Source organism: Rufibacter sediminis (assembly GCF_014269285.1).
In the GTDB taxonomy this organism is placed as follows: Bacteria; Bacteroidota; Bacteroidia; order Cytophagales; family Hymenobacteraceae; genus Nibribacter; species Nibribacter sediminis.
Map to the genome: position 1 here is coordinate 1 of NZ_JACOAF010000010.1, position 57,671 is coordinate 57,671.

44 protein-coding genes and 1 pseudogene (1 of these 45 running past the window's edge) are annotated in these 57,671 nt (G+C 52.6%); 20 read left to right on the forward strand and 25 right to left on the reverse strand.

Annotated elements, in window-relative coordinates:
* Positions 1-446: 446 nt before the first annotated feature.
* Together H7U12_RS04185 and H7U12_RS04190 are read left to right on the forward strand one after the other, a co-directional pair.
* Positions 447-1,190, forward strand: coding sequence for an SGNH/GDSL hydrolase family protein (locus tag H7U12_RS04185; RefSeq protein WP_186633400.1), 744 nt, complete (start codon positions 447-449; stop codon positions 1,188-1,190).
* A 93-nt stretch (positions 1,191-1,283) separates the two neighbouring features.
* Complete coding sequence (locus H7U12_RS04190) at positions 1,284-1,706, forward strand: immunoglobulin domain-containing family protein (RefSeq protein WP_186633403.1); 423 nt, start codon at positions 1,284-1,286, stop codon at positions 1,704-1,706.
* Positions 1,707-1,782: 76 nt separating this feature from the next.
* On the opposite strand, the gene H7U12_RS04195 is transcribed toward H7U12_RS04190, so the two are convergent.
* Together H7U12_RS04195 and uvsE are read right to left on the reverse strand one after the other, a co-directional pair.
* The gene (locus H7U12_RS04195) at positions 1,783-2,793 is read right to left on the reverse strand and encodes a DUF6929 family protein (RefSeq protein ID WP_186633406.1); all 1,011 of its coding nucleotides are present in this window, start codon (positions 2,791-2,793) and stop codon (positions 1,783-1,785) included.
* Between the two features lie 124 nt (positions 2,794-2,917).
* Positions 2,918-3,808, reverse strand: a complete 891-nt coding sequence (gene uvsE, locus H7U12_RS04200; RefSeq protein ID WP_186633409.1) for a UV DNA damage repair endonuclease UvsE — start codon at positions 3,806-3,808, stop codon at positions 2,918-2,920.
* Between the two features lie 305 nt (positions 3,809-4,113).
* On the opposite strand from uvsE, the gene H7U12_RS04205 reads away from it, so the two are divergent.
* The 3 genes from H7U12_RS04205 to sucD all read left to right on the forward strand — a co-directional run bounded on the left by H7U12_RS04205 (position 4,114) and on the right by sucD (position 8,351).
* Positions 4,114-5,850 (forward strand): erythromycin esterase family protein, encoded by a 1,737-nt coding sequence (locus tag H7U12_RS04205; protein WP_186633411.1) that lies wholly within the window; start codon positions 4,114-4,116, stop codon positions 5,848-5,850.
* Positions 5,851-6,057: 207 nt separating this feature from the next.
* Positions 6,058-7,290, forward strand: coding sequence for an erythromycin esterase family protein (locus tag H7U12_RS04210; RefSeq protein WP_186633414.1), 1,233 nt, complete (start codon positions 6,058-6,060; stop codon positions 7,288-7,290).
* Between the two features lie 170 nt (positions 7,291-7,460).
* Positions 7,461-8,351 carry a succinate--CoA ligase subunit alpha gene (gene sucD / locus H7U12_RS04215; protein ID WP_186633417.1) on the forward strand — a complete coding sequence of 297 codons (891 nt, stop codon included), beginning with the start codon at positions 7,461-7,463 and terminating at the stop codon, positions 8,349-8,351.
* A gap of 190 nt (positions 8,352-8,541) precedes the next feature.
* Here sucD and H7U12_RS04220 read toward each other — a convergent pair whose 3' ends face one another.
* The 14 genes from H7U12_RS04220 to H7U12_RS04285 all read right to left on the reverse strand — a co-directional run bounded on the left by H7U12_RS04220 (position 8,542) and on the right by H7U12_RS04285 (position 30,177).
* Entirely contained in the window at positions 8,542-9,234 is a 693-nt protein-coding gene (locus H7U12_RS04220) for a GDSL-type esterase/lipase family protein (RefSeq protein WP_186633420.1), read from the reverse strand.
* 95 nt (positions 9,235-9,329) lie between these two features.
* On the reverse strand, positions 9,330-10,235 hold the full coding sequence (locus tag H7U12_RS04225) for a glycerophosphodiester phosphodiesterase family protein (protein WP_186633423.1): 906 nt from the start codon (positions 10,233-10,235) through the stop codon (positions 9,330-9,332).
* A 74-nt stretch (positions 10,236-10,309) separates the two neighbouring features.
* Positions 10,310-12,475 (reverse strand): alpha-galactosidase, encoded by a 2,166-nt coding sequence (locus H7U12_RS04230; protein ID WP_186633426.1) that lies wholly within the window; start codon positions 12,473-12,475, stop codon positions 10,310-10,312.
* A 330-nt stretch (positions 12,476-12,805) separates the two neighbouring features.
* Entirely contained in the window at positions 12,806-14,224 is a 1,419-nt protein-coding gene (locus H7U12_RS04235; protein WP_186633429.1) for a calcineurin-like phosphoesterase C-terminal domain-containing protein, read from the reverse strand.
* Positions 14,225-14,442: 218 nt separating this feature from the next.
* Entirely contained in the window at positions 14,443-14,667 is a 225-nt protein-coding gene (locus tag H7U12_RS04240) for a hypothetical protein (RefSeq protein ID WP_206683869.1), read from the reverse strand.
* 161 nt (positions 14,668-14,828) lie between these two features.
* Entirely contained in the window at positions 14,829-16,943 is a 2,115-nt protein-coding gene (locus H7U12_RS04245; RefSeq protein WP_241749116.1) for an alpha-N-acetylglucosaminidase, read from the reverse strand.
* 222 nt (positions 16,944-17,165) lie between these two features.
* A complete protein-coding gene (locus H7U12_RS04250) occupies positions 17,166-18,353 on the reverse strand; it encodes a phospholipase D-like domain-containing protein (protein WP_186633437.1) in 1,188 nt (395 codons plus the stop codon).
* Between the two features lie 287 nt (positions 18,354-18,640).
* Positions 18,641-19,936, reverse strand: a complete 1,296-nt coding sequence (locus tag H7U12_RS04255) for a DUF5689 domain-containing protein (RefSeq protein ID WP_186633440.1) — start codon at positions 19,934-19,936, stop codon at positions 18,641-18,643.
* A gap of 56 nt (positions 19,937-19,992) precedes the next feature.
* Positions 19,993-21,489, reverse strand: a complete 1,497-nt coding sequence (locus tag H7U12_RS04260) for a SusD/RagB family nutrient-binding outer membrane lipoprotein (protein ID WP_186633443.1) — start codon at positions 21,487-21,489, stop codon at positions 19,993-19,995.
* Positions 21,490-21,502: 13 nt separating this feature from the next.
* Complete coding sequence (locus H7U12_RS04265) at positions 21,503-24,751, reverse strand: SusC/RagA family TonB-linked outer membrane protein (protein WP_186633447.1); 3,249 nt, start codon at positions 24,749-24,751, stop codon at positions 21,503-21,505.
* A gap of 48 nt (positions 24,752-24,799) precedes the next feature.
* Positions 24,800-26,182, reverse strand: coding sequence for a glycerol-3-phosphate transporter (gene glpT / locus H7U12_RS04270; RefSeq protein WP_255896668.1), 1,383 nt, complete (start codon positions 26,180-26,182; stop codon positions 24,800-24,802).
* A 161-nt stretch (positions 26,183-26,343) separates the two neighbouring features.
* Positions 26,344-27,072, reverse strand: coding sequence for an MIP/aquaporin family protein (locus H7U12_RS04275; RefSeq protein WP_186633454.1), 729 nt, complete (start codon positions 27,070-27,072; stop codon positions 26,344-26,346).
* 7 nt (positions 27,073-27,079) lie between these two features.
* On the reverse strand, positions 27,080-28,603 hold the full coding sequence (glpK, locus tag H7U12_RS04280) for a glycerol kinase GlpK (protein WP_186633457.1): 1,524 nt from the start codon (positions 28,601-28,603) through the stop codon (positions 27,080-27,082).
* A gap of 5 nt (positions 28,604-28,608) precedes the next feature.
* Positions 28,609-30,177 carry a glycerol-3-phosphate dehydrogenase/oxidase gene (locus tag H7U12_RS04285; RefSeq protein ID WP_186633577.1) on the reverse strand — a complete coding sequence of 523 codons (1,569 nt, stop codon included), beginning with the start codon at positions 30,175-30,177 and terminating at the stop codon, positions 28,609-28,611.
* Between the two features lie 531 nt (positions 30,178-30,708).
* Between H7U12_RS04285 and H7U12_RS04290 the strand changes: the two genes are divergently transcribed.
* Complete coding sequence (locus tag H7U12_RS04290; RefSeq protein WP_186633460.1) at positions 30,709-31,479, forward strand: DeoR/GlpR family DNA-binding transcription regulator; 771 nt, start codon at positions 30,709-30,711, stop codon at positions 31,477-31,479.
* Positions 31,480-31,535: 56 nt separating this feature from the next.
* On the opposite strand, the gene H7U12_RS04295 is transcribed toward H7U12_RS04290, so the two are convergent.
* Entirely contained in the window at positions 31,536-32,471 is a 936-nt protein-coding gene (locus H7U12_RS04295) for a hydrogen peroxide-inducible genes activator (RefSeq protein ID WP_186633463.1), read from the reverse strand.
* Between the two features lie 234 nt (positions 32,472-32,705).
* Here H7U12_RS04295 and H7U12_RS04300 point away from each other — a divergent pair, with 234 nt between their 5' ends.
* The 4 genes from H7U12_RS04300 (at position 32,706) to H7U12_RS04315 (ending at position 35,902) form a co-directional block, all read left to right on the forward strand.
* Positions 32,706-33,182, forward strand: coding sequence for a Dps family protein (locus tag H7U12_RS04300; protein ID WP_062542817.1), 477 nt, complete (start codon positions 32,706-32,708; stop codon positions 33,180-33,182).
* A 218-nt stretch (positions 33,183-33,400) separates the two neighbouring features.
* Complete coding sequence (locus H7U12_RS04305; RefSeq protein WP_186633466.1) at positions 33,401-33,958, forward strand: peroxiredoxin; 558 nt, start codon at positions 33,401-33,403, stop codon at positions 33,956-33,958.
* A 536-nt stretch (positions 33,959-34,494) separates the two neighbouring features.
* On the forward strand, positions 34,495-35,079 hold the full coding sequence (locus H7U12_RS04310; RefSeq protein WP_186633469.1) for a carboxymuconolactone decarboxylase family protein: 585 nt from the start codon (positions 34,495-34,497) through the stop codon (positions 35,077-35,079).
* 19 nt (positions 35,080-35,098) lie between these two features.
* Positions 35,099-35,902 (forward strand): VOC family protein, encoded by an 804-nt coding sequence (locus H7U12_RS04315; protein ID WP_241749118.1) that lies wholly within the window; start codon positions 35,099-35,101, stop codon positions 35,900-35,902.
* Positions 35,903-36,442: 540 nt separating this feature from the next.
* Here H7U12_RS04315 and rny read toward each other — a convergent pair.
* From rny to radC, 6 genes are all read right to left on the reverse strand, one after another.
* Positions 36,443-38,035: a ribonuclease Y gene (gene rny / locus H7U12_RS04320; protein ID WP_194362501.1), complete on the reverse strand. Its 1,593-nt coding sequence runs from the start codon at positions 38,033-38,035 to the stop codon at positions 36,443-36,445.
* Positions 38,036-38,103: 68 nt separating this feature from the next.
* Positions 38,104-38,394, reverse strand: a complete 291-nt coding sequence (locus H7U12_RS04325; RefSeq protein ID WP_062542813.1) for a cell division protein ZapA — start codon at positions 38,392-38,394, stop codon at positions 38,104-38,106.
* 177 nt (positions 38,395-38,571) lie between these two features.
* On the reverse strand, positions 38,572-38,868 hold the full coding sequence (locus H7U12_RS04330) for a hypothetical protein (RefSeq protein WP_186633472.1): 297 nt from the start codon (positions 38,866-38,868) through the stop codon (positions 38,572-38,574).
* Between the two features lies 1 nt (position 38,869).
* On the reverse strand, positions 38,870-41,284 hold the full coding sequence (pheT, locus tag H7U12_RS04335) for a phenylalanine--tRNA ligase subunit beta (RefSeq protein WP_186633475.1): 2,415 nt from the start codon (positions 41,282-41,284) through the stop codon (positions 38,870-38,872).
* A gap of 515 nt (positions 41,285-41,799) precedes the next feature.
* The gene (locus H7U12_RS04340; RefSeq protein WP_186633478.1) at positions 41,800-42,405 is read right to left on the reverse strand and encodes a DUF1684 domain-containing protein; all 606 of its coding nucleotides are present in this window, start codon (positions 42,403-42,405) and stop codon (positions 41,800-41,802) included.
* 194 nt (positions 42,406-42,599) lie between these two features.
* Positions 42,600-43,304 carry a RadC family protein gene (gene radC / locus H7U12_RS04345; RefSeq protein ID WP_186633481.1) on the reverse strand — a complete coding sequence of 235 codons (705 nt, stop codon included), beginning with the start codon at positions 43,302-43,304 and terminating at the stop codon, positions 42,600-42,602.
* A 150-nt stretch (positions 43,305-43,454) separates the two neighbouring features.
* Here radC and H7U12_RS04350 point away from each other — a divergent pair, with 150 nt between their 5' ends.
* The 6 genes and pseudogenes from H7U12_RS04350 (at position 43,455) to H7U12_RS04375 (ending at position 49,460) form a co-directional block, all read left to right on the forward strand.
* Positions 43,455-44,684, forward strand: a complete 1,230-nt coding sequence (locus tag H7U12_RS04350) for a metallophosphoesterase (RefSeq protein ID WP_186633484.1) — start codon at positions 43,455-43,457, stop codon at positions 44,682-44,684.
* A 240-nt stretch (positions 44,685-44,924) separates the two neighbouring features.
* Positions 44,925-45,740 carry a hypothetical protein gene (locus H7U12_RS04355; RefSeq protein ID WP_186633487.1) on the forward strand — a complete coding sequence of 272 codons (816 nt, stop codon included), beginning with the start codon at positions 44,925-44,927 and terminating at the stop codon, positions 45,738-45,740.
* A 78-nt stretch (positions 45,741-45,818) separates the two neighbouring features.
* The gene (locus H7U12_RS04360) at positions 45,819-46,508 is read left to right on the forward strand and encodes a carboxypeptidase-like regulatory domain-containing protein (RefSeq protein WP_186633490.1); all 690 of its coding nucleotides are present in this window, start codon (positions 45,819-45,821) and stop codon (positions 46,506-46,508) included.
* 86 nt (positions 46,509-46,594) lie between these two features.
* A pseudogene (locus tag H7U12_RS04365) lies at positions 46,595-47,572 on the forward strand (PLP-dependent cysteine synthase family protein); the annotation flags it as partial.
* Between the two features lie 152 nt (positions 47,573-47,724).
* Entirely contained in the window at positions 47,725-49,032 is a 1,308-nt protein-coding gene (locus H7U12_RS04370) for a sensor histidine kinase (RefSeq protein ID WP_186633497.1), read from the forward strand.
* A complete protein-coding gene (locus H7U12_RS04375) occupies positions 49,029-49,460 on the forward strand; it encodes a response regulator (RefSeq protein ID WP_186633500.1) in 432 nt (143 codons plus the stop codon). The genes H7U12_RS04370 and H7U12_RS04375 overlap by 4 nt, the downstream gene beginning before the upstream one ends.
* A gap of 137 nt (positions 49,461-49,597) precedes the next feature.
* Here the strand turns inward: H7U12_RS04375 and H7U12_RS04380 are convergent, their stop codons facing one another.
* On the reverse strand, positions 49,598-50,434 hold the full coding sequence (locus H7U12_RS04380) for a sulfite exporter TauE/SafE family protein (RefSeq protein ID WP_241749120.1): 837 nt from the start codon (positions 50,432-50,434) through the stop codon (positions 49,598-49,600).
* 305 nt (positions 50,435-50,739) lie between these two features.
* The gene (gene ade / locus H7U12_RS04385) at positions 50,740-52,398 is read right to left on the reverse strand and encodes an adenine deaminase (protein ID WP_186633503.1); all 1,659 of its coding nucleotides are present in this window, start codon (positions 52,396-52,398) and stop codon (positions 50,740-50,742) included.
* A gap of 298 nt (positions 52,399-52,696) precedes the next feature.
* On the opposite strand from ade, the gene cmk reads away from it, so the two are divergent.
* From cmk to H7U12_RS04405, 4 genes are all read left to right on the forward strand, one after another.
* Entirely contained in the window at positions 52,697-53,392 is a 696-nt protein-coding gene (cmk, locus tag H7U12_RS04390) for a (d)CMP kinase (protein WP_186633506.1), read from the forward strand.
* Positions 53,393-53,491: 99 nt separating this feature from the next.
* Positions 53,492-54,385: a 4-hydroxy-3-methylbut-2-enyl diphosphate reductase gene (locus H7U12_RS04395; protein WP_186633509.1), complete on the forward strand. Its 894-nt coding sequence runs from the start codon at positions 53,492-53,494 to the stop codon at positions 54,383-54,385.
* A gap of 76 nt (positions 54,386-54,461) precedes the next feature.
* Positions 54,462-55,004 (forward strand): DUF502 domain-containing protein, encoded by a 543-nt coding sequence (locus H7U12_RS04400; RefSeq protein ID WP_186633512.1) that lies wholly within the window; start codon positions 54,462-54,464, stop codon positions 55,002-55,004.
* Positions 55,005-55,320: 316 nt separating this feature from the next.
* Positions 55,321-57,671 carry the 5' portion of a family 20 glycosylhydrolase gene (locus H7U12_RS04405; protein ID WP_186633515.1) on the forward strand. 226 nt of this gene lie beyond the right edge of the window, so only the first 2,351 of its 2,577 coding nucleotides appear in the window; its start codon is at positions 55,321-55,323; its stop codon lies beyond the right edge, outside the window.

Genomic DNA, 57,671 nt, shown 5'->3' on the forward strand with positions numbered 1-57,671 from the left:
GTCACTTTTCTCCTGGATGAGAAAAGTAACCAAAAGAATCATGAAGAAAAGAAACTCGCTGACGCTCAGACAGTCTTTTCTTCAATAATCATGACACCTGGTGAAAGCCTTCTGTTGCATAGGAAGCGTGGGCCACTGCGGTTTTTAAGCGCTACTACTTGCGCTTCCCTTTGCTTCGGGCTACGCAGGCGGCCCTCCGCAGGGGAAGCGCAGGTTACGGATTACTACTTGCTCTACTGCAATGCCTGTAACGTCCTGCGGACGTGCTTAAGAGTTGACTGATGAGAAAATTCCCCTCCTGGGAGGGGTAGGGGTGGGTTTGCTTTTATATTCTCACTAACAATCCTTGCGGCTCCCTGCACACCTTGATCCAACGTGATTGAACAATCCAAAGAAGGGGGTTGTTGCGTAGGTGAGTGGTGGAGCAGGGAGTTCTGCTGCCGTTCATGATTTCTATCGATATGCGTCTTCTCTTCAAGTTGGTTTTGTTGTATGCGGGTATTCTGTTTCTGGGAGGGTGTTCTACCGCTGATACCGAGGAGGCGGAAAATGTGCCAACTCCTAAGATTCCGGCTTCACCGTCTGCCTCGGCCACCTATCTGGCACTGGGCGATTCCTATACCATCGGGCAGAGTGTGCCGGCAACGGAGCGCTGGCCCGTGTATTTGGCGAACATGCTGGCGCAGGAAGGGAATGCCGTGGGCGAGCCCCGCATCATTGCCCAAACCGGCTGGACGACCGCCGATCTCCTCCAGCGGGTAAAAGCCGAGAAACTGGACGGAGGTTTTGGGTTGGTGTCGTTGATGATTGGGGTGAACAACCAGTACCAGGGCCGCAGTCTGGAAGAATTCCGGGCACAGTTCAGGGAGTTGTTGTCGCTCAGCACCACGCTGGGCCAGAAAGACCCCAAAAACGTGGTGGTGCTCACCATTCCAGACTGGGGAGCCACTCCCTTCGGCGCGAGCCGGGATCAGGCCTCCATCAGTACTCAGATCAAGAAATTCAATGAGGTGATCAAAGCCGAGGCGGGTGCGGCGGGCATCACGGTGGTAGACATATATGAGCTGTCGTTGCAGGCAAGGGAATCACCGGCGTTGGTGGCTCCTGACGGATTGCACTATAGCGGCCTCATGCACCAGCAATGGGCGCAACGGGTGCTGCCGGAGGCGAAGAAGAAACTGCTGGATTAAATTTTTCTGCGGAGTCTCAACTTTGGAACGGTATATGTAATAGGCATTTTACCGCAGCAGCGGTACCCAAACCACCTTTCAAACTTATCCCGTATGGAAATGAAATTCAACGCAGTTGGTGCCTTGGTAATGGCAGGGATTTTAGTCATCACTGGTCTCCCGTTACAAGCACAGAATAAACCTAATCCAATACAGAAAACACCCGTGCTGGCCATGGCCACGCCCGCCAAAGGAACCCCGGTTCGGCGCGAGACCCTGTCAGGCATTGACCTTTTCCCCGAAGACAAGAAAAACGATGTGTTCCTGCTCTCCTTTCAGCAGGACATGACCGAAGACGGGGTGCTGGAACTGACCAACTATGCCGGAAAGGTCTTGTACACCAAACCCATTCCGGCCGGAGACCATACGCTGGCCGCCCCGGTGAACATCGGGAAACTCAGAACGGGCACGTACCTGGTAGAAGTGAAAACGGCCACTACCGTTTACTGGAAGAAAATGCGCGTTCGTCTGCGGTAATCCTCCAAAATAGCAAAAGGCAAAGGGCTGCGGAATAAGTTTCCGCAGCCCTTTGCCTTTTCTGGGAGCTCCGGGGTTACCAGGTAAACGTCAGAACCACCAGTTCTGAGAAACCATTGTCGTTGTCGGCCACGGCCACGGCCTCCAGGCTATGGCGGTGCTTGTCTAAGACGCAGATAGATTCAATCTTGCTTTTGTAGCTGCTGCCATCTTTTTGGGTGATGGGCACCACCACCTCGGGTGTTACGGGTTGCGGAGAGCTGTGCGGATGGGCCTGCAGCAAGCCTACCAGACTGCCATAGACCTCGCCGTCCAGCACGGCATTGGGGGTTTCCTCTGCCGAGGCCGTGAAGAGCATCTGGCCGCCCAGCGCCGAGGTCATCCCCGAGAATCCGGTTTTGATCTTCGCCAGGTCCGGAAGAGCCCATTGCTGCAGGCCAGACGGTTTAGGCGCCGCCCCCCGGCCCAGCAGGAAAGGCGTGATGGAGGAAAGCGTGTAGGTGATGAGCACGTTCTGGCCGCCCGGCGCGAACCGCTGCAGCAGGTACAGGTATTCTTCATCGGCCGCCAGGCCTTCAATGTTCAAAGCAGCCTCGCCGGTAATGTTTTTGTCTGCGCGCAACTGGGAATAGAGCGTCTGCAGCGGTACCATAATGGGTTTGCCCACGCCGTTGCGGGTAACCGGCACCAGGTAGCCCGTGTTGCGGGCCGGGGTGGAGCCGGAACCGATGATCAGCAGGCACGGCTGCCCTTCCAGGGTGACCAGCGTGATGGCCTCCAGATCGGGTTTTACCGGTTTGGGGATGCGGCCTTCGGCCAGCGGGCCGGGCGTGAAAAGCGGTACTTTCTGCACCACCTTGAACGTGGAATCCAATCGGAACAGATACGGAGAATCATCCCCGATCACGTAGAAGAAATCGCCCACGCGCTCTATGCCCGAGGCTGACGGAATTCCGTCCAGCACCACTTTTCTGGTGATGACTGCCGTTGGCGTGGCAGAGGAATCTGAGTCTGATTGGCAACCGGCGGAGAAAAGGACCATAAGCAGGAGCGTGCAGTAAGAGAAGGGCTGTACTAGAAATTTCATGGGGGATGGTAAATCTACGTCAGCGTTTCAGGTGAGAATAAAAGGGTCTGACAATGGTTTTTCTATTTAAGTGTGAGTCTGGTACGTTCTACGTCTGTTTTCTGAAAAGGGGGCCAAAAATATATCACACCAGGGCTAGTTCTTCCAGTACCTGCCGCGCCCGCAGGCAGCTGGCCTCTTTGTCTTTGATCTCCAGCATGATGTCTACCTCCAGGCCGTTCAGATGCGTGAGAAACTCCCGGAACAGATCCGTCTCAATGCTGGTGATGTGCTTGCCCTTCCGCTCACCGGGGCTCTGGGAGCTGTAGTCCATCATGAGCACGCCGTCTTTCTCTGGGTGCCAGGTGCCGGAAGCCAGTTGCAGGGCCTCTGCCATGGGCTCATTGTTGTTCAGGCACTCGTGGTGGAAATTGTCAAACAGGATGGGAATTCCGGTCTCGGCGTTCAGTTCCAGGCAGTCTCTCAGGCTGTAGAGGCGGTCATCGTTCTCCACCACCAGCCGCGCTTTCACAATGTCGGGCAAGGTCTGGTAGGTCTGGATGAAGCGCTTGAGCGCCGATGGCTTGTCGCCGTACACGCCGCCGGCATGGATCTGCAGTTTGGCGGTGGAGTCCAGTCCCATCAAATCCATGACCGTGGCCTGGTAGACCAGCTCCGCGATGCTGTTGCGCACAATGCGTTCATCTGGCGAGTTGAGCACCACAAACTGGTCTGGGTGCATGGAGATGCGCATGTTATGTTTCTTCACGAAATCGCCCAGGCGCCGGAACGTCATCTGGAAGTGCTGCTGCCAGTTGTAGGTGTTGATTTCATGGCTGGCGAACGGCACCAGCTCCGAGCTCATCCGGAAGAACAGGAACCCGTGCTCCAGGTTGTACTCCAGAATCCGCCGCAGGCAGGCCAGGTTCTTCTCCACGGTCTGCACCAGCCGCTCCTCACTGTAAGACGCCAACCGGAAGGTGGTAGACGAGCTGCAGTCCAGGGTTTCGTTTACGCAAGGATATCCAATCTTCATGTTTCGCGGGGTTTGGTACTATCAACCGTTGCCGGTGGCAGTTGTTTCTGGTGTAGTTAACGGAGGGGCGGCAGATGTGTTTACAGAGTATTTATTTAATAAGGGGAAGTATATATATATGGAGCGTGAACTGAATAAAACTGAAGAGGTGGTACAATTCGTTTTGAGGCTGTTTTTCAGAAAAAAGGCCTAAAATTAGTTTTTCAGGGATAGCGGATTTTGGCAGTATTTCGCTTATCATTATAACTGAAAATCACTGATTGTAAGAGGATTTGTGGAATAGCTTTCTACCATAAAAGGTGTAAATGAATTTAACGTCAACTCACAGATTGCTTATCAAGTGCTATCCTCTGCTTTTAGTGCTTTTGCTTTTTGCCCATACTGCCGTATGCCAATACCCCAAAAGAGTAGAGCAGGAAATCCAGCAATATTTTATTCCTTTCTCAGATTCTTCCGCAGCCCTTCCCAGTGCCTTCTTGGAGAAGCTAAAGGACAAAACGATTGTGGGCCTGGGGGAAGCCACTCACGGGACAGCAGAATTTGAGCGGATGTTCTCCCTGCTTTCCAAAGAACTGATTCTGAAACAGGGCTTCAATTGTATCGTTTTGGCTGAGGCGAACTTCTATGATACCCGCTCGCTGAACGATTATGTGGTTTATGGAAAGGGTGAGGCAGAAACCGTCATCCGGCTGATGCGCCATCAACCTAACCCGTTGGTGGAAGAGGAATTTAGGAGACTGGCCGAGTGGGTGCGTTCGCACAATGAGAAACTACCCGTAGAAGAAAGGGTGTGGATGCTGGGAGCCGATGCCATGTCGCCGCGTGGGGCTGCTTATGATGCCCTTCGGCTGTGCCGTGAGCTGAAAGTTAACTTGCCGGAGGAAACGGTTCAACTCCTATCGGAAATCTCGGTCTTACCAGAGTCTATGTTTGAGGACTACGCAAAAAGGAACACAATGGCCTCTGTGCTTTCCAGGACGGCGCAGTTACAGCAGGCGCTACAGCACCAAGCCTCATCAGCGAAACTTGATGCTAGGCAGCGGTGGCTTCTTCAGAGCGTGGGCACTCTGGACCTGGCCATCAGATTCTTCTATGACAATTACCTGCTGCAAAAATGGTCTACCCGGCAGTTTAGGGATGAAGCAATGCTTTCAAACATCCAATGGGTGTTGAAGGAGAGGCCCCGGGCGAAACTGATCGTATATGCGCACAATGCCCACTTAGAGAAAAAGATTGGTTACCAATCACTTTCTGGCTTTGGGCCGTATTTGGGCGGGCAGTTAGACAGTACCTATGGAAAGAAGTATTACGCCATTTGTACTGAAGCCCAATCTGGCACTTATTGGGCCGGCGACGATGATGGTGATGTTGCCGTTATCAAGAAAAAGACGAAAGTAGGAGATATACTAGGAGGAATAGTAAAAGCACCGTTTGGTTTTCTGGAGCTCACCGCCACGCGAAGTATCAGCAAGTATTTTGCTAGCCCACTTGATATGACCTTTGGTGTACTTGTAGGATCTAATAATTCCTCTGCAAAAGTTAACAATCTCGCTTCAGCCTTTGATGCCTTGCTTTTTGTGCGGAAGTCTACCCCCAAGCTACGGACCAAACCCAAGACACCACTAAGGATGTTCTCGCTCAACCTCAATATGTCACCTGATTTGATAAGAAAAATAGCAAGCAAGGGGGAGGTCACCGTGTCACTAAACGGATCGTTTGTTCCCTCTGGCACGTCTCTGTCTGGTGAGGGGGTTGTTTTAGGTGTCCTTTTCTTGAACGGAGATAAAAAGGTCCTTGGCTATCATGCTGCCATCCTCTCTGGGAAAATGGACGTGGGACAAGCGTTCAAATTTCCAGCGGGTACTGAAAAAGTCTTGTTGACATTCTCAGGTAGTAGCATCAAAGAGCTCGGAATACAAAGCATGCGGGTAAACGGGCAGGTCATAGCTCTAAATGAACTGAGCTACTTCGGAGAAGGGTATGATAAAAGTATTGAATTGGATGAGGCAGGCAACAGTAGAATCCAAATCAGGGAAAGGTAGAGACCTATCATCTTATCAAAGAAACCTTCGCTCCAAAATAAGTAAATCATACACGGTACGGATACGCCATTATGCATGTCTGGATGACCATTAGAAAGAGTTTTTAAAATGAAGATTCAGTTTGGGAAATCTGGACAGCGGTTAAAGAATCGGTTCATCCTACAGCTACTGTTGTGCACGGCATTGGTGAATTGGTGGTTCCCCTCAATGGCCCAAGACACTGCCCAAAGAGTGGCTTATATCAAAGAGAATACGATTGCTGTCCATGATATGAATCCTTCTAATGAAGATTATACAGATTTACTTCCGCTTAAATCTGTACTGAAAGATACCGAGGTAATCGGCTTGGGAGAACAGACGCACTATGATGGCAGCACTTTCCAGGCGAAGACCAGGCTGGTCAAGTTTCTGCACCAGGAACTTGGGTATGGTGTGATAGCTTTTGAAAGCGGGTTCTATGACTGTTACAAAGCCTGGCAGGAGATCCAGAACGGAAAGCCAGCCATTGCTGCCGCCCGAAAGTCTATCTATCCTTTCTGGATATCTGCTGAAACAGAGGAACTCTTCAAGTACATTGACCAGCAGAAAAACACAGATTACCCATTGATTATGGCCGGGATTGACTGCAAATTCTCGGGTGTTTATTCCCGAGAAAATCTACCCAGTGACCTTAGAGCATATCTGCAGAGCACGAAATCAGAAGCACTGAAAGATACCGCACAGTGGCTGGAGTTCAGCACAGCCCTGGAAAAGGCGATTAAAATCTCTGATTATCACACAAAACCAAGTCCTCAGGATACCCTGGTTTTGCATCAAACCATATCCGGTATTCTGAAGAGAGTAACCAGCAGGGTAGAAGCAAACAAGATAGTCTCCCAGGAAGACCTTTTCTGGCAGCAGTTCTGCCGCAGCACCCTCGTGGAAATTACCCGTAAGTTCTCTTCCCGGCAAAGGAGGGACGAGCAAATGGGGAGCAACCTGCATTTCCTTCGCAATGATCTTTATAAGGATAAGAAAGTAATAGTGTGGGCAGCCTCTTCGCATCTTACCTATGCTGGTACCAACATTGAGAGTGACTTCTACCAGCAAAACCTAAGGTTAGGTGACTATTTAAAAAAGTCTTATGGTGAGAAATACTACCACCTTGGGTTTACTGGATATGAAGGGAAAATAGGCAAACTGTTATTCTTTCCTCTAATCAAGATAAAGAAGCACAAGGAGAACAGCATTGAGTATGCCTTAGGCCAGACGAAACAGCCTTTCTTGTTTCTGGATCTGAATAGACAAGACCTGCCTGATTGGCTGCAAGCGCATCTGATTGCCCGTCCGTTTGGTTATAGAGAGATGAGTATGAGGTTGCCCCAGGTAATGGACGGCCTTTTTTACACGGAGAAAATCTTTGAAAGGAAGGCTCTCCCTGCTGTTCCAGAGAAACAGTAGTGGCGAGCTTAACAGTCAGATAAAGCTGGACTTCTGATCAAATACAATGGGATTAGAGAGCCAATTGCTAGGAACTTAAAGCAGATTCTTAGTTTGGATGCGCGGCAAAAAAGCCTATTTTTGCGTACAGTTTTAACGAGAGCGTACATCTTTCACATAATCCACTACACATGAGTGTTTTAGTAAATAAAGATTCCAAAGTGATTGTGCAGGGCTTCACCGGCTCAGAGGGTTCTTTCCACGCACAGCAGATGATTGAGTATGGCACCAACGTAGTAGGTGGCGTAACCCCGGGCAAAGGCGGTTCTACCCACTTAGACCGTCCGGTGTTCAACACCGTGGCCGAGGCCGTACAGAAAGCCCAAGCCAACGTATCCATCATTTTCGTGCCACCCGCGTTTGCCGCTGATGCCATCATGGAAGCCGCCGATGCCGGTATTGAAGTGATTGTGTGCATCACCGAGGGTATTCCGGTGAAAGACATGGTTGCCGCTAAAAACTACATCAAGAACAAAGCAGTTACCCTGATCGGGCCGAACTGCCCGGGCGTGATCACGCCAGGCGAAGCGAAAGTGGGCATCATGCCCGGTTTCGTGTTCAAGCCAGGTAGAATCGGGATCGTTTCCAAGTCCGGTACGTTGACCTATGAGGCCGCCGATCAGATTGTGAAAGCTGGTCTGGGTATCTCTACCGCCATTGGTATCGGGGGTGACCCGATCATCGGGACGCCTACTAAAAACGCGGTGGAACTGTTGATGGAAGACCCGGAGACCGATGCCATTGTGATGATTGGCGAGATTGGCGGTAACTACGAGGCCGTGGCCGCGGAGTACATCCGTTCCACTGGCAACAAAAAGCCAGTAGTTGGTTTCATCGCGGGCCAAACCGCTCCGGCCGGACGTAGAATGGGCCACGCCGGTGCCATCATCGGCGGCGCCGATGACACTGCCGCCGCTAAAATGCGCATTATGCGTGAGAACGGCATCCACGTGGTAGACTCTCCTGCCGAGATCGGCGAGACCATGGTAAGAGTATTACAGGGCGAGGCGACCAACGCGTAAGCGGCTCCTGTTCCAATATAGAAAAAGGCGATTCTGCAAAGAGCCGCCTTTTTTGTTTTGTCGTCTGTGTTCGCGGGGCCCACAAGCGCGCCTTGCATGCAAGCCGCAGAACCAACTCGTAGATGTCTACCCAGCTAATTGCGTTTAGGGGCTGTTTTCTGAAAATAGCCCCTAAACGCAAGGACGAGATTTACTTCAGGTAATTGCCTTTTTTCAGGACTTCTACCCATTTCTGGTAACCGGCCACTGTGAGGTGCAGCCCGTCATGGGTGTATTCTTTCACCAGCTTCTTATTCGCATCCAGGAAGTTGGGATATAAGTCAATCAGCTCGATCTTCTCTTTCTTGGCCAGCTCCTTCAGGGCGTTGTTCACCCACAGAATGTGCTCCTCTTTGTGGTAGTGGTTCTTGAACTTGCCAAACGATTCATTGGTGGGCAGCAGGGTCTGGAAGTAAATCTTGGTTTTGGGAGAACCGGCCTTGATGCGCGAGATCATCTTCTGGTAGTTGCCCAGAATCAGCTGGTCTGGCACGTTGCGCGAAATGTCATTGATCCCGATGAGGATGAACACTTTGGCCGGTTTGCCTTCAATGACCTCGTCCAGGCGCTCCAGCACGCCATACGTGATGTCGCCGGAGATGCCGCGGTTCTTCACGTTGGGCATGCCCAGGAGCTCGGCCCAGTCAGTGTTGGCGGTGAGGCTGTTGCCCAGGAAAATAATGTCATTGGGAGAATTGGGGTAGGACTTGAACTGGGCTACTTTCAGGTCATAGGCCGCCGGGCGGTAGGTGCTGTCATACTTGGCAGCGGTGGTTTGGGCCTGCGCCTGGAAACCCGCGAACAAAGCGCAAAGGGCGGCCGCAAAAGCGAATTTCAGTTTCATGGTAGGGTTGGGTTTAAATGCGGTGAGAGTGAAAAGCCGGGAAATGCGTTTAGGAGCCGTTTTTCTAAAAAGAGACCCTAAACGCACCCACTACATTATTGCTGGAAGAACAGGTTAGGGTAATCAGAAATGATGCCGTCTACGCCCAAGGCCTTGATGCGGGCAATCTCCTCGGCGGTGTTCACCGTCCAGGGAACAACTTTGATGCCGCGGTCATGGCATTGCTTCACCAGCTCGGCCGTGACTAGTTTCGCGCTGGGGCTGTACACCACCGGCGTAAAGCCCAGTTCGGTCAGGTTTTCGGCCACGGTCTTCTTGTTGTCCACCAGGAAGGAGGTTCTCATGTGCGGGTACTTCTTGTGCAAAATCTGCAAAGGGCGCAAATCAAACGACTGGATGATGACGTACGGCGCAATACCTTTCTTCTCAATCACCTGCATCATCGCTTTTACAAACTCCTCAGAGGCCGGGTGCAGTTTGTTGTCGCCGACAATTTTAGACTTCACCTCAATGTTGTAGAACACCTGCGGTTTGCCGGTAGTCTTCAGATATGTCTGCACTGAATCAATCAGATCCGCGAGGCGCGGAATATAGGTCTTCACGCGTTGCTGCTGCGGGAAGTTGGAATAAGGTTTGGTACCCAGCTCAAAGGCTTTCACCTGGTCATAAGTCATCTGGTAAACCACGTACTTCTTGGCGTCTTCCTTGGGGATGTCCTGGCCGTCTGGAGTGCGGGCGTACAACGGGTTGATGTGCGGGTCATGGGTCACTACCACCTGGCCGTCTTTAGTGATGTGGCAGTCCATTTCAATGGTGGTCACGCCCAGGTCAATGGCTTTGCGCATGGCCAGGATGGAGTTCTCGGCGAGTAAGCCGCGGGCGCCGCGGTGGCCTTCGGTGTCAAAGGTGGGCAGCGGCGGTAACTGACTCAGGGATTGGGAGCTTTTGCAACCGGCCAGCAAGGTGGCCCCAAGTAAAAGAGCGGAAAAGGTTTTGTTCATGGTTTGCTGAGTATAGCGGGTAATACTTTCTAGAGCCAGGCTCGGAGACTTTTCAGGTCACCGAACTTGGCGGATTAAGGTTTCTCGGTGATTTCAAACACGGCGCTGGTGAGCGCGGTGGTAGGCGACACGGCAATGCCCACTTTCATTAGGTAATCGCCGGAGTAGGTTTTGCCGTTGGCCGCGAACGATGATTTAGTATCGGGCATAAGGTTGGTTTCCTGCACCAGGTACTGCTTCTGCGGGTGCAGACCTTGCATCCGAACAGGCGTGAAGCGGTCACGGTGGCGGGTTTGCAGGTTGTAGGAGAACAGCACGGCTTTGCTCTGGGCCTCGTTCACGTATAGGAGTACGGCGCGCTTCTCCTCGTACGGCGACACCAAGCGGTACTGGTCGCCGAACCAAATCACGTCACTCAGCTTTTTGTAATTGGCCACGGCCTGCTTGCTGAACTGCAACTCTTTCTCATTGAACTCACTCACCTGAATGTCATAGCCCAGTTTGCCCATCATGGCCACATCGGTCCTGAACTTCACAGTCTGCTTGCCCCAGCTGGTCACGTGCGCCGACATAGCCACCGCCGGGAAGAACTGCGAGTAGCCCCACTGGATGAAGATGCGCTCCAAACCATCGGTGTTGTCACTGGGCCAGAACTCCGTGAAGTAGGGAAGGGCGCCGTAGTCTACCCGTCCGCCGCCGCCGGAGCAGAGCATGATGGGCAGGTGCGGGTGCTTCTGCCGTATTCTGGCCAGCGTTTTGTATAGGCTGTTCACGTAATCAATGGGCAAATGCGACTGTACCTTGAGGTTGGGCGAAAAGGCGTTGGTGAACGTGCGGTTGCAGTCCCACTTGATGTAAGCCAGCCGCGGATTTTTGGTGAGCAGATCATCTACCAGTTTGAAGATGAAGTCCTGCACTTTGGGATTGGTGAGGTCCAGAATGAGCTGGTTGCGCTGGTAATGCTCGTCGCGGTTGGGCAGTTTCAGAATCCAGTCGGGGTGCTTCTCGTAGAGTTCGCTTTTGGGGTTCACCATTTCGGGCTCCAGCCAGATGCCAAACTTCACGCCTTTCTTTTCGGCTTCCTCCACCAGATAACCTATTCCGCTGGGAAGTTTGGTTTTGTTTTCCTGCCAGTCGCCTAGGCCGGCGTTGGCGGCGTTGCGCGGATACTTGTTCCCGAACCAGCCATCGTCCAGCAAAAACAAATCTACGCCCAATTGGGCAGCGCCGTCAAAGAGGCCCACCAGTTTATGCTGGTCGAAGTCAAAGTACGTGGCTTCCCAGTTGTTGAGCAGCGTGAGGCGCGGCTTGTTCCCGTCCAGAATGCCGTAGTTGCGGGCCCAGCGGTGGAAGCTTCGGCTGGCTTCGCCTTTGCCCTGCTGGCTGTAGGTGAAAATGAAAGCGGGTGTCACGAAGGCTTTGTTGGCGGGCAAGTGGTATTCTGAGGCGTGGGGGTTCATGCCCGCCAGCACGCGCAGGCTGTTCTGCTCGTCCAGCTCAAAGGCAAACTGAAAATTCCCCGACCACGCCAGCGTACCGGCAATGACCTCGCCGTGGTTTTCACCGGCCGGTTTGTCCAACGACAGCAGAAACGTAGGGCTCTGGAATTTATGGGCGCGGGTGCCCAGCTTGCTGTCAATGACCTTGATGCCGCTGGTAAGCTGATGTTCCTGCAACTGCATCTCGCCGGCCCAATCACCGTGAAACTGCGAGAGCCAGTAATTGGGCGCGTCAAAGTGTAGCATCGCCGAGGCGAAGTTGCCCAGCACCACCGGCTTCTTTTCTTTGTGCTTGATCTCGGTCCAGGCCTTGATGATGTTCTCCTTCTGGTACGCGCTGAAGTGCAGAATCACCTCCACGGGGTACTTGGGGTCTTTCAGGTGAATGGCCGTCTGCGTCACGTTGGCCTCGGGCTGCTGGGCGGTATGTTGCGCATACTTCAGCTCCAAAGAGGGGTTGCCGTCATTGTGCAGCACCCTAATGGCGGGTTCAAAAAGATTGTCGGTGCCCGAAGGCGCGTACGCCTCATGCTTGGTGCCGGAGAGTTGGCCGTTGTCCTGGGCGTTGCCGAGTTTGGGGCCTAAATAGCTTTGGTACAACTTCTGGTTTTTGCCCACGGTAAATGCCAGCGTGACTTTGTCGGTCTGGACCAGAATCTGCTTGGTGTTTTGCTGCGCCCGTGCTTGTCCTAACCCAAAGGAAAACAGGACGACCGCCCAGAGGAAAAGTTTAAATTTCATTTTTGTAATGCTGCTTGTGAGAAACTACCGGTGAAGGTAGCGGTACTGCTGGCGGGGCACCTTGCCCGGTAACCCTGCCAGATGTGACGTTGCGTTTAGCGGCTGTTTTTTCAAAAACAAGCCAAAAATGGGGAGATGAACCATCAAGCGTTACCCACCCCTACCCCTCCCAAGAGGGGAGCATCTGCACGAGTAATCGGGAAAATCCTCTCCTCGGAGGGGTAGGGGTGGGTTTACGCATTCCTGATTTAAGCATCCGCCTGCTACGCTCGAGTTCAATAATTTCCGTTTAGGGGCTCTTTTCCGAAAAAAGCCCCTAAACGCAAAGCTTTAGGCCGAGGCCGAAACCGCCTCAAACTGGTTCCCGAAGCGGTCAGTGGCGACCACTTTTACCTGTTTCACCTCGGGCCCGAAGTGGCCCATGAAGAGGTGCTCGGTTCTGGCGGGCTCGGCGAAGGCGCGGCGGGCGGGCAGTTTATCGCCCTTCATGGTGCGCACCGCCTCGGGGTCATAGCCTTTGGTGTTTTGCAGCGTACCCATGGCCTTGCCGTCGGCGTACCACTCCACTTTCCAGGCGGGGTCCCAGTTCCAGACGTTGGCGATGAAGCGGTTCTGGCCGGTGAGCTTCTCAATGTCCAGGCTGATCTGGTGCGCCCGGTCTTTGCCCGTTGATTTGTAGTACCACTGGAGCTGGTTACCGTCTACCTCATACACGCCGTAGCCGTTGGGCGTACCGTCTGTGCAAATGGTGCCCGACCACCAAGCGCCGCACACCGTGCCGTGCACGTGCTCATACACGCCTTCGCGCAGCATGTTGTAGTTGGTGTGCGTATGTCCGGTCATGATGTGTACCTGATAGCCCTTCAGCAGCGCAAACAGGTCTTCCCGGTTCTTCACGGCACTGGAGATGGGAATGTGCGCGCTGATGATCACCAAGTGGTCCTTCGGCACGAAGCTCAGGTCCTGCTTGATCCAGGCTAGTTGCTGCTCATTGAGGTGGCCGTCATACTCGCGCTCCTTGCCCAGATACCGCACATCATCCAGCACAATGTAATGGGCTTTGCCACGGTTGAACGAGTAGTAGGTAGGCCCGAAGATCTTCTGGAAAGTGGCGTCTGAGGTTTCGTCGCCGCCCAGGCGGTAGTCCATATCATGGTTGCCCAAGGCTTGGAAGAACGGAACCCCGATGGCGCCCACGGCCTTGCTGTAGTCCGGGAAGAGTTTGTGGTTGTCCCAAACCAGATCGCCCACGCCAATGCCGTGCACCAGCGCGTCTTTGCCCATGCTCTGCACCAGTTTCTGGGCATCGGGCACGGAGTCCTGCATCATGAGGGCCACGTCTTTGGCATCTTTCACCTGCGGATCTGCCCACACAATGAACGAGTGTTTGGAGTCGTCTTTGCTCAGCGGTTGCAGCTCAAAATCATATTTGTTGGCTTTGCCGGCGGTAATAGGCAGATAATGCCGGGCCAATCCTTTCTCCTGCGGAAACTCGTACCCTGCCGGAATGGAGACAAAGACAAACTTGGCCCGATCATTCACCGGCAGTTCAAACTGGCCGCGCTTGTTGGTTTGCACCACGGAGAAACCGTCTGACACCACCACCTTGGCTAGTTTCTTGCCTCTGGCTTTCACGGTACCTGTAAGGGTTTGCGCGGCCTTTTTGTTTCTGGCGAAGACACTGGGGCCAGCTAAGACCAGACCGCCCGAAAATAAAGCAAGGCTCTGGAGAAAGGTTCTTCTTTTCATTGATTCAAAAAAGGGGACTAGTACTTATTGAACTTCGTTTTAGGGTTAACTCAAAAGGCGACAAATCGCATCCTGACTGTTCTGGGGCCGTTTTCAGGAAATGCCTCCTGAAACAGTGTGATGTATATTCCTTCCTGCAAGGCCGGCTGAGCGGTAGAAAATGATGCAGGCATTCAGTGGTGGTGAAAGTCGTCTTCCGGGAACAGGGTTGAGTTTTTTCAGGTAGCCCCTCGGGTGGTCAGGTCAAGGTTGGGGAACTGGTGCTGCTTGTTTTCCTTCGGCACAGTATCCGGAAGAGATGATTCCTTTGCTTCGTCTGGAGGCGTAACGGTCACGGGTTTTTCCGTGGGTTTGTGCAGGGGATTCATAGCTGGTTTGTTAGATGAGTCGTCTGCAGGGTTGATGGCTGTTCCTTTGCTCAGGTGAAGAGTTCGGGCGTTCATGCCAAAGTAGGCGGCTCGCTTCGTTTCGAGACCGGAGGACGTGTTAAGCAGTGAAGGAAAGACGGCAGGAGTCATATCAGTTTTCGGGCTGTTTTCAGAAAAAGGGTCAAAAACCGGGTAAGCATATCGGCGCTCACCGTCTTTCGCTTCAAAGGCATCTTTTAGAGCAGGGCGTACTGTCCTTTCAGCAGGGGCTGGTACTTCTGGTAGAGGTTGGCGGCTGCTTCCAGCGGGTTGCCCTTGGGTTTGTCGGGATACGATTCGCTTCCGTTCACCCACTGCCATTCCCAGTCTTTGCTTTGCTCGTCGAACTCTTTTTGGCTCATGGTTTTCCCCTGGGCCAGGGCGGCGTTGACGTGGGTGAAGAAGCGGCTCCAGCGGGGCTTGTAGAACCCGGTGAGCATACCGGCCCACTGCCGGCAGGAGTAGTCATGCAGCACGCTGTTTTTGTCACCCCAGAGGGTGATGAGGTTGCGGGCGTTCTGCTCGAACAGCTTTTTCTCCGCCTCGGTTTTGCCCCAGCCTTTCGCGGCATTCAGCCAGCGGCCCAACAGAAAGTCTTGGTGCGTGCCCAGCAACTTGTCCATGTCTTCGATGACCATCAGGAACTGCTGGCTGCGTTTCCTGAACGCCACGGTGTCTTTGTTTTTGTAGTCCAGGGCGAACTGCTGTTGCAGGGTGTCGGCGTAATTGGCGAGCACCTGGCGGGTCACGTCTACCAGATCGTACTTGAAACCTTCGCTGTTCTTCAGGTCTTTGGAGGCGGACAGGAGCGCTTCCCAGGCCGGAATCAAATCAGCGGGCCGATAGGCTTTATCAGTATCGGTCCAGCGGTTTTTCTTGTTGAAGGTAGGTCGGCCGGTGATGATAGACTCGGGACCGCCCGATTTGATGGCTCCGTTGTATACGGTAGCGCGTAAGATCTCCCAGGCTTTCTCGGCGGCGGCGTTTTTCTGGCCGTAGCGTCTCTGGGCGTAGTTAGGAAGCCAGGAATCTAAGCCGATGGGCGTATTGCGCCAGACGTTTTCCAGCATGAGTTCATACATGACCGGGTTTTGCTCAATGGCCTCAGGCGTTAACCCGATGCCCAGCATGTTGCCCGATTTTGGGTCTTGCAAAGCGTTGGCCGGGCCGTTGGCCACGCTGTTCATGCGGCCGTACATACTCACGTTGCCGCCAAAGTTGTGGAGCATGCACCAGATCCAGGGCTTACCATAATAGGCATCGGTGCGGTTCCAGACGGGTTTGCTTTCGCTGTAGAGATCCAGCACAATCATCTTATCATTTGGCACGGCGTTGAGCAAGGCCTGAATCTGGGTGGGTTGCCAGAACTTAGCCGAGTAAGAGAACATCCAGCCCTGCATGATCCAGGTGGCTTTGGGGTCTACCGCCGCCATAGACTGATAGACTTTCTTGCTGATGTCGTTCAGGTAGGTAGAGTCATTGGTGGGCGGAGTGTTCTCATTGAAGGTATCGGCGGAATAGAAATGGTCCGTCCCGAAGGTGTTGATCTCTTCCTGAATAAACTCCTTCCCGATGGAGGTGAACATGGGATCATCGGGGTCCAGGATGTAGACCTCGTTGAAGCCCTGCCAGGTGGTTTTCTTCAGTTTAGCCTGAGGGAATTTGTCTTTGAAAGCCGGAGGCACGTGCCCCGTGAACGCGGGCAGGATAGGGGTCATGCCCAGGGCGCGTTCCTGCGCCAGAATCTGTTTCTGCAGTTCCTCGTGGCGCTTCATGAACGATTGCGGCAGCGGACCGCCCCAGCCGTCCAGGTTGCCCATCCAGAACCAGTTGAAGTAGGCGGGGCCGCTGTAGAAGGAGGCCAGGTCTTTGTCCGTGAAGCCCAGTTTTTTGTAGACCCTGTCCCAGATGGAGTTCTGGCCGGTGACCGCCAAGGGCATGTTGATGCCGTTCATGGCCATCCAGTCAATCTCCCACTGCCAGCGTTTCCAGTCCCACCAGCTCATGGTGTAGTTGAAGGTGCAATAGTTCAGGTAATAACGGTATTTGTACGGGGTGACTTTGCGTTCTTTCTGCGTGACGGAGGGTAGTTTCTTAGGGAGGTTCAGGTTAGAGCCGTTCCAGGAAATGTGGGCGTTGGTGTAGGTTTTCAGGTAATGATGCAGGGCGCTGGCTACAGACACGCCGTTGTTTCCGCGCAGCATGATTTTGCCGTTCCCGTTTTCCACCTCAAACACATCGTTCTCGCCTTCTTTGGGAATGAAGGCAATCTGAAACTGATCTGCGTGTTTAGGCAGCACGCGTTTGATCAAGGCAAGGGTGGCTTTGGTTTGAGCTTCTTTATCTGTTGCAGCAGGGGAGGGGCTTGCCGCTGAAGCCTGCCAGCCCCAAAGACAAAGGAAAATGATACAACTTACTATTCTGCGGGAGGATTTCATAAAAGCGTTGATTCGTCAAGTTTAAGCGGTGAAAGGATTTGGGTGATACTTCTGTTATCGGGCTGCTTTGGCCAAAATACGCCGAAAGCAGAAGTATCATCTTTGAATACCAGGGAGCTTCTTCATCTCATTGTAGTAGCTCATAAAAGATTCAAAGAAGGAGGCGTTGTTCTTGAATAAGAGGATTACTTCATTGTTATAATAAACCGTATTGCCGGTGTAGTTGTGCGTGCCAGTTACTACAAGGGTAGATTGCGCACCGTTGACTTTGCCTTTGATGAGCATGAACTTGGCATGGTTGTTAATCTTGGCTTGATTAGACAGGCTGATGTTGTAGATTTTGATGTAGGCGCCTTTCCGTTTAAGGTTTTCTAATGCGGTCTGTATTTCTGGCGCGGCACTGCTTTTGGCTATTACCTCTACTGTAGCACCTTGGTCAAGCAAGGTTTCCAGCTTGGCTACCACATTCATACGGGCAGCGCTCCAGTCAGACATACCTACTCTAATAAGGGCGGTAGAGGGTTCTGTAATTTGGCTAAGGATGTCTATTATGGTATCTGTTCCGTAGTTTTTACCCGCTTTTCTTTTAGGGAAGAAATAAGCTTTGATGCCTGCGTTGAGGTCTTCAAACTCACGGTACTCAAAGTTTTTCATGCCGCTGACAGCTCTGACTTTCATGTCATTCCAGTAGCTGAGATAGGCTTCATATAGACCTTTGTTGGAAAGAACGGTGGCTTCCTGTATCTTCTTGGTATCTGCTTCTGTGAAGTTGTGGGAGGTTTGGAAAATGATATTCTCGGCTTTGCTATCTGGTGTTTTTACCTCTGAGAAAATTACGAATTTGTTGTGGTTGATGGAAGAGCCTCCGGCATCACTGGTAACTACTACAACCTCCGAATTAGGCTTTAGAAAGCTTCTCAGTTCGGCAATGGTAGGAGGGTTTTCCTCTTGGGTTTCTTCCCGGCTCATGTCTACCATGAGGTGCAAGTTTACACCTCTTTCACTGGCTCTTTTAAGGGCACTAATGATTCCTTTGTGAGTGAAACCAAAAATACTTAGGTGCAAAGATGACTTCTCTGGCGCTGCATCTATCATTGATGTCAATCTGTCCATGATTACAGGAGAGGACAGGGAGTTGCCTACTTGGTTGAGATTAGTGAAAATCAAATCATTCACCGGAGTAGCAAGAGGGATTACACCTTCATTTTTTATTGGCTCATCTTCAGCTTTGCAAGCTGCCAGCGCAAACAGGAGGAAAAGAAAGGTGTATTTAATTTTATTCATAACTGTGATAATGAATAGTGAATTTAGATATAGAGGGAGTATCTTTTTGCTGCCTACATGCGTCAATTGTACAGGACTATTGTTTTGAGTTATTCTACATCCAATCATCTAGAATGAGGTCTCAATGTGTAGACCTCATTCTAGATGATTGGATGTAGAATAATAATTAGCGATGCTTTTATTAGTTACCAGAATAGCGCTACACTTTTCTAAGTGGAAGGTGTAGGTTTTGCGTCTTTAAGAAATAAGGGAGTGGCTACTTAATGTAGGCGCACTCCCTTCAAAGGTTAATCTGCGTTAGAGTAGATGGCAAAATCATCAAAGGAGAACCGGCCATTAGCAATGGCTGGAAGCGAAGTAGGACCTAAGCCTTTCTTAAATAACCTAAACCTCACTGGGCCAGAAATATCCATTAAAATAGTGGCAGTTTTTGTCCAGTTACCGGCTTCTGTCATGGTGGGGCCTATTTGAGTCCAGGTTTGGCCTTGGTCTTGCGAATACTCAATCCACCAGGTGCTGGAAGCATCTGTGTAGTAGGCACCATAAATATAGGTCACCTTAGAAGCTCCGTCAGGCACGTCAAAATTCATCTGTGTATAAGGACTTGATGCGGCTGCCAAGTTTTGGTTCATCCTGATGCCCTGCTTACCGGTAAATCTGTCGCGGTTAGAGGTAGGGCCAAGAATTGAATTGTATAGTTTCCAAGAGCCGGTAGTAAAATCAATGGTGTTGTCCCATACGCCTCTATCACCGTTGACCATGTTGTAGCTTGGTTTATCTACGCTAGGATTCTCAAAGCTTTCTGGGAAACCAAGATAAATAGGCCCACTGGCATCCATGACGTCGTTGATGCTACGCAGCCTTAAAGTTATGGTAGGTTCCTGCGTCTGCGGATCCATCCCCATCAATGGTACGCCAGTATAAGTGGCGCTTGCCCAGAGTCTTTCATTTGCGAAAGAGGCATTTGGGTCTGTATGCAGAATGATGTTGTTGCCATTACCATCGGTTAACTTTTTGTCACCACTGTATTTAGCAGAGCGGCCAGGAGTAGGCGTGGCGTTACCGGCTACAATTCTCACTAATGTGCCTTCATAATCACCTGGCTTAGTGGTTAGCGCTTCCAGGTTTACTACCCGGGGTGTAACTTCTATTCCAGATTTAGCTTTTGTTACACCGGCTAGTGAAAGTCCTTTAATCTGCAACGCACCGTTTATACTCGTTAAGGTGGCACCTTCTGTATTTACCACAATGGAATCGCCCATGACAAATGGAGCAGTGGTAGAACCAAAGTCTAGAATAACTCCCCTGGTTAGCCTTCTCCTGCTGTTCTGAATGACAACCTGACCCGTTGGGAAATTGCCTGATGCCGGATCAGAAATGACAACTCCTACCACTTGATGGGCTCCTCCCATTTTATCTGTAGTTAATTGCACATCTTCTCCTCTATAAAGCGCCCTTACATCTGCCACAGACATATAAGGGCTTGGCTGCCCAATGGCATTATTTTCATCTTCTTCCAGGCAGGAAGAGAGGGCTAGTGCTCCCAGAATGAAAGCGAAAAGCTGGAATATCTTGTTTTCCATTTTAATATGAATGTTAATGATGGATTTTCAATTGATCCAAAAAATATTTGCAAGGTCTATTGTTGCCACCACACTTTAGTGTTGATATCATCTGGCCCTTGGTCTGCCACCGCCTTTAAATAATTCTCACGGTTAAGACTCTGAACATACAGCGGATAATTAAGACGAGAAGGCATTTGACCATTGTTCCGTACACCAAGACCTATAGGTAGAACCGGGTGCCCTGTTCTGCGGTACTCATACCATTGTTGGAAATCAGTAAAGAAGAGGGCGTAGTATTTCTGAAGGTGGATCAAGTCCATCTTCTTTTCGAATTCATAACTCTCTTCCCATTTTACCTCTTCATTTGCTAAATAAGCAGCAGGTACAGTTAGCCCCCAAAGGGTGATGCCATTGGTAGCGCCAGTTTCATAGTAAGTTTTAGGGCTACCTGTAATATATCCTTTGAGCGCAGCCTCTGCCAATATAAGTTGTACCTCAGGATAGTTCAGGATATTCCCAAGCAAAGGGTTAGTTCTTAAAGCAGGAAGATAGGAAGACTGGGCAGCAGGTATTTTGCCTGTTTCATAACCGCTCTGAATTCCTGCATAACGGCCTTCTCTCAAAGTTGCCCAAAGGGTAATACGTGGGTCGCCCCACTCATTTAAGTTGTTTACAAAAAACTCAGCTAGGTTTTGGGCAGAATTCCAGTCAGCATCCCGTACAGTCTGGAAAGGAGATTGATAAGGGGCGGTGCCAGTGAATCGCAAAATAGCAGACTCTGCATTAGTTGAAATGATAGGATAAGTAGCAGGGCTGCCATCAACCATCTGTCCTATTTTTTCAGCCGCTGTCATCTCATTGTTTACTACCTTATCTGGTTTGCCAGATACTCTTAATAGTAAACGTAGATACAAGGAGTTTCCAAATTTACGCCAGTTAGCTGCATTACCATTATACAAGGGGTCTAATGGTTTTAACTCAGAAGGGAAGTCTGCGTTAGTTGTAGATAAAAGCGTATTGGCTTCTTCAAGCTTTCTGAATAAATCAGAATAGATAGCTTCTTGTTTGTCAAAGCCAGGCATTAAAATCCCCTCTTTTACCTTGTTGGCGTTAAAATAAGGAATGTCACCATACATATCTGTTAACAGTGAAAAAGCCCAAACCTCGCAGATTAACCCTACACCCATAAAAGCCTTATGGTAACCTTGGGCTGGGTAGGTTCTGGATAACACCTCTGCACTATTGTAGATATCTTTGAAATCTGTGATCTGGGTGTACCAGTTGTTCCACATGTAGTCTGCTTCTGCAGACCGAACCACATACCGGTGAATTTCATCATTATCTGAACGGGCTACATGCACCTGCATAAGTTCATTGTTCAGACGCAGCGCCCGGTCTAAGTTGCGTTTTACCAAGTCTGTTAACGCAGGGGCCAGCAAAGACTCTGGCATGGCAAACGGGCTGGTATTTGGGTTAGTATTCAGTTCCTCAAAATCCTCTGTACAGGAGTTGAGCGTAGACATGCCAACTACCGTGAGAAGAGAGAGCGCTATTAATTTTATCTTTTTCATTTCTGTCTGAGTTTTAGAAACTAATGTTCAGGTTTACCCCTGTGGTCATGGTAGAGGGGAACTGACCTAATTCATAGCCTGCATCAATAGTACCATTGTTCAATGTTCCGAATTCAGGGTCAAAGGCAGGCCAGTCTGAGATGATCCAAAGGTTTCTGCCATAAATCCCAATAGAGGCTTTCTCTATTTTGAATTTGGAGATAACGCTGCTTGGTAAAGTATAATCAAGACGAACTTCGCGTAATTTGATGAAGTCTGTACTGAACAGGTTTCCTTCTATGTTATCACGGCCAAAGTGAGCAGTGTAATATGTCCAGATGTTCTCTGCCACTACATCATTAGGTCTGAAAGAACCATCTCCATTCTGGATTACCCCATTGCCAATAATTCCATTATAGCGACCTGGCAAAGTGTTTTTGGTTTTTCCTTGCTCTGCCAAGGTAGAATGAGTAAGTGAATAGGCTTTGGCACCAAATGATCCATCAACCAAGATATTCAGACGGAATTGCTTATATCTGAATTCATTGCCAATACTCCCTTTCCATTTTGGTACTGTATTTCCTAAGTACATGATGTCATTGGTTAACAAAGGGTAGCCATTCTCATAGATGATCTGGCCGTCTGGTGCACGAAGGTACCCTCTGCCATAGATATCACCCATGGTGCCACCCGGAGTTGCTTCCACAGATCCACGTCCTCCTGGTCCTCGTTGTAGTTGGTATGTAGTTAGGCTGTCAGAAAGTTCTATAACAGAGTTTCGGTTTGCTGAATAAGTAGCAAAAATATTCCAGTTTAACCCGTTTTTGTTTTTAAGAGGAGAACCGTTGGCCTGAATCTCAATTCCTTGGTTTCTCACCAATCCGGCGTTCAAGATCTGGTAGTTAGCGCCGGAAGATCTGTCAATAGGTACTCGTAAGATCTGGTCTCTTGTGTTGTTCCGGTAAACGGCAACGTCAAGCCCTATTCTGCTTTTGAAGAAACGGGCATCTAAACCAAACTCAACGCTTTCTGTTCTCAGTGGTAATAGATTCTCATTTGGTATTGCACTAGGATTTGACAATCCTGAAGGAAAACCAGATGCAATTTCATAGGCAAAAGCTGTATAGTAAGGGTTCATTCCGCCACTTCCTACTTCTGCCCAAGAACCGCGCAGTTTTAACAGGGAGATTGAAGTAGGCATAGGGAGCACCTCAGATAAAACGGTACTCACACTTACAGAGGGATAGGGCTTAATTTCTGGTATGTCTTTTCCTCTTGCAGCCAAGGTGCTTGACCAGTCTTTCCGGAGAGTCAGATCCAAGAACAGCCAATCATCAAATCCAACGGTTGTCAGTCCATAGATACCATTCATCTCCACATCAGAACGGTAAGGGTAACTCAAAAGAACATCGCGGCTATTAGCAAGATTAAATACTTGTGGGAAAACTAATCTATCAGCTCTTGATTCATCCCTAACATATCGGTTCTTGGTTTTGCTACCGCCCAAAGAGGCAGAGACTTCAAATCTGTCTCCCAGATTTCTGCCGTATCTCAGCAAAAAGTCAGAATTCATTTCTTGGGAGAAGATGTTCTGCTCACGGTACATACCCTCTTTAAATTTCTCGGTGTCCTTAGGGCGGCGTTGTGAACGTTGCTCATAGCCAAAGTCCAGGGCAGTACGCACCATCAAACTCAGTTCTTTGGTGAAATTATAAGTAGCTTGGATGTTACCTGTAATGGAGTGACGGTTGGATTTATTCAGCATCTCATAGGCAATCAGGTAAGGATTGTCAATCAAGCTGCTGTAAGGGTAATTTTGAAGAATTCCTTCTTGTCCAGGCTTCCAGTAATCTTTGTACCAATCAACGTTGCCATTAGGAACCTGCAAAGTGGCCCAATACATAATAGATTGGTTGTTGTACCCTGTTGAGGGTAAGTTGTCACTGTATTTGTTGGTGTAGTTTATTTTGCTGGAAATTCTGAGCTTATCTGATACGTTCTGATTTAAAGATAAAGCCACTGTATTCCTGTCATATCCAGTGTTAGGAATTATCCAGTCATTGGAAACATTGGTCAGTGAAAAACGGACAGATGTCTTGGCAGTACCACCATCTAGTGTAACTGTATTGGTGAAGGTCTTTCCTGTCTGGAAGAAGTCTTTACGGCTATCTTTATAAGGTATCCAGGGGGTGCGCTCTGTACCGGTTGTTTGCGTTGCCGGATCATATTGGAAGAACATTTGCCCATCAAATTTGGCACCCCAGGCAGAACTGGTACTGCGTGTGCTATTTCCATCTAGGGTATTGTTGTAAGAGTAATAATTAACTCCTTCGTCTCCCTGCCCATACTCATATTGGTAATCTGGCCAGCGGTTGATGGTTTCTAAAGAAAAGTTAGAATTAAAGGAAACCCCTAATCCTTTAACTCTTGGCTTCCCATCTTTGGTGGTAATGATGATTGCACCGTTTGCCCCTCTTGAGCCATATAGTGCAGTGGCACCTGGTCCTTTCAGAACTGTTACACTTTCAATGTCTTCTGGGTTGATGTCATTTAAGTTTGTTCCAAAGTCAACGGGGCTATCGCCTTGCAGGTAGGCTGTGCTTCCGGAACCAGTTGCACGGCCACTACCGCCATTGATAATTACTCCATCCACCACAATCAATGCTTCACTTGAACCACCTAAGTCATTCTCACCCCGCAGAATGATTTTATTGGAGCCTGTAGGGCCACCGCCAGACTTTACCATGTTTAGACCGGCAACCCTGCCAGTTAAAGCATCTGTCCAGTTATTCGGCATAGCCTCAGTTAAGCTTTCTCCTTGTACCGTGGTTGTGGAATACCCTAGGGCTTTTTCTTCACGGGTAATACCCAAGGCTGTAACCACTACCTCGTTAATTTGGGTAGCGTCAGTTGCTAATCTAATAGTAAGGTTTTCTTCAGGTTTAGTAATTGTAATTTTATATTGCTGATAACCAATAAAGGTAAAGGAGAGGATTGAGCCAGTCTCTACACTTACCTGGAACGAACCGTCTGCATTGGACATACCTACGGCCTGGTTATTGACAAACACCGTAACACCAGGCATCACAGAACCATCAGTTTGGTCTACCACTTTCCCTCTTACTGTTACTTTTGCCTGTCGGCTGGCTTGCTGAAGATAAGCCATAGGTCCGGTTGAGCTAGCGAGCACATTTGTGCCAAACAGCAAAAGACAGGAGCCAAGTAAAATGCCTTTGCTCAGGCTGTTCCTGCGCTGGGGCGGTGGTTGTAAAAATGTTGTCATATTAGGTAGGTTTAGTTTTGTTGCGTTTCTAGAGTCAGAATAGGAAGATTATGGAAGGTTGAGGTGTAGTTTCTCCCGCTTCCAGGTAAAAGCGGTGAACAGAATGGAAAGCAAACAGGCGGCTACCAACATGATGAATCCTCCATCCCAGCCCCAGTGGTCTACAATGAAACCCATGGCGATATTGGCAAACAGTGCTCCTCCCAAGTAGCCGAACAAGCCCGTGAGGCCAGCCGCAGTACCGGCGGCTTTCTTAGGTACCAGGTCCAGCGCCTGTACTCCAATCAGCATCACGGGACCGTAGATTAAGAAGCCGATGGAGATCAAGGCCACATTGTCGATCCAGAGATTACCCGCTGGGTTTTTCCAATACACCAGCACCGCAATCAAGACCAACACCATGTAGATAATGGTAGCCGGGGCGCGGCGGCCTTTGAAAACTTTGTCACTGATCCAGCCGCAAAGCAAGGTGCCAGGGATACCCGCGTACTCATAGGCGAAATAGGCCCAGCCAGTTTCTTTCACGGAGAAACCTTTGGCTTCTTCCAGATAAGTAGGTGCCCAGTCCAGAATGCCGTAGCGCACCAAATACACAAAAGCATTCGCGAAGGCGATGTACCAAAGTACCCGGTTGTTGAACACGTACTCAAAGAAGATCTGCTTGGCGGTGAGCTCCTGCTCCTGATCAGCAGAGTAATTGGCCGGATAGTCATTTTTGTAGGCTTCAATGGTAGGCAAACCGCAAGACTGAGGCGTGTCTCTAACCAGCATATAAGCAATAGCGGCAAATACCAATGCTACTAAGCCCGGGAAGTAGAACTTGCTTTCCCATGAACCGAAGATGGCAACCGCCGCAATAGCGATAGGACCCACTAACCCGCCGCCCACGTTATGGGCCACGTTCCAGATAGACATCTTAGTGCCTCTTTCCTTCGTGGAGAACCAATGCACCATTACCCGGCCGCACGGAGGCCAGCCCATGCCCTGGAACCAGCCGTTCAGGAACAGCAGGATGAACATGATGGTGATGGAACTGGTGGCAAGCGGGGCAACCCCCATAAAAATCATAGTGAGCGCCGAAAGCAGCAGTCCCACGCTCAGGAAAGTGCGGGCGTTGCTTCGGTCAGAGACGTTCCCCATTAGAAACTTGCTCAAACCATAGGCAATGGAAACGCCAGACAAAGCAAAGCCTAAATCGGCTTTGGAGTAGCCTTGTTCAATCAGGTCGGGCATCACCAGCGAGAAATTTTTGCGGACCAGGTAATAGCCGGCATACCCCAGGAAAATGCCCAGGAATACCTGGGTGCGTAATTTTTTGTACTCAGGGCCAATCCGCTCAAGGGGCAGTTGCTCCATGTGAGGGGCAGGTGGAAACAGGCCCTTTTTTGTAGGCGCTGCAGAAGTAATGTTTGTTTGGTTTGAAACTTTCAAAGTTTAAATAGTTCTATCGGGTGAAGTAAAAGGTTCCACACCATCCTGTAGAGGCGAGTGGTGCATCCTTCAAAATTACTGCGGTTTTTTCTTTAAAAGGAAGGACCGAAAAACGTAACAAAAGCTTAATACTTGCTCTATTCAGCAGGGGAAGACCAGGATTATTGCAAAATCATAAACAGGAGGGCGGCGACAGTTGCTCCCGCCAGAGGCCCCAGCACAGGCACCCAGGCGTAGCGCCAATCACTGTGGCACTTGTTCTTGATGGGGATAAGGCTGTGCACAATTCTGGGCCCAAGATCCCGGGCCGGGTTAATGGCGTAGCCGGTAGTGCCACCCAAGGACAAGCCAATGGCCCAAACCAGAAAGGTAACCGGTAGAGCGCCCAGGGATCCCATGCCAATAGGAGTCTTCTGCTCGCCCATTTCCGGGGTGGTGATGTACAGGATGACGAAGATCAGGACGAACGTACCCAGCGCTTCACTGAAAAAATTGGCGAACGGGTGCCGGATGGCAGGCCCGGTGCTAAACACGGCTAGTTGCGCCAACGAGTCTTCCGTGGTGTCAAAATGAGGCTTATAGATAAGCCAGACGAGCAGTGCTCCCAGGATCGCGCCCAACATTTGGGCAGCGATGTAGAGGCCCACCTGATCCCAGGCGAACTTTCCCACAATGGCCAGGGCCAGGGTTACGGCCGGGTTCAGGTGCGCGCCGCTATATGGGCCCGCAATCACTACCCCGGCAAATACTGACAATGCCCAGCCCGTGGTAATCACCATCCAACCGGCGTTATTGCCTTTGGTCCCTTTCAGGACCACATTAGCGACTACGCCGCCTCCCAGAATAATCAGGAACATGGTTCCTATTACTTCGGCTGTAAATGCTGACATGGCTGGCTTAGGTTAAGGTAGAAGCTGGTTCTAATTGATCATCCTGGGCCCAGGCCTTCGCGGCTCGTACCGCTCGTAACCATCCGGCAGTAAGAGCTTTGGTATTGTGCGCTTCGCTGCTGGCCTCAAAGCGGTCATGGATGTTCCATTGCTCCTGGATCTGGTCTACACTTTCCCAGAAGCCAACCGCTAAACCGGCCAGGTAAGCGGCTCCTATGGCGGTGACTTCGGTAATGGCGGGTTTTACCACGCTGGCCTGCAAGATATCAGCTTGAAACTGCATGAGCAGGTTGTTGTCTGTGGCACCGCCGTCTACCCGAAGTTCCTTGATTTCTATGCCGGCATCGGCTTCCATGGCTTTCAGGACTTCCATGGTCTGGAAGGCGATACTTTCCAGACCCGCCCGGGCAATGTGCGCGGAGGTGGTGCCGCGGGTCATACCCACCAGCGTACCCCGGGAGTGCTGGTCCCAGTGGGGAGCACCCAGGCCAGCGAAGGCGGGGACAAAATAAACCCCTTCGCTGCTGTCTGCTTTCTGGGCGAGGGCTTCTACCTCAGAAGAGGTGGAGATAATGCCTAAGCCATCCCGAAGCCACTGCACTACCGCGCCGGCAATGAAAATACTGCCTTCCAAAGCGTAGTGCACCTGGTCTTTGATCTTCCAGGCTACCGTGGTCACCAGTTTGTGGGTGGAGAGGATGGGCTTTTCGCCGATGTTCATCAGCATGAAGCAGCCGGTCCCATAGGTGTTTTTGACCATGCCCGGCTTGGTGCACATCTGCCCGAACAAAGCCGCCTGCTGGTCGCCGGCAATGCCGGCAATTGGTATGCGGGTGGCAAAAATAGAGGCTGAAGTCTCGCCCACCACTTCACTGGAAGAAGTGACCTGTGGCAGCATGCTGGCCGGTATATCAAACAGATCCAGTAGTTCCTGATCCCATGTAAGGGTATGGATGTTGAATAGCAGCGTGCGGGAAGCGTTGGTAACGTCTGTGGCGTGCACTTTGCCGCCGGTAAGGTTCCAGATAAGCCAAGAATCAACGGTGCCAAAAGCCAGATGGCCGGCTTCCGCCAGTTCGCGGGCTCCAGCTACGGTCTCTAGTATCCATTTCACTTTAGTGGCCGAGAAGTAAGCGTCAATCACCAGGCCGGTTTTCTGCTGGATCATCTCTTCCAGGCCCTGTTCTTTCAGATGGTCGCAATAGCCGGCGGTTCGGCGGTCTTGCCAGACAATGGCATTGTGGATGGCGGCCCCGGTTCGGCGGTCCCAGACTACGGTGGTTTCCCGCTGGTTCGTGATCCCAATGGCGGCAATGTGCTCAGCCCGTAAACCTGCTTTGGAAATGGCCTCGGCGGCTACCCCAATTTGCGTAGACCAGATTTCATTAGGATCATGCTCCACCCAGCCCGGATGCGGATAGAATTGGGTGAACTCCTTCTGGGCCAGGGAGACGATGTTCCCCTGCTGATTAAATACAATGGCACGGGAGCTGGTAGTGCCCTGGTCAAACGAAAGTATATATTCAGCCATAGTCTTTAGTTTTTGTAGCTCAAAGATTGCTTCTGTACAGGATTGGCAATGGAGGGAGTATAGGCTTCCAGCAGGTAATTAGAAGCCAGGCTGAAGAAGGCTTGCACCTGCACCTGCTGCCACTGCTGGTCTAAACCCAGTTCCTCTGCCATGAGGCTCGCTACCTTGGGTGCCATGTCCATGGCGGCTCGGGCGTTCAGGAACAGAACCCGCATTCTTCTGGCCAGGACATCTTCCACCGTGCGGGCCATTTCATTTCTAACCGCCCAGATGACCTCGGCACCAATATGGGTAAATTGCGCATGCAGCGGGAAACTCAACTCTGGATTCTGGTTGGCCAACTCCTGGATATAGCGTTTGTCTGAACCGTAAATGGAAAGCGGAGCCGCGGTAGCCTGCGGAGCCGCGAATCCATGGATTTTCAGGGAAGCGGTTACGCAGGGCTTCGCCGGTAGAGCGCCTACTTCAATGGCTTTGTCTACCGTGTCCTGTGCCATTCTGCGGTACGTAGTCCATTTGCCGCCCGTAATGGTGACAAGGCCCGACGGAGCTACCAACAGTTTATGGCTTCTGGAAATTTCTTTGGTGCTGTTTGTGTTCTTGGTAGGGGCAGCCAAGGGACGTAGTCCGGCAAAAACGCTCAGCACATCGGCGCGGGTAGGTTTGCGCAACATGTACTGACCGGCTGTTTCCAGGATGAAGTCTATTTCCTTGTCAAGCGCCAGCGGCTCCAGGCTGTTCTTGTCCAGCGGCGTGTCGGTGGTTCCTACTAATAAGTGTTTATGCCACGGCACCGCGAATAACACGCGTCCGTCTGAGGTTTTAGGGATCATCAGGGCGTTGCTTCCCTCCAGGAAGGAGCTGTCCAATACCACGTGTACTCCCTGACTTGGCCTAACCAGCGGATGTTGCGCGGGGGCGTTCATCTGCAGTACTTCGTTCACAAAAACGCCGGTGGCGTTCACTACCGTTTTGGCTTTTAGATGGTACTCCTGTCCAGACTCCAGATCTTTGGCAGTAACCCCGGCAACTTTGCCCTGGCTGTCTTTGAGCAGATTGCTTACCTGCATGTAGTTCAACAGCACGCCGCCCTGCTCAGCACAGGTTTGGGCAAGGTTAAGCGCCAGGCGGGCATCGTCAAACTGTCCGTCAAAATACTGCACGCCTCCCTTCAGGCCGCTGGTCCTGATGTTGGGGAGCAGGCTGGCCACCTTTTTGCCGGAGAGAAGGGTGGTTTTGTTGAACCGGTAACGACCCGCCATCAAGTCATAGACGGTTAAGCCTACGCCGTACATCATTTCGTTCCACCAGGTGTAGTTGGGGATCACGAACGACTGCACGTTTACCAGGTGGGGGGCATTCTGTAATAATAAGCCGCGTTCATAAAGTGCTTCGTACACCAGTTTGATGTCTCCTTGGGCCAGGTAGCGTACTCCGCCATGGACTAGTTTGGTGCTTCGGCTGGAGGTTCCTTTCGCGAAATCTGCCTGCTCTAATAATAAGGTCTTGAAACCTCTTGACGCTGCGTCCAAAGCAACTCCTAATCCAGTGGCACCCCCTCCAATTACAATCATATCCCAAACAGACGACTCGTTCTGTATTTTCTGTAGGAATATCTCTCTCTTGAAAAACGAAGGGTTGGGTTCTTTCTCTTTCACGTGGCTTATTAATCGTAAGTAAATGGTTGCTTTTTGTTTCGTTTTAAAATTATACTACTGAAATAAGAAAAGCAAAAGAAATTATCTAAAAGAATAAAGCTAGGGGAGGGATATTTTAGAAATTTAGTAAGGAGCTGAGCCAGCTTTTTAGTTATTGGTAAAGAATCACCTACACGAGAATCGTAATCAATAGATTCTCAAAGAGAGAGAAGGGAAAGGCAGTTGCCGGAATTTTCTTCTATATTTAAGTACTCAGCCGTAAGGCATTTAACAAGCCCAGAAGTACTTATTCTTGGAAAGAATCTGAGTAAGAAGAGGATAGGAGGGTTGTGACTCAGGATTGTCTTGATAGGCAGGAGTGGAGCAGAGCAGGGGAACTACAGTGATAGAGTTTGAATAAAGGATTTTATATATTTCATTTGATTTCGTTTTATAGGAGTTGTTCTAATGATTAATATCACCGAAAGGCATCAACATATAATTAATAAGCTGCAGCAGAAGGGACAGGTAACCGTGTTGGACTTGTGCGATGAGCTAAGTGTCTCTTCTGTGACCATCAGAAAAGATCTCAAACTGCTGGAAGACAAAGGGCTCCTTTTCCGGACGCACGGCGGAGCCACCCAGAACAACCCGTATACCATTGACCGGCCGGTGAATGAGAAAGAGCACATGCAAATCAATGAGAAGCACCGCATAGGGGTAGCGGCGGCTAAATTGATAGAGGCCAATGACTCCATCCTGATTGCGTCCGGCACTACCGTCATGTCATTGGCGAAGAACATTCAGCCGGTGCCGCTCAAGAACCTGACGGTGATCACTGCGGCGCTGAACGTGGCGCTGGAACTGATCCGGCACCCCGAGATTGAGATCATGCAGTTAGGCGGCTTGCTGCGGCGCAGTTCCTCGTCGGTGACGGGGCCTTATGCCGAGAGCGTGCTGTCAGATTTTTCCTGCAGCAAGCTGTTCCTGGGCGTGGATGGCATAGACCTGGAGTTTGGCCTCACCACCACCAATGTGATGGAGGCGCACCTGAACCGCCAGATGATCAACATCTCCCAGAAAACCATTGTGCTGGCAGATTCCTCTAAGTTTGGCAAGAGGGGCTTCGGGCGGATCTGCGGATTTGAGGACATCGACCAGATCATCACCGACAAAGGCATTTCTGACCACACCTACAAGGCCCTGCAGGGAATGGGCGTGAAAGTGACCATTGTATAACTTCTGGGGCAAAAGCGTTTCGGGGCCGATTTTGGAAAATCGGCCCCGAAACGCTTTTACTTGATTTTTACCACCCGCACCGGGTTGCGCTCTTTCAACCCGACGGGTACGTGCGCCACAATCTCATCGCGCAGGGCCTCAATCAGGCGCTTCTTCAGGAAACTGCGGTGTACCACCAGGCTCACCTCGCGCAGCGGCTGCGGATCGGCGAAGGGGCGCACCATGCCTTTCTTTTCTTCAGACAAATCCAGCACTGATAGTTCTGGCAGCAGCGTCATGCCGCGTTGGGTTTCCACAATCCGTTTGAGGGTTTCCAGGGAGCCGCTCTCGTAATCCAGGTGCACGTTCCGGATGCCTTTGGTGCGGTTGCAGAGCTGCAGTACCTGGCTTCTAAAGCAATGGCCGTCGTTGAGAAGCCACAGATCGGCGGGGTCAATGGCTTCGGCGGTGATGGTTTCCAGTTTGGCCAGTGTGTGGGAGGGGTGCATGTAGCCCACAAACGCCTCGTAGAAAAGCGGCACTTCCACAATGGTTTTGTCGTTCAGGGGCGTGACCAGCAAACCCACGTCCAGGAGCTCCAGCCGGAGATTCTCCACAATATCACCCGTCACCGACTCCTGAATGGTGACGTGTACTTTGGGGTACTTTTGGATAAACGAGGTGATAAACAGCGGCACCAGGTACGGCGCCAGGGTAGGGATCACGCCAATGCGCAGTTCACCGGTGATGCCGTCTCGCTGCACCTTCACCAGTTCCTCAATCTTCTTGAACTCGGCAACGGCCACCCGGGCTTGAGCAATCACCTCTTTCCCTAGCTCAGTGGGGCGCACGGGCACGCGGCTCCGGTCAAAGACCTGCACGCCCAGTTCCTCCTCCAGTTTCTGGATCTGCATGCTGAGGGTGGGCTGCGTCACAAAGCATTTTTCGGCGGCGGTGGCAAAGTGCCGGTACGTGTCTACAGAAAGCAGGTATTCCAGTTGCGTGTGGGTCATAGAGGCGTAGGTAAAAGCGGTGACAAACGTGTTTTTAACAGATGCGTGCTGGCCGTTTCGGGGCCGTTTTCCGGAAAAGAGGCTCAAAAAGGCGCGGCAACGCAGCTAAAACAAAGATAATAGATTTACATGATGATCGTATAAATACTATCAATTTGATCTATAAAATCGTTTCCGGCACCTTTGTCGTATGGGTAGGCAGTACACAAGTATTTACTAACCTATCACACCACTATGGAATCACACAACGAATTAGGACTGGAACGCAGAGATACCAAAGACCTGGCCGTAAAACTGAACGAGCTGCTGGCCAACTACCACGTCTATTACCAAAACCTGCGGGCCTTCCACTGGAACATCAAAGGCGGAAACTTCTTCGCGCTGCACGCCAAGTTTGAGGAACTGTACACCGAGGCCTTCGAGACCATTGACGAGATCGCGGAGCGTATTCTCACCCTGCGGCACGTGCCCATGCACAGCTTCTCTGATTTCCTGGCCACTTCCCGCGTGCAGGAACGCAAAGGCCTTACCTCAGACGTAGACACCGTGGCCGCCACCGTGGAGAACATTGGCCAGATCATTCACCTGGAGCGCGAGGTTCTGGCCCTGGCCGCCGAACTGGACGATGAAGGCACGCAAGGCCTGATCAGCGATAACCTGAACACCCTGGAGAAGAACCTCTGGATGCTGAACGCTTTCCAAGGCTCTTAAAGCTTGAACCTGTTTAGTAAAGAAACAGCGATTAGCTATTACCCTTGCTGTGTGTTCTCACCAGCAAGTGGGACGGCTCCTGGTTTGGATTGTTGGTGAGAACACCAACAATGGCGGCTATTCTCGCTCCCTTTCTGCTTTACTAAACAAGCTCTTAACCTACATCCGATCTTAAAACACTACTAATACCCTTTATTACCTTTTAACCTTACCTGTACATGTACCAAAACCGAGTACTATCCGTTGGGGCAGAATTCCCTGCCTTCGCCAAGAAAGCTGTTGTTTCCTTAGAGAGAGACCAAGAGTTTAGAACCATCACGGAGCAAGAGCACCGCCAAAACGACCAATGGTTGGTGATGTTCTGGTGGCCCAAAGACTTCACCTTCGTGTGCCCCACCGAGATTGCCGAGTTCAACAAGAACTATGACGAGTTCCGCGACCGCGACTGCCAACTGATTGGCGCCTCCACTGATTCTGAGTTCGTGCATGCCGCCTGGCGCCGCGACCACGACGACCTGCGCGGCCTCCGGTTCCCCATGCTAGCGGATACGTCCAAGTCACTGGCCGAAGAGCTGGGCATCCTGGATACTGAGGAGAAAGTAGCCTACCGCGTGACCTTCATCGTGGACCCACAAGGCATCATCCAGTGGGTGAGCGTAAACGGCTTGAACGTGGGCCGCAACGTAGCCGAGGTGTTGCGCGTGCTGGACGCACTGCAAACCGACGAACTTTGCCCCTGCAACTGGAAAAAAGGCGAGGCCACGTTATCGGTTTAACTTAAAAAAACACCCGGAACATCTGCGGTGAGCAGGAGGAAATGTCTGTCCCTCACTGCCCGCAGATCTCCGGTTGTTCATCTATCCAGACTTGTTTCGTTAACAGTGTCAGGTGAAAGGAAAACCTGGCTTACCCACAGCGGATTTTCCTTTTCGGCCTGTTTCCCAGAAATCAGCCCCAAAACGCACCGGAGGTCAGAGCTGCGATCTGGAACGCTTCATCCAACTCAGAACTCAAGACTCAAGACTCAGAACTATTATTTGGGCGTGCCCCTACGGGTCGGGCTATCCGCTGCAAGTCCTCGGGACTTCGTTCCTCGCCCCTCTGGGCTTTCCGCTGCTATCCCTCACGCATTTTGTCTCTTGCGCCAGGTACTGCCCCGAGAACGACTTCCGCGTTTTACGCCTGATTTCGGAGTACTTCCCTGAAAACAGTTTCTGCGTTTTAGGCCTGTTTTCGGGAAAGGGCACCAAAAGTAGCCGTGCCGGCCTCACAGCAACCATCAGCAATCAACAATTAACCATCAGCAATCAACATGCTTTCCGTTATCCAAGAAACCCAACAAGACTTCCTCAAAGATCTGGGGCTTACCGGCCACAACTTCGCGCGCCTGGACCAACTGGTCACCGGCGACTCCAAGTACCTGAAAGACCTGCGCATCAACCTCAAGACCGCCTTGCAGTCAGAGAATGTGACGTCCAAAGAAGCGTACCTCATTGCCCTCTCTGCGGCCGTGAACGAAGAAAATAACACCTTGACGGAGGCGTTCAGAACACTGGCAGCCTCGCACGGTGCCACTGACGCGGAGCTGGCCGAGGCTGTGGCCGTGACTTCGTTGTTAAGCACCAACAACATTCTGTATCGGTTCAAGCACTTCATGCACACCGATTTCTATGAGTCTGCGCCCGCCAAAGTGAAGATGAACATCATGATGAACCCCGTGACCGGCAAAGAGTTCTTTGAGCTGGTGAGTCTGGCAATCTCGGCCATTAATGGCTGTGAGCGGTGCGTGACCTCGCATGAGGACAGCGTGCGCAAGCTGGGCGCTTCTGAGCAGCGTATTTTTGATGCCGTGCGCATTGCCGCCGTTGTGGTGGGCGTGAGCAAGGTCATCCGTTAGTATTCTTAACTTTTTCGCCATGAGTTTGGCATTAAACCAGGTAACTGTTTCTGTGCACAACTTGCCAGAGGCGGTTGCTTTTTACAAAGGACTAGGCCTGCACCTGATTGTGCAGGCGCCGCAGTACGCCCGTTTCGTGTGCCCCAACGGGCTTTCCACCTTCTCGGTGCACCTGCACGATGACGGTACTTTTCCGCCCTCGGGCACCACGGTCTATTTTGAGTGCGTCCAACTGGACCAGCAGGTCGCCTCCCTCAAAAGCCGGGGCTACGTGTTTGAGCAGGACCCCACAGATCAGCCGTGGGAGTGGCACGAAGCGTATCTGCATGACCCCTCGGGGAACCGCATCTGCCTGTACCATGCCAGTGAAAACCGGGTGAACCCAGGCTGGCGTCTGCCGGAGAGCAAGGCCAAGTACTTCCTTACCGAAGCCCGGTTTACCAATTGGTTGAACTCCATCCAAACCGCGCTGAGCGACAACGATGCAATTACCTTTCAGAAACTCTTCGCCGCCGATGTCCGGTTGCTGGAGTCGCCGTTTGCCGCCCCGGTGTTTGGCTCCGGCAAGGTCAAGCACCACTGGGACAAAGCCATGGGCCTTTACGCTAACGTGTCCTACAACCTCATTGGCGTGCAGGGCAACGTAGGCTACGCGCAACTGGAAGGCACTTGGGGTACTTCTGAAAGCGTGGTCTATAGCGCCATGCTGGCCCTCCGGTTCAACCCGGCCGGGCTCTGCACCGAGGTGATCGTCTGGGGCGGCCCCACCATCTCCCGGGGCGTCATGCTGAAGAACGTTTCCGGGGTGTTTTCCAGAAACTAAGCCTAAAATACAGTAGGGGCAATCCCTGGTGGTTGCCCTTATGATGATAGCAGCAAAGGGCAACCACCAGGGATTGCCCCTGTATTTAAAGTAAAACGAAGTGCCCCCCGCTATCAAGTCGTGGGCAGTTCGTTTTACTTTCTCTCCCTGGCGCGAGTCTCCAGACTCGTGCCATCAGATAATGGGTAGTCTCCCGACTACCCTCGCTGCTCAGCAGCGAAACCGGCAGTGCAGAGTTCTTCGTTAAGGAGTTACTGAGTGATGCCTTACCTATCATGAACTGGCGGAAAGGTATGGAAGTGAAATCCAAGCTGTGACAATGCCTGGATTGTGGTTCCCGGCGAGTCTGGAGACTCGCTTCATCCGAAGTCACGAGACGGAAGTCTCGCGCCAGATGGAGGCAAATGTAAGGGCGACCACAAGGGATTGCCCCTACAAACAGAAAGGCCCTCTACTTTGCAGCAGAGGGCCTTTCTGTGTTCTTTCCAGAAATCAGCTCCAAAACGGGAGTCTAACTTCTAGCGTCTTAAATCCATTGTCTTACTTGGCGTAAGACACAGAGCGCATTTCCCGGATGACCGTGATTTTGATCTGGCCGGGGTACTGCATTTCTTTCTCAATCTTCTGGGAGATGTCAAAAGACAGCTGTTGGGCGCGTTCGTCGGTGACGTTATCAGCGTCTACCATCACGCGGAGTTCACGGCCGGCCTGAATGGCGTAGCACTGATTCACACCGTCAAACGAGTGGGCGGTTTCTTCCAGCTCTTTCAGACGCTTGATGTACGACTCCATGATCTCGCGGCGGGCACCAGGACGGGAGCCGGAGATGGCATCACACGACTGAATGATAGGAGAGATCATAGCGGTCATCTCAATCTCGTCGTGGTGCGCCCCGATGGCGTTGCATACGTCTGGGTGCTCTTTGTATTGCTGGGCCAGCTGCATACCAATGATAGCGTGCGGCAGTTCCGGCTCTTCGGTGGTTACTTTCCCGATGTCGTGGAGCAGGCCGGCGCGTTTGGCGTGCTTCACGTTCAGGCCCAGTTCAGCGGCCATAGTGGCGCAAAGATTGGCTACTTCTCTGGAGTGTTGCAGCAGGTTCTGGCCGTAAGAGGACCGGAAGCGCATGCGGCCCACCATCTTAATCAGTTCTGGGTGTAGGCCGTGGATACCTAGGTCAATGGCGGTACGCTCACCAATTTCCACAATCTCCTCTTCAATGCTTTTCTTGGTCTTGGACACTACTTCCTCAATACGGGCCGGGTGAATACGACCATCAGCTACGAGGCGGTGTAATGATAAACGGGCAATCTCGCGGCGAACTGGGTCAAAACCAGAGATGATGATGGCTTCCGGGGTGTCATCCACGATGATCTCCACGCCGGTAGCGGCTTCCAGGGCACGGATGTTACGGCCTTCACGACCAATAATCTTGCCTTTAATATCGTCTGACTCAATGTTGAAGATGGACACGCAGTTCTCAATGGCGTGCTCAGCGGCGGTGCGCTGGATGGTCTCAATTACTACCTTTTTGGCTTCTTTGGTAGCGGTGAGCTTGGCCTCGGCCACAATGTCTTTGATGTAAGAAGAGGCGCGGGTAGAGGCTTCCGACTTCAGGTTCTCCACCAACTGCTCGCGGGCTTCCTCGGCGCTCAGGTTGGCGATGCGCTCCAGACGACTCAGAATCTCGTGGTGGTCTTGCTCTACTTTGCTGAGTTTGTCGCGGTACTGGGCCTCCAGGTCTTCTTTGCGCTTGTTGAAGCCTTCCAGTTGCTGGTTCAGTTTGTCTTTGAGAACGTCGGTTTCCTGCTCTTTTTTCTTCAGGTCTTCCTGCTGCTTGGTAATGAACTGCTCGCGCTGCTTTACCTTGTTCTCGTTCTGGATGATGATGTTCTTCTTGCGGTTGGCCTCTTCCTCGTGCTCGGCTTTCAGCTTCAGGAAGTGCTCCTTGGCTTCCAGCATCTTGTCTTTCTTCTGGGTCTCGGCTTTCACCTCCGCCTCGCGGATGATGAGTTTGGCCCGTTCAGTGGCCTGTTCTTCCTGCTCCTTGAAGAGCTTCAGGAGCAGTACACGGCCCGCGTAGAAGCCTATGCCGGCGCCTACTACCGCTGCTAAAATGATATAAATAGTCATGGCTATAACTTTAAAAGGTTATGTTATAGCAATGACACTGAGCCAATCGGGGCGGAGCGGACGGTGAATTATCCGAGCTGCAGAGAAGAGAGCAGTTGGTTTAAAGAAGAGAGTTTTTCTTCCAACGATAGTTGGGTTTCTACGGCGGCGTCTTCCGTTTTTATCTTGTCAGCGGCGGTTTCCAAAGCAATCATGGCCAGCAGGTCCTGCTTGTCATGAATCCCGAACTCCTCCCTGAACATTCTCAGGCGCTCGTTCAGGTATTTACCGGCCTGCCGCAGCCTTTCTTCCTCGTCCTCGTTTACCCGCATTGGATATTCGCGGTCGGCTATCTTGATGCGTATAGATAACTCACTCATGTCCAGATGCTGTTAAGGGCTGCCGTGGCGCGTTTGTTGGTTAGAAGGTTGCCCTGCGATGTCATAAAAAAGTAAAAGTTCCGCATGTCAAGCCTAAGGTTCTAAATTGGTATAGCCGCGTGCGAACACGCCTTTAAAAGAGAACAAACAACAACCGCAACCAGACAACCCGTTCTTCTATTCTCTTAAATAAGCGATGCACTTGTCAATCTCGCGCAAGTACTCGTTTATTTTCAGCTTCAACTCCGTTGAACTGGCAGTGTCTACTGCTATGGTTTGTACAATTTTACTAATATTATCTTGATTCTGAAAATTTTTTATCTCAGCATCTTTTTCCTGAATCACCTGCTGGAGGCGCGCTATTTCCTGGTGGGCTGCCTGTAACCGCTCCTGGCCCGCCTGGTACTGCTTTACCAGCTGGTGCACTTTGCCCTCAATGGACTGGATTTGCTGAAGAGTAGATTGGTCAGACATCTTACTTCCGGATTACGGCTCCTAGTTGGTGCTCAAACTGTTGCATCAGGCGGCTCATGGTTGAATCAATCACTTTGTCAGTAAGCGTCTGGTTCTTGTCCTGCAGGGTGAAGCTGATGGCGATGGCTTTCTTGCCGCTCTCAATCTTATCACCCTCGTAGACGTCAAACACATTCACCTCCTGAAGCAATTTCCGCTCTACCCGCTGGGCCACCTGTTTGATTTGGTCAAAAGATACGGATTTTTCCACCACCAAGGACAAGTCGCGGCGCACTTCGGGGAATTTGGAAAGCTCCTCAAACACCAGCTTGTCTTTGTAGTTGCGCAACAAATAATCCCAATTCAGCTCAGCGTACCATACGGGCTCTTTCACGTCTACCTGCTTGCACACGCTGTCTTTCAGCAAACCGATGTGGCCCAAGGTCACATCGCCTTTCTGGTAGGTCACGCCGCCCGCCAGGTACGGGTGCTGGGTAGGCTGGGTGGTGAAGTTTGGCTGACGGCATAGCGTCAGGACCTGCTGCACCTGTCCGGCCAGATCATGGAAAGAAGCCTTAGCGGTAGCCTGCTGCCAGCTCTCCGCAGCCCGGTTGCCGGTCATGAACAAGGCCAGGTAGTTGTTCTCTTTGTATTTCTCGCCGTCTTTGCGGTAGGTTTTGCCAATCTCAAACACCTTCAAATCACGCTGACGGCGATTGATGTTGTGGCGTAGCACTTCCAGTCCAGAGTACACCAGGGTCAGGCGCATGGCATCCAGGTCCTCTGAGTTGTAGTTCAGGATAGGCACCAGCTCCGCGGGCGTGTTGCCCTCGGCGTCTTTGTAGTAGTTGGAATTGGTGAGCGAGTTGGTGATGGTCTCCAGGTAGCCGTTGGCCGCCAGCGCATCCGCAATGCGCTTGGTGATCACCTCGGGGTCCGGATTCGGGAATTTGGCCAGGAAGCTGGCGGCCAGGTTCTCACTCAGGTGAATGTTGTTGTAGCCGTAGATGCGCAGGACCTCTTCCACCACATCGGCCTCACGGGTCACGTCCACTTTGTAGGGTGGAATGTCCAGCAGCAGTTCCTCCGCCGTTTCTTCGGCCACTCCAATGCCCAGATCGGTTAAGATTTCCTTGATTCTGACTTCGCCGATGTGCTGCCCGATGAGCTGGTGCACGCGGGCGTAGCTCACCCGGATCTGCGTAGGCTGCACCGGGGTTGGGTATACATCCACAATGTCGGATGACACTTCGCCGCCCGCTACTTCCTGTATCAGCAACGCTGCCCGCTTCAAAGCCGTGAGGACCATGTTGGGATCAGTGCCGCGCTCATACCGGAACGAGGAATCGGTTTTGAGGCCGTGGGTCTGGGACGTTTTCCGGATTCCGGCCGGGGCGAAGTAAGCGCTTTCCAGGAAGATGTTCTGGGTCGCCTCAGTCACGCCCGCCTGCAAACCCCCGAAGACACCGGCCAGCACCATCGGCTCCTCGGCATTGCTGATGGTCAGGTCCTCGGCGCGCAAAGTGCGCTCCTCGCTGTCCAGCGTCGTGAACTTAGCGCCTTCTGTAGCGTTTTTCACGATGATTTTACCGCCCTTGATTTTCTCGGCATCAAACGCGTGCATGGGCTGGCCCAGCTCGTGCAGCACGTAATTGGTCACGTCCACCACGTTGTTGATAGGCGACAACCCGATGGCCCGAAGGCGCTGTTGCAGCCACTTAGGCGATTCCTGCACTTTGACGCCCGAAATGCTCACGCCCGCGTAACGGGGGCAAGCTGCTGTATTCTCCACTTCCACCGAGATGGGCAGATGGGTATTGGCTACGGTGAAACCGCTTACGTCTGGCAGTTGGTACGGGGTCTTGAGCAGGGCCTGCAGATCACGGGCGACGCCCAGGTGGGAGGCGGCATCGGCGCGGTTAGGCGTCAGGCCAATCTCGAACACCTCGTCAGAAGCCAACCCGAAGTACTGGGCTGCCGGGGTTCCGTTGGGCAAATCAGTGTCCAGCACCATAATGCCGGAGTGGTCCGTGCCCAGGCCAATTTCGTCCTCGGCGCAGATCATTCCCTCAGAAACCGCACCTCTGATTTTCGATTTCTTGATCTGGAAGGGCTCGCCGCCGGCAGGGTACAAGGTCGCGCCTACCGTGGCGATGATTACTTTCTGGCCCGCGGCTACGTTGGCCGCGCCGCACACGATGTGCTTGGGCTCGCCCTCGCCGGTATCTACCGTAGTCACGCTCAGTTTGTCGGCATCAGGGTGTTTGGCACAGGTGAGCACTTCGCCGATGACCATGCCTTTGAGGCCGCCGGGCACTACGTCTACGGTTTCAATGCCTTCTACCTCCAGACCGGCATCGGTGAGGAGCTTGCCCACTTCCAGGGCGGGTTTATCTATAGCAATTAAGGTTTTCAGCCAATCCAGTGATATGCGCATGGTGTTTCTACTCAGGGTGTGACAGGTGCGGCCACGCCGCTCCTACAGCCGTTTTGCGGCTACAATTTTCAAAATTACCAAAAACTGGCAAAGATGGACGTTCTAGGTGCCTTTTTTGTGGAACGGATGGGTTGCTGCGTCAGCGGAAAAGATTTCCCAGGGAGGTAGTTTCGGGCCGTTTTCGGAAAAACAGGCTCAAAACGCAACTGGCGGAGACCCTCGTAGAACCTTCGGACACTACAAGGTTGAGGGAGGGAAGGATAGGGCGGCGGTAAGCTTGAGAAACTCCCCTCCTAAGGTAGGAGGGGTGCCCGCAGGGCGGGGTGGTGAAAATGCCGAGAACGAAGTAGCAACTGGTACTCGCTGGAGATGCGCGGTTCGCTGCTATGCAGCGAGGGGAGTCTGGAGACTCCCCGTTATCTGTAGGCACGAGTCAGAGACTCGCGCCAGCGCATCTTTGAAATGCCCTTTTATTCACTCAGGACTCAAGACTCAGCACTCAGGACTCGCCAAGTTTACTTCGCAAACGTCTGCTCGCCGGCCGGAATCTTTGCTTTCAGGCGGTTCTCGGCGGGAGGCATGGGGCAGGCGAACTCGGGGTTGTAGGCGCAGAACGGGTTGTAGGCTTTGTTGAAATCCAGTACGATGGTTTGGCCATTGGGGATGGCGTCCAGGTAGCGGCCGCCGCCGTAGGTCTCAAAGCCGTTGGTCTGGTCCGTGAAGGGGATGAACAGGGTGTCTGACACGGAGCCGGCTTTCTGGAACAAGGTAACGGTGTGGGTCTGGCCGTCCAGCTCAAAGGAGGCTTTCCCTTTCACGAAGTACGGTTCCTGGGTTCCGGTGGTCATGGGCATGGCCACAGGCTCGGCGTGTTCCTCCGGCGTGAAGTCGGCGTTGATTTCAAAGTCACGGGTGGGGGCGTAGTACTTCAGTTTGTCAAAGGCCCGGCGCATGGAGTCGGGCAGCGGAGAGCGGGTGACGCTTCTGAACGTGAGGTCCTTGTTTTCGCGGTACTTGAGAACGGCCTGGGTGTAGCTCTCGTCATTGAAGAGCAGGTCTTTCACCAGATAACCCACAATGAGCAGCACGCCAATAAGAATGATGTATTTGAATCCTTTCATGAACTAAGACGGTTGAAGCCGCGAAGTTCGGAAAGAAATCAATATGTCAGCTACTACCAGACAATAGATGTGCCGGGGTGTTTCGTTTCAGGCCTGTTTTTCAAAAAAAGGCCCCTAAACAGAAAAGCAGCCACTTCGCAGCAGCTGCCCTCCAGGTGGCATAAAAACAATCAGCAATCAACAATCAGCAATCCTTAAAGAAGGTCTTCGTCCGCGAAGCTGTAGTAGCTGCTGTCGGTGAAGATGAGGTGGTCCAGGATGGGCAGGTCCAGAACTTTGCCGGCCTCCTGCAGTTTCTTGGTGAGGGAGATGTCGGCGGCGCTGGGTTTCAGTTGGCCCGAGGGGTGGTTGTGCACCAGAATGATGGCGCTGGCCAGGTTTTCCAGGGCGTGTTTGAAGATGAGCTTGGGATCGGCCACGGTGCCGGCCACGCCGCCGCTGCTGATCTGGATCTTCTTCATAATGGTGTTGGCCCTATTGAGCAGGATGATCCAGAACTCCTCGTGCGGCAAATCCAGCAGGTGCGGCCGGATGTAGTCATAAATATCCGTGGAGCAGGTGATGCGGGTTTTCACGGCGGGGGCGGCCTCTTTGCGTCTTCGGCCCAGTTCCAGCGCGCTCACAATGGAGATGGCCTTGGCTTCGCCGATGCCTTTGTGCTTCTGCAGTTCCTTGACGGTGAGGCGGGCCAGGGCATTCAGGTCGTTGTCTACGGCGTTCAGGATGAGTTTGGCGACATCCACCGCGCTCAGGCTGGGCGTGCCTGACCCGATCAGGATGCCGATCAACTCGGCATCAGAGAGGGCGGCGCGGCCTTTGAGCAGGAGTTTCTCACGCGGGCGGTCTTCCTCGGCCCAGGATTTAATGGAAAGCGGAGCGGGAGCGTACAGGGTAGACATACGTTTTGAGGCTGCTTTAGAGAAATAAGGCTAAAATTTCCTGTACAAGTTCAATGTGCTAGAAATAGTTCACCGCTCCCTCACAATTCCACGTACATCCTTCGTTAGTTGAAATTAGCTTTGTTTTCAGACTCCGCTTTTTAAAGATATATGACCAGATTAATCATTACGTTAGTACTTGTCTTACTTATAGATATTTACGTTTTCCAGGCCGTGCGCACGGTAGCGGCCGCTTGGGCACCGGGTGCCCGCAAAGCTGCCTATGTCATTTATTGGGCTATCAGCCTGTTTACCCTGGGCACGCTGCTGCTGGCCTTGCTCACGAGGGGCACGGCGCCCAACCCTACCCGCATGCAGGTGGCCAACGTGCTGTTCATCCTGTTCATCTCCAAGGTGGTGGTGGTGCTTTTCCTGTTCCTGGATGATCTGGTGCGCCTCACCCAGTGGATCTCCAACGCGGTGCGCGGGCCCGAGCAGCCCAAATTTGACGTATCGCGGCACCGGTTCATGAGCCAGTTGGCTTTGGTGATGGGCGCGTTGCCGTTTGCGGCGCTTATCTGGGGCATGGTGAAAGGCGCGTACTCGTACCAGGTGAAGAAAGTGACCATCAAGCTCCCCAACCTGCCACCGGCCTTTGACGGTTACCGGCTCCTGCAGATCACCGACATGCACTCGGGGAGTTTCCATTCCGGCGAGCCCCTGGAGGAAGCCGTGGCCCTTATCAACAAACAGGCCGCCGATGCGGTGGTGTTTACCGGTGACCTGGTGAACAACGTGGCCTCCGAGGTAGAACCCTACATTCCTACGCTGGCCAAGATCAAGGCCCGAGACGGCGTTTTCTCCATTCTGGGCAACCATGACTACGGTGATTACGTGGCCTGGGGCAGCCGCGAGGAGAAAATCCACAACCTGAATACCCTCAAGAACCACCACCGGCAGGCGGGCTGGGACCTGCTGCTCAACGAGCACCGGGTACTGGAGCGTGACGGGCAGCAGATTGCTCTGCTGGGCGTGGAGAACTGGGGACACCGCATGAATTTCCCCAAATACGGCATCATGTCCAAGGCCTACGCCGGTACCGAGAAATACCCGGTCAAGATTCTGCTCTCGCACGACCCCTCGCACTGGGACGGGGAAGTCAACGTCAAGTACCCCGACATCGACCTGATGCTGTCTGGGCACACGCACGGCATGCAGTTCGGCGTGAACATTCCCGGCTGGAAATGGAGCCCCGTGCAGTACGTCTACAAGCAGTGGTCGGGCTTGTACCAGAAAGGCCGGCAGTACCTTTACGTGAATGTGGGGCTGGGCTTCCTTGGCTACCACGGGCGCGTGGGCTTTTTGCCGGAGATTACCGTGTTTGAGTTTAAGCGCGCCTAAAAAGCTGCGGGTTATAAATTATTTTTTTGGCGTAAGTACAAATCCTGTTTTCCGGGTGATTTCGTTAAATCGGCCGGAAAACAGGATTTTGTCGTTTTATGGCCGATTTTTGGAATGTGGGGTAAAAGTGGTGAGCTGAGTTAAGTGCAATTCAGATAAAACCTGGGGCGCAGGGCTGCGTAAAAAAGCGGGAACAAGCTAAGTCTCTTGGCATCAGATGTTCCACTTAAGAATAAGACTATGAAAAAGCAGATGTTAATGTTGATGGTGGCTGGAGCCTTGGCTTTCTCCGCTTGCCGTGAAGACGCCGGTACCTCTACTGAAACGCAGGAAAACGATAGCGATACGCCAGACAACGCCGCCGGCGAGACCAACGACTCTTCTACGGTTTACAACTACGAGCAGGAGTCGCGCGAAAGAGCCAACCGCATGTCTACCCGCATCTCCGATGACCTGAAACTGGACGCCGCCACCCAAGCCCGCATCCGGACGGTGATGTACAACCGGGCCCGCATGATGAATGAGCTGGAGACCCGCTACAGCAGCACCAACCAGAGCGCCGGTCTGGCCGCCGACAGCGGCAGCACCCTGAGCGATGACATGCTGGTGGAAGATACCGATATGATGGACAGCGGGGCCGCCGTGCAAAGCTCCGGTTCCATGGAAGTGACCGGTTACCCAGAAGATTACCCAACCCAGTACTACAGCGAGATGGAATCCATCAACTCCAACGTAGACATGGAAGTGAAAGGCTTTTTAACGCCAGAGCAGTTTAAAATGTACGAGGCCAACCGTCAGAAATACTACAGCGGCGAGGCCAAATACAAAGCCCAGGACGGTTCCAAGCTGAAAGTAGACGGTGACGAAGCCAAACTGAAGGCCGGTGACACCAAGGTGAAAAGAGACGGCGATGAATCCAAACTCAAAACCGATAACGTCAAAGTGAAGAAAGAGCCCGGTGAGTCCAAGATCAAGACCGAAAACACCAAGATCAAACGCGAAAAGGACGAAGTCAAATACAAGTCCGGAGACACTAAAATAAAAATGGAGAACTAACCGTTCTCTCAGTATCTTTGAAAGGCTTGCCCATCAGAAAGGCAGGCCTTTTTCATTGCTACTGCCCTTCTGTAATCTATGAGTAAGCGTTTCTGCTTTATATTCCTCTTTTTGATAGGCCTGCTTGGCTGGCGGGATGCGTTGGCCCAAACCTCGGGGCATAGTATCTGGGTAAGCGGTCTGGTGTTGCGGGAAGATACCAAAAAGCCCATCCCCGGCGTGTCTGTGTACCTCAAGAGCACCGGGCAGGGACTTGCCACCAATGAGCAGGGAGCGTTCAGAATCAATATCTCACCATCCGATACCGTGGTTTTCCGGGCGCTCGGGTTTCGGGAGAAACTCTACGTGCCCTCGTTGCGCAGTGTCACCGAACTGCGGGTGAATATTCTCTTGCAGGAGGAGAGTGTGCAGCTAAAAGAAGTGCGCGTGTCGCCGCTGTCGCCGGAGAAAGTAGACCGCGTGCTCCGGAACATGAAACCGCGCCCCGCGCCGCCCAAGCCCCGCATGAACGTGACGGTGCCCCGCATCATCATTCCGCCCGGGCCACCCGCACCGCCAGACCTGATCACCAGCCCCCTGAGTTTCCTGTATGAGCAGTTCTCCAAGGAAGGGAAGCAGCGTAGCCGCCTGGCCAAACTCATGGAGGAGCGCGAGCGGCAAAAAGAACTGGAGCGCATCATGATGCGGCAAGACTCCATCCGGCAGGCCCGTTTGCGGTACAACCGCTTCTTCAGAGACACCACCAGTTTCTATGATCCGCGCTGGTAGAACCGCTCTCTGTCGGGCCCATAGGTCTTAAAATTTTGGTTACCTTTGTGCCTGATTCTTAAGACTGAATAACCAAGCGATAAGGTATGTATTTCAATAATGTGATAGAGGCCATTGGTAATACACCTCTGGTGAAGCTGAACAGCGTCACGGACGGGGTGAAGGCCACGGTATTGGCGAAAGTAGAATATTTCAACCCGGGCAACTCCGTGAAAGACCGCATGGCCCTGCGCATGGTGGAAGACGCCGAAAAAGCAGGCATCCTGAAGCCGGGCGGCACCATCATTGAAGGAACCTCGGGCAATACCGGCATGGGCCTGGCGCTGGCCGCCATCGCCAAAGGCTACAAGTGCATCTTCACCATGTCTGACAAGCAGAGCGCAGAGAAGATCAACATCCTGAAAGCGGTGGGAGCCGAGGTGGTGGTGTGCCCCACCAACGTAGCCCCTGAGCACCCCGATTCCTACTATTCCGTGGCCAAGCGCCTGAACCAGGAAATCCCCAACTCGTTTTACCCCAACCAGTACGACAACCTCTCCAACACCGCCGCCCACTATGACACTAGCGGCCCCGAGATCTGGAAACAGACCGACGGTAACATCACCTGCTTCGCCTCGGGCGTGGGCACGGGCGGTACCATCTGCGGCATCTCCAAATACCTGAAAGAGCAGAACGCCGGCATCAAGGTGGTGGGCATTGACACCTACGGCTCCGTGTTCAAGAAATACAAGGAGACCGGCATCTTTGACGAGGAGGAGATCTACCCGTACGCCACTGAGGGCATCGGGGAAGACATCCTGCCCAAGAACGTGAACTTCGACCTGATTGACACCTTCATCAAGGTAACCGACAAAGACGGCGCCCTCATGACCCGCCGCCTGGCCAAGGAAGAAGGTCTGTTTGTGGGCTGGTCCTGCGGATCGGCGGTATTCGGCGCGTTGGAGTACGCCAAAGAGCACCTCACCGAGAACGATACTCTGGTGGTGGTACTGCCCGACCACGGCACCCGCTACCTGGCCAAAATCTACAACGATGACTGGATGCGGGCGCAAGGCTACCTGGACTAAGCACCCCGGTTTACCGCCTGTTTTCTGAAAATAAGCCCTAAACGGCCACCCACTGCGGGTGGCCGTTTTCTTTGGCCGTGCGCCCCGTCTGGTGTTGCCCAGGTACAGCGTTGGCTGAGCTGGGGTAACTTTGTGCGGCCCCGGCCCGTTTGAAGCAACACTATACTTTCAACATTCAGGCAGTGCTTCTCTTGCAGATCCCTTCACGTACCCTCCCCACCACCCCAGCCGATGCTCCTGTAGCAGGAGGACTGGCTCTGATGGGCGAATTTTTGATAGTGACGGCCTATGTGCTGGTAGCGGGCTTTCTGTTTTACCTGGCCTTTCGGCGGGAAGACCGCGAGCGGAAGTGGGTCATGGCTTTGTTTGGCATGATCGCTTTAATGGGCGGGGCCGTGCACGGGCTTAACTTCTGGAACTACGGCGCCGGGGGGGAGACCTTCCATATTCTGCGGCTGGTGTTTGGGGCCGTGGCCTTGGTGGGGGCTTTCCTGCTGTTCAGGGCCATTACCGGTCTCATGGCCATTCCGGGGCTCCGGCAACTGCAGAAAGCCAACGAGGAACTACAGGAGCAGCTAAAGGAACGGGAAAATGCCCAACTGGAGCTGCGTGAAGCGCACCAGGCGCTGGAAGACCGTGTGCAGCGGAGCAGTGCCCAGGCCATTACCGCCAACCGGGAACTGGAGCGGCAGATCGAGAACCGCAAACGCGCCGAAAAACAGCTCATTTCCAAAAACTACGAGTTAATCAAGAAGAACGCCGACCTGGACGACTTTGTCTACTACGCCTCGCGCGACCTGAAAGGCCCCGTGCTCAACGTGGCCGGTCTGGTGGAAGCCATCCGGGAGGAGCTGCCGCCGGGGAACCCCGAGTTCGCCCAATTGTTTGACCGTCTGGATGACTCCGTCTCCAGCATCCACCGGAAACTGAACAACCTGGCCGAGGTCAGCCGCATCCAGAAACCCGTGGAAGACGCGCAGATGAGCATGGTCTCCTTTGACCATGTCTTGCAACAGGTGAAAGAGAACCTAGCAACGGTGATCCAAGCCGCGCAGGCCCACCTGCAGGCAGATTTCTCAGCAGCGCCCGCGGTTTATTTCTCCCGAGACAATCTTTACAGTCTGCTCCTCAACCTGATCTCCAACTCCATTAAATACCGTGAGCCTCAGCGCCCTTTGCTAATTTCCCTCTCCACCAGCCTCCAGGACCAGTACCTGGTTTTGAAGGTGCAAGACAACGGCATCGGGATTGATTTGGAACAGTATGGACAACATTTGTTTTCTTTGTTCCGGCGTTTCCATGATCACGTGGAGGGCAGCGGCGTTGGATTATACATTATTAAACGCGTCATGGACAACAACCGCGGCAAAGTGGAGGTGGAAAGCGTGCCCGGAGAAGGCACCACTTTCCTGCTGTATTTTGTGAACCATGACCAAGAGACCGGACCAAGGATATGAAAAAACTGAAGGGCATCATGCTCATCGATGACGATGATACGAACAATTTCCTGAACCAGCGCTTGCTGAACCGGATGCAGATCACCGAGAAGATCAAGGAATTCCGAAACGGCAAGCAGGCGTTTGACTTTCTGTACAACATCAGTGCCGGGCATTACGAGGTAACCTCGCCGGAATACTTCAAACCTGCGCTTATTCTGCTGGACATCAACATGCCCGTCATGAACGGTTTTGAGTTCCTCTCCCTGTTTGAGAAGCTGGACGCCGATTTCCGGAAAGACATTGTGCTGGCGCTCCTTTCCACCTCTGAACACAGCCAGGACACCGAGCGGGCCGCCGCCAGCAAGATCGCTTATATCACCAAGCCCCTCACCACCCAAAAAGTACAGGACCTGCTGGATGCCCATTTCCAGAATCAGGAAGCGTGAAGAGAGAAGGCAGTGTCAAGAGTAGCGCCGTGATAAAACCTGCGCAGAAGTTTACAGGAGCGTTTTTAGGCTGGTTTTCAGAAATCAACTCCAAAACGCTCTTTCTTTTTACCGGCGATCAAGGGTGAGAAGCGGGGCTAAAACTCGTACTTGAGGAAGATGTGCACCATCACGCTCACGCCTGCCAGCATCAGGCCAATGCCAATGAGCCGTTCAGAGGATTGCTGGGTAGGGGAGCTGTTCCCTTTGATGGTTTTGCCCAGCAAGGCGCCCAGCGCGAAGGCCAGCATCAGCGGCATGCTTTTGGTCCAGTCAATGTGCCCCAGCCAGTAATGCGACGAGATCCCCGACAGGCTGGTGATGATCAGGATAAACAAGGAAGTGGAGATGGCAATCTGCGACGGGATTTTAAACGCCCTGATCATGATGGGCGTCTGCAGAAAGCCCCCGCCAATGCCAAACAACCCCGCAATGGTGCCGGTGCACAACCCGAAGAATGCCATCAGCCCCCCGTTCAGCCGATACGCCAGGTGCTTGGGATGGTTCTTCCGGATGAAGGAGGTAGGCATCCGGTTGATGCGGTACATCATGCCACGCTGGCGTTTCTGCTCCTGTTTATGGGTGGCCAGCATGTAAACCCCTACCACCAGCACAAACAGAGAAAACAAAATCTGCATCTGGAGCACTGGCATGTAGGCCACCAGAAACGCCCCGATCAACGTACCCAGCATGGCCGGAAACTGCAGCAGCGAAGCCACCACGTAGTCAATGCTTTTCTCCCGGAAATTGAAGATGGAAGACACCAGCGCCGCCGGAAGCAGCGCCGTCATGGCCGTGCCAATAGCCAGCTCAATGGGGTACTGAAAGAACATGATCAGGATGGGAACCATGAACACCCCGCCGCCAAAACCAACCATGGTCCCGAAGGCGCTGACCATAATCCCCACCGCAAAAAGGAGTATATCTGTTACCAAGCCGTGTTTTCAGTAAGGATCATGTCAGAAAATGAAGAGCTGTTCAGGTAAAGGCGAACCCTTGCTGCTGCAGCGGGTTGCCGTTGGTGTTATACAAAGAAGCTTCTACCGCTTACTGCCCCGCAGAGGGATTGGTTGCTGACTCAAAAGCAAAAACTTTGCCAGTGGCAGTTCACATAAGAGGACTTCCCGAGGCGCAAAAGTCGTAAATTCTCGGTTCAACCCGTTTAGGGCTTCTTTCAGCTTCTTCCCCGGCGGGTTCTTTTCGGAAAGCCCGCCGGGGAAGGGGAAGTTTCAGTGCCGAATTATTTTCCGGTGAGGGTTTTGCTCGCTACATCCACAAACTGGAAATGCTGCCCGTCAAACAAGCCTTTGTCGCTGAGCTTTAAGGCGGGAATTACCAAAAGGGCCATAAACGACAAGGTCATGAACGGCGAGGTGAGGGTGCTGCCCAGCTCTTTGGCAGAACGGTCCAGTTTAGCGTACTGCTCGGCTACCCAATAGCCATCCTCCGGCGACATGATCCCGGCCACGGGCAGCGGAAGAACCATTTCCTGATCTCCGTTTACCGTTGATATGCCGCCTTTGGCTTCTATGAGCAGGTTCACGGCGCGGCACAGGCTGTCATCGTCTACGCCCACGGCAATGATGTTGTGGGAGTCATGCCCCACGCTGGAGGCAATGGCGCCGCGCTTCAGCCCGAAGTTCTTGATGAAGGCCAGGGCGGGCTCGGCGTTCTGGTAGCGGTTCACCACGGTCATCTTCAGAATATCCTGGGCCACGTCGCTTACAATTTGGCCGTCTTCCACTTTGGGGTCCAGTAGCAGCATTCCGGTGACCAGTTGCCCGTCATACGGCTCAATAACCCTGATCTTTACGGCTTCCTGCGCCGGGAACCGGAACTGTTGCGGGCTTTTAGCCTCCGCATGGAAATTGTTGACGATCTCGCTGGGCGTGAATTCAATCTTGCTCTGCCCGTTCTCTGCTACCAACTTGCCGTTGATGTAGGTTCTGAGCACCTTGAAGTTCTCCGGGTTGTCAATCACGATAAAATCGGCGGGATCTTTCTCTTGGAGCAGGCCTACTTCCAGTTTGTAGTGCTGCACCGGATTCACGCAGGCGGCCTGTAGCACGTGGAACAAATCATGCCCTTTGGCCAGTGACCGTTTCACCAGCTCATTGATGTGGCTTTCCACCAGGTTGTCGGGGTGCTTGTCATCGGAGCAGAACATGATTTTGTCCGGGTACTGGGCCAGCAGTTCTATCAGGGCTTCAAAGTTCTTCGCGGCGCTGCCTTCCCGGATCAGGATTTTCATGCCGGCGGCTATTTTGTCCAGGGCTTCCTCGGCGGTGAAACACTCGTGGTCGGTGGTCATGCCGGCGGCAGCGTAGGCCTGGGCTTCGGCACCCCGCAGGCCGGGCGCGTGGCCGTCTACCTGCTTATCGAATTTCTGGGCCAGGGTGATTTTCTGCATCACCAGATCATCGCCGTTCAGGACGCCGGGCCAGTTCATCATCTCGGCCAGGTACTTCACCTCGGGCCGCAGGAAAAGTTCTTCAATGTCCTCGGGGGTGATTTCGGCCCCGGCGGTTTCAAAAGGCGTGGCGGGCACGCAGGAAGGCGCCCCGAAGTAAAACTTGAACGGCACTTTTTTGGCATTGTCCAGCATGTACTCCACGCCTTTCAGCCCCAGTACGTTGCCAATCTCGTGCGGGTCTGAGACGGTGGCCACCGTGCCGTGCGGCACCGCCAGGCGCGCGAACTCAGAGGGCACCAGCATGGAGCTTTCCACGTGCACGTGCGCATCAATGAACCCCGGTAAAATATAGTGTGTTTCGGTGACAGGTTCCCGGATGATGCTGGTAATCTGGCCATCCATGATCTCCAGGGTGCCCTGGTAGATTTCCCGGTGCAGCACATCTATGATGTTGCCGCTCAATTTGTAGAATCTGGATGTAGCCATGGTATGTTTTTGAGGAGTTTTCAGAAAAATGACCGGGAAACAGAGGGGCCCGTAAAAACCCGTAGTGGTTCCGGCAGAATACGTATATCTTTGCAGTCAAAGTTAACGGTTTTGAGAAAGATTTTTTCCCTAGGGTTGCTGTGGTGCTTGCTGCTGGGGGCGGTAAGCCCGGCCTGTACGCGCAAGTCCACTTCGCTGAGCAAGAAAACCAAGAGTTTTCAGCGCCATCAGCGCTCGGGCAAGGGAATTCCCTGTCCCACCAAAGATTGCTAATGACTATTCACCCTAAGGCACTGGTATGAAGAAGATTGTAGTAGCCCTGGACGGGCACTCTTCGTGCGGTAAAAGCACCACCGCCAAGCAAGTGGCACAAGAACTAGGCTACGCGTACATAGACACCGGTGCCATGTACCGGGCCGTCACCCTTTATTTTCTGGAGCATTACGTAGACCTCACCAACCCTAAAAAGGTGCAGGAAGCGTTGAATAATATCGAAGTCACCTTCCACCGGAACCTGAAAACGGGCCGCAACGAGGTGTTCCTGAATGGCCTCAACGTAGAGGACGAGATCCGGAAGATGTACATCTCAGACAAGGTGAGCGAGGTGAGCGTACTGCCCGCCGTACGCCATGCCATGGTGGCCGAGCAGAAGAAAATGGGCAAGCGCCGCGGCATTGTGATGGATGGCCGTGACATTGGTACCGCCGTTTTCCCCGATGCCGAGGTGAAAGTCTTCATGACCGCCGATGTGGAGATCAGGGCCCGCCGCCGACAGCAGGAGCTGTTTGAGAAAAAACAGCTGGTGCCGTTCGATGAGATTGTGGAGAACCTGAAAAAGCGCGACCACATTGACTCTACCCGGGCTGAAAGCCCGCTGAAAATGGCCGATGACGCGCACCTGCTGGATACTTCCCACATCACCGTTGATGAGCAGGTGGATTTTGTCTTGGATTTAGTGGCCTCGGCGTTGCTGCAAAAAGAACTTGCCCAGTAAACCGGTTGTTAGAAGAAGAGAGCTGGCAGGCACTATGCATCAGAAACTATCTCTTACTTTTTGTCTTGCTACTTGTGTCTTGATACTTGAGTCGAAAAAATGAACGTAACCATTGACAAAAATTCGGGCTACTGTTTTGGGGTAGAGTTCGCCATTCAGATGGCGGAAGATGAGTTGGAAGAAGTAGCAGAGTTGTACTGCCTGGGTGACATTGTGCACAACAGCATGGAAGTACAGCGTTTATATAACAAAGGCCTGCGCATCATTGACCGGGAGCAGCTACAGGAACTCCACGACTGCAAAGTGCTCATCAGAGCCCACGGCGAACCGCCCGAGACCTATGAGACCGCCCTGCGCAACAACCTGGAGCTGATTGACGCCTCCTGCCCGGTGGTGCTCAAACTGCAGAACCGCGTGAAGCACGCCTATGACTCCATCAAAGCCCACAACGGCCAGATCGTTTTGTACGGCCAGCAAGGCCACGCCGAGGTGATTGGCCTGGCGGGCCAGACCGGCAATGAGGCCATTGTCATCACCACCGAGGAAGACCTGGACCAACTGGATTATACCCGGCCCATCACGCTGTTCAGCCAGACCACCAAAAGCACCAAAGGTTTCTACCGCATGAAGGAACTCATTGAGGAGCGGGTAGCGGCGGTGAAAGCCTCCGGCTTAGAGGTGTTTGACCTGGATGCGAATGACAGCATCTGCCGCCAGGTGTCTAACCGCGAGCCGCAACTGGACAAATTCGCGCAGCACCATGACGTGGTCATCTTTGTGAGCGGTAAGAAAAGCTCCAACGGCAAAGCTTTGTACGCAGTCTGCCAGCGGGTGAACCCCAGAAGCTATTTCGTGGAGAACGCCGAGGAACTAGACATGGCCTGGTTCAAAGACGCCACCTCCGTGGGCATCTGCGGCGCCACTTCCACGCCCATGTGGTTGATGCAGCAAGTAGCCGAGGCCATTCAGGCCCAGCACCCGGTGACGGTATAATTCGCACAACAAAATATTAGAGATTCAGTATATTTAAAAGCCCCGGAGACGGGGCTTTTTTACTATTTTCCTGTGTATGAAAAAAATCTTACGGTATTTCCTCAACGGTTTCCTGATTGTAGCGCCCATCTCGTTGACCATCTACATCATTGTGGCCACTATTAATTGGCTAGATGAGCTGTTCTGGTTGAGATACCCGGGTGTAGGGTTGCTGCTGATTGTGATGCTGGTCACGCTAGTGGGGTTTATCGGTTCCTCTTTCCTGGTGAAACCTTTCTTTGTGCTCACCGAGCGCATCATGAGCCGTCTGCCGCTGGTGAACATGATCTACTCTTCGCTCAAAGACCTCTTTGACGCGTTTGTGGGCGAAAACCAGAAGTTCAACCAACCGGTGCTGGTGAAAATGACGCAGTTCAATGATACCTACAAACTGGGTTTCGTGACGCAGTTATCCATGGAGGCCGTGAACATGCCAGATAAAGTGGCCGTGTATTTCCCGCACTCCTATAACTTTTCCGGGGAGTTGTTCCTGGTGGCCCGCGAGAACGTCACCTACCTGGAGATCCCTAGCAGTGAGGTCATGAAGTTTGTGGTGTCCGGCGGCGTATCCAAAATATAAAGGCTATTCGTTTACCCAATCCGTTTTAGGCCTGTTTTCCTGATTCTGGCCCTGGAACGCGCCAGCTGATAAAGCCGTTTTCCGCCTTGTTTTCTTAAAACAAGGCCGAAAGCGGCTTCTGCTTTTTAGCAGCACAAAGGGAGCCGGAACCGGGCTCAAACCTGGGAGAGCCGTTGCCCGCCACCATCCAAAAGCAGAAAAGTCGGCTGGGAATCCTATATTTAGCCGATCAAACCTTTGGCTGGCGCACAATCTTTGGAACGGCGTTTGTTCTTTTACTCCGGTTGCGTGGCCTCTGACTTAAAATTTCCCCTACATGAACCACTTCTTTGTTTTTCTGCTGAGCTCTCTTTCCATCTGCTCCCCCGCGCAAACTCCGCCCCAGGAAAAGACATCCCCAAACCGTACTGTTCAAACGGCCCAGCAGCCGCTTCGCCTGTCCTGGGAAGTCTTGGAAGAGAAACATCAGGGGAAGAACCAGACGCTTTCGGTGTTCACGATCAAGAATGCGGGTACCACCTCTTTGCCGGCCACCGGCTGGAGTCTGTACTTCCATAGCACGCCTTCGTTTAAGCCCACAGATGCGAACGCACCGGTGAAAACGGAGTCCATTAACGGCGATTTCCTCCGGATGGTGCCGACTGCTGCCTTCAAAGAGCTGGCTCCTGGCGCATCGCAGCGCATTGAGTTTGTCGCTGCCGGGCAGATTGTGAACGAGTCCAGAGCGCCCCGGGGCTTTTACCTGGTCTGGGACAAAGAACCTTCCAAAGGCCACACCATCGCAGATGTCCAGATCATCAAACCCGCCAGGAACATGGTGGGCTGGATTGAATCCAAAGACATTTACGTCCAGAACAGCGCCATTCAGGAGGTGGCCACCGAGAAACTCACCAAGGTGTTCCCTACGCCCGCGCAGTACAAAGAGACGGAGCAGCCTTTCGTGCTGACGGCTGCGGTGCCGGTGGTGACTGACAAAGCTTTCCAGAACGAGGCTGCTTTGCTGGCCGCACATTTGGGCACCATCTTCAGCGCCAAACCCGAGGTGAAGACCTCCGGAACCGGCAAAGCCATCCGGCTACAGAAGAAAAACGGGATGGGCCCTGAGGCCTATGAACTGCAGGTGACCTCGCAGGAGATTATTATCTCGGCCACTACGCCGGCCGGGGCTTTCTATGGCACGCAGTCATTGAAGACCCTAGTGCCGCCCGCGGCCTTGGCGAGCAAGCAGACCTCGGTGACGGTGCCCGGCGTGCAGGTGAAAGACGCGCCCCGGTTCGGGCATCGGGCGTTCATGCTGGACGTGGCCCGGAATTTCCACAAGAAAGAGCAAGTGCTGCGGGTGCTGGACATGATGGCCCTGTACAAGCTGAACGTCTTCCATTTCCACCTGAACGATGACGAGGGCTGGCGCGTTGAGATTCCGGGTTTGCCGGAGCTGACGCAGGTAGGTGGCCGCCGAGGGCATACCGTGGACGAGAAGAACTTCCTGCGCCCCGCCTATGGCTCTGGCCCGGAGGTGGACCAATCCAGCGGCAGCGGCTTCTACACCAAAGCTGATTTCGTGGAGATTCTGAAGTACGCCAAGGCGCGTCACATCAAGGTCATCCCCGAGGTGGAGACGCCCGGCCACGCCCGCGCCGCCATCAAATCTATGGATGCCCGTTACGACCGCCTGATGAAGGAAGGCAAAAAAGCCGAGGCTGAACAATACCTGCTCCGCGACCTGAACGATAAATCAGTGTACCGGTCGGTGCAGTATTTCAATGACAACGTGATCAACGTGGCCTTGCCATCGGCTTACCGTTTCCTGGAGAAAGTGACCGATGAGTTGCTGGCCATGTACAAAGAAGCCGGAGCGCCTATCCAGACCATCCACTTCGGCGGAGACGAGGTGCCCAACGGCGTGTGGGAAAAATCGCCGGAGGTGCAGAAACTGATGGCCAGCAACCCCAGCCTGAAGAACATAGATGACCTGTGGTACTACTTTTTCGGGAAGTTGAACACCATGCTGGAGAAACGGAAGCTCTACCTGTCGGGTTGGGAGGAAATCGGGCTGAGCAAGGTGCGCACCAACGGTCGCCTGAGCTATGTGGCCAACCCGCAGTTTGTGAAGGAGAATTTCCACGTGGATGTCTGGAACAACCAGGGCGCTAACCTGGATTTGCCGTACCGCATGGCCAACGCCGGCTACAAAGTGGTGCTCACCAACGTGTCGCATTTTTACCTGGATCTGGCTTACCAGAAGGAGTACGATGAAAAAGGCCTGTACTGGGGCGGTTTCCTGGATGTGGACAAGCCCTTCTATTTCATTCCCTATGATTACATGAAGAGCATCCGGGTAAACGATGACAACAAACCGCTGACCAATACCGCGGCCTTCGCGGGGAAAGAGCAACTGAAGCCCGCCGCCCGCGGCAACATTGTGGGGCTGCAGGCACCGCTCTGGAGCGAGACCATCACCTCCCCGGATCGGTTGGAGTACATGCTGTTGCCTAAGCTCCTGGGCCTCGCGGAACGAGCCTGGGCACCAGACCCGGTCTGGGCTACCAACCCAGAATCAGGGCAGAGCAAAGCCGCGTACCAGCAGGCCTGGTCTGAATTTGTGAACGTGCTGGGCAAACGCGAGCTGCCGCGCCTGAGCTATTATGCCGGAGGGTTCGGTTACCG

Excerpts from the sequence above, each read along its gene's own strand:
- H7U12_RS04185 (WP_186633400.1), top strand. The coding sequence starts at position 447 with ATGATTTCTATCGATATGCGTCTTCTCTTCAAGTTGGTTTTGTTGTAT.
- H7U12_RS04190 (WP_186633403.1), top strand. The coding sequence starts at position 1,284 with ATGGAAATGAAATTCAACGCAGTTGGTGCCTTGGTAATGGCAGGGATT.
- H7U12_RS04195 (WP_186633406.1), bottom strand. The coding sequence starts at position 2,793 with ATGAAATTTCTAGTACAGCCCTTCTCTTACTGCACGCTCCTGCTTATG.
- uvsE (WP_186633409.1), bottom strand. The coding sequence starts at position 3,808 with ATGAAGATTGGATATCCTTGCGTAAACGAAACCCTGGACTGCAGCTCG.
- H7U12_RS04205 (WP_186633411.1), top strand. The coding sequence starts at position 4,114 with ATGAATTTAACGTCAACTCACAGATTGCTTATCAAGTGCTATCCTCTG.
- H7U12_RS04210 (WP_186633414.1), top strand. The coding sequence starts at position 6,058 with ATGGCCCAAGACACTGCCCAAAGAGTGGCTTATATCAAAGAGAATACG.
- sucD (WP_186633417.1), top strand. The coding sequence starts at position 7,461 with ATGAGTGTTTTAGTAAATAAAGATTCCAAAGTGATTGTGCAGGGCTTC.
- H7U12_RS04220 (WP_186633420.1), bottom strand. The coding sequence starts at position 9,234 with ATGAAACTGAAATTCGCTTTTGCGGCCGCCCTTTGCGCTTTGTTCGCG.
- H7U12_RS04225 (WP_186633423.1), bottom strand. The coding sequence starts at position 10,235 with ATGAACAAAACCTTTTCCGCTCTTTTACTTGGGGCCACCTTGCTGGCC.
- H7U12_RS04230 (WP_186633426.1), bottom strand. The coding sequence starts at position 12,475 with ATGAAATTTAAACTTTTCCTCTGGGCGGTCGTCCTGTTTTCCTTTGGG.
- H7U12_RS04235 (WP_186633429.1), bottom strand. The coding sequence starts at position 14,224 with ATGAAAAGAAGAACCTTTCTCCAGAGCCTTGCTTTATTTTCGGGCGGT.
- H7U12_RS04240 (WP_206683869.1), bottom strand. The coding sequence starts at position 14,667 with ATGAACGCCCGAACTCTTCACCTGAGCAAAGGAACAGCCATCAACCCT.
- H7U12_RS04250 (WP_186633437.1), bottom strand. The coding sequence starts at position 18,353 with ATGAATAAAATTAAATACACCTTTCTTTTCCTCCTGTTTGCGCTGGCA.
- H7U12_RS04255 (WP_186633440.1), bottom strand. The coding sequence starts at position 19,936 with ATGGAAAACAAGATATTCCAGCTTTTCGCTTTCATTCTGGGAGCACTA.
- H7U12_RS04260 (WP_186633443.1), bottom strand. The coding sequence starts at position 21,489 with ATGAAAAAGATAAAATTAATAGCGCTCTCTCTTCTCACGGTAGTTGGC.
- H7U12_RS04265 (WP_186633447.1), bottom strand. The coding sequence starts at position 24,751 with ATGACAACATTTTTACAACCACCGCCCCAGCGCAGGAACAGCCTGAGC.
- H7U12_RS04275 (WP_186633454.1), bottom strand. The coding sequence starts at position 27,072 with ATGTCAGCATTTACAGCCGAAGTAATAGGAACCATGTTCCTGATTATT.
- glpK (WP_186633457.1), bottom strand. The coding sequence starts at position 28,603 with ATGGCTGAATATATACTTTCGTTTGACCAGGGCACTACCAGCTCCCGT.
- H7U12_RS04285 (WP_186633577.1), bottom strand. The coding sequence starts at position 30,177 with ATGATTGTAATTGGAGGGGGTGCCACTGGATTAGGAGTTGCTTTGGAC.
- H7U12_RS04290 (WP_186633460.1), top strand. The coding sequence starts at position 30,709 with ATGATTAATATCACCGAAAGGCATCAACATATAATTAATAAGCTGCAG.
- H7U12_RS04295 (WP_186633463.1), bottom strand. The coding sequence starts at position 32,471 with ATGACCCACACGCAACTGGAATACCTGCTTTCTGTAGACACGTACCGG.
- H7U12_RS04300 (WP_062542817.1), top strand. The coding sequence starts at position 32,706 with ATGGAATCACACAACGAATTAGGACTGGAACGCAGAGATACCAAAGAC.
- H7U12_RS04305 (WP_186633466.1), top strand. The coding sequence starts at position 33,401 with ATGTACCAAAACCGAGTACTATCCGTTGGGGCAGAATTCCCTGCCTTC.
- H7U12_RS04310 (WP_186633469.1), top strand. The coding sequence starts at position 34,495 with ATGCTTTCCGTTATCCAAGAAACCCAACAAGACTTCCTCAAAGATCTG.
- H7U12_RS04315 (WP_241749118.1), top strand. The coding sequence starts at position 35,099 with ATGAGTTTGGCATTAAACCAGGTAACTGTTTCTGTGCACAACTTGCCA.
- rny (WP_194362501.1), bottom strand. The coding sequence starts at position 38,035 with ATGACTATTTATATCATTTTAGCAGCGGTAGTAGGCGCCGGCATAGGC.
- H7U12_RS04325 (WP_062542813.1), bottom strand. The coding sequence starts at position 38,394 with ATGAGTGAGTTATCTATACGCATCAAGATAGCCGACCGCGAATATCCA.
- H7U12_RS04330 (WP_186633472.1), bottom strand. The coding sequence starts at position 38,868 with ATGTCTGACCAATCTACTCTTCAGCAAATCCAGTCCATTGAGGGCAAA.
- pheT (WP_186633475.1), bottom strand. The coding sequence starts at position 41,284 with ATGCGCATATCACTGGATTGGCTGAAAACCTTAATTGCTATAGATAAA.
- H7U12_RS04340 (WP_186633478.1), bottom strand. The coding sequence starts at position 42,405 with ATGAAAGGATTCAAATACATCATTCTTATTGGCGTGCTGCTCATTGTG.
- radC (WP_186633481.1), bottom strand. The coding sequence starts at position 43,304 with ATGTCTACCCTGTACGCTCCCGCTCCGCTTTCCATTAAATCCTGGGCC.
- H7U12_RS04350 (WP_186633484.1), top strand. The coding sequence starts at position 43,455 with ATGACCAGATTAATCATTACGTTAGTACTTGTCTTACTTATAGATATT.
- H7U12_RS04355 (WP_186633487.1), top strand. The coding sequence starts at position 44,925 with ATGAAAAAGCAGATGTTAATGTTGATGGTGGCTGGAGCCTTGGCTTTC.
- H7U12_RS04360 (WP_186633490.1), top strand. The coding sequence starts at position 45,819 with ATGAGTAAGCGTTTCTGCTTTATATTCCTCTTTTTGATAGGCCTGCTT.
- H7U12_RS04375 (WP_186633500.1), top strand. The coding sequence starts at position 49,029 with ATGAAAAAACTGAAGGGCATCATGCTCATCGATGACGATGATACGAAC.
- ade (WP_186633503.1), bottom strand. The coding sequence starts at position 52,398 with ATGGCTACATCCAGATTCTACAAATTGAGCGGCAACATCATAGATGTG.
- cmk (WP_186633506.1), top strand. The coding sequence starts at position 52,697 with ATGAAGAAGATTGTAGTAGCCCTGGACGGGCACTCTTCGTGCGGTAAA.
- H7U12_RS04395 (WP_186633509.1), top strand. The coding sequence starts at position 53,492 with ATGAACGTAACCATTGACAAAAATTCGGGCTACTGTTTTGGGGTAGAG.
- H7U12_RS04400 (WP_186633512.1), top strand. The coding sequence starts at position 54,462 with ATGAAAAAAATCTTACGGTATTTCCTCAACGGTTTCCTGATTGTAGCG.